Genomic DNA, 56,897 nt, shown 5'->3' with positions numbered 1-56,897 from the left:
CGCATCCGCGGTTGCCGGTGATGCAGCGCCATGATGATTTCGACGCCGGCCGCACCTGCACCGACGACTGCGGCAGAACGCGCGGCGCGCGCCGTGTGCCAGCTGTCGAGCAGTTGCCCGATCGGCTTCACCGGATGACCGCAGGTGTCGGCACCCGGCAGATCGGGAATGCGCGGCGTCGAGCCGGTGTCGATCGACAGCAGGTCGTAGTCGATCACCTCGCCGCTGGCCAGCCGTATCTGCCGCTGCGCGGCATCCAGCGAAACCGCGGCATCCAGTCTGAGCGCGCAGCCTGCCCGAGCCGCCAGAGGCGCGAGATCGATGCAGGCCTGCCGGTAGTCGTAATGGCCGGCGATGACGCCCGGCATCATTCCGGAGTAGGGCGTCAGCGCATCCGGCGTGATCAGGCTGACCACCGCTTCGGGTTGTTCGCGCGCGAAAGCTTCCAGTACGAACAGGTGGGCGTGACCGCCGCCCAGCAGCACGAGGCGTTTCATGGCAGCGGCAATGACTGACGGGAAAGCGACAGGTCGCCGAAATAGCCCAGCGTCTGACCGCCGGTGTTGTCGCTGTCGCTGGCGACCACGATGCCGGTGACGGCCGGCGGGTCTTCGCCGAAAGCTTCGCGGTAGTCCTCGACCAGATTGCGACTGACGTTGCGCCAGCTGCCGGTTGGCGAACCGGCGCCGTCGACGGCGATCATGCGCACCCGGTCCGTGTAGGCGCTCCATGCGCGCGAGCCCGGCGCGGCGCGCGTGTCCCACACGTAGCACAGCACGGCAGTCGGGATCTGTTCGCCATAGAAGGTGCGTGCCAGCCGGATCTTCGTGCGCGTGCCGAAGGACAGCCTGGCGAGATCGAGATCGAACAGCACATAGATGCGCAGCGCGTAGTCGTCACCCTCACGTGTCGCGAATCGCCCGCCGACCGGCAGCACATCGGCGCGCCAACGCCAGTTCAGCCAGGGTGTGGCGAGCGGATCGAAGCGGCGCGAGTGGATCAGCGCCGATGCGGCATTCGACGCCTCGACACGCAGCACGGTCAGGCCGTCCAGTTCGGCCAGCCGGAAATCGGCCGGCGCCGCCTTGCCACCCAGCGTGTAGGCGGTCCATCCGCTGACGTTCGGTCCGGCTGGCTGGCTCGAGAAGGCAGGGAGTGAGGGGGCATCCGCCGCGGACGCCGACATTTCGCAGGTCAGCGCCAGCGCGATGGCCAGCAGCAATGCGCGCAGGCGGGTCAGCACGGATCGGGCACCAGCAGACCTGCGGCCACGGCGCGCCGGTAGTCGTCCGGCCGGTCGAGGTCATAACCGGGCGCAAGCGTCTGCGTGTGCAGGCCGAGTTGCTCGATCCGTGCGAGGGTTTGCGGCCACACCTTGGCGCTGCCCCATGCGATGCCTTCGAACAGGGCGGGTTGCCGCACGCGCAGACCCACCAGCAGATAGCCGCCATCCTCTGCCGGAGCGAACACCGCATCGTGGCTGCGCAGCGCAGCACCCGCGGCACACAGGTCGGCTGGCTGCAATGACACGGCGTCGGCGCCGATCAGCACCACGCCTGCATGGCGACGCAGGGCGTCGTCGAAGGCATGCGCCATGCGCATGCCGATGTCGCCGCCGGTCTGGGCATGCAGCAACATGCCGTAGCGGTCACGACAATGATCGAAGAAATCATGGCAGCAGTCCGGTGCGCACCACAGTTCGACCGGGCCGATGGCCGCGTCGGTAGCCACTTTCAGCGCACGCTCGGTCAGCTGCGCACTGACCCGCGCCGCGCCGTCGGCGCCCAGCAGCGGCATCAGCCGAGTCTTGGTGCGACCGGGTTCAGGCGCGCGCGCGAACACCAGCACTGCCGTTCCGGGCTCACTCATGGTGCGGCCGGTAGTCGCGTGCAAGATCGCGCGGATCGGCGCCGAAGAAGTAGCGCAGACGCAGGCGCCACATCAGCAAGATGGTGCGCAGCACCCCCTGGCGCTCCCAGCGGCGGCCCGACGTGATGACGCGCGCGCGCAGACAGGCCGGTCGCGACCGCGCCCGCGCACGGGTCGAAAAGTCGATGTCTTCCATCAGCGCGATCGGCGCGTAGCCATCCAGCGCGTCGAACAGTGCGCGCGTGCAGAAGATCGCCTGATCGCCTGTGGCGATGCCGGTCAGCCGGGAACGCAGGTTCATCATGGCGGCGACGACCGCGAGCAGCGGATGGCGACCTTCGATCTGCACGTCGAAGCGCCCCCACTGCGCACCGGCGGCGATCGCACGGTCGATCAGACCGACCGCATCGCGCGGCAAATGCGTGTCGGCGTGCAGGAACAGCAGGACGTCGCCGGTCGCCACCTGCGCACCGGCGTTCATCTGCAGCGCACGTCCACGTGGCACGCGTACGATGCGCGCGCCATGGGCTGCGGCGATCAATGCGGTGTCGTCGAGACTGCCGCCGTCAGCGACGATGAGTTCCATGCCGCAGGCGTCGCTTGCCGGCATGCGCGACAGCGCTTCCCCGATGGCCGCGGCTTCGTTCAGTGCCGGCAGCACGACGGACAGTCGCCTCATCCGCGCATCCAGGCGTGATAGCGCGCGACCCATGCCAGCAGCGTCTGCGGTGCATGCGCCTTCTTCCAGACGCCGGCGGCGAACTTGTTCGCTTCGTTCATCGTCGGGTAGATGTGGATGGTACCGAGCAGCTTGTTGAGCCCGAGGCCGTGCTTCATCGCCAGCACGTATTCGGCGATCAGTTCGCCTGCGTGTTCGCCGACGATGGTCACGCCAAGGATGCGGTCGCGCCCGGGCACGGTCAGCACCTTGACGAAGCCATGCGCCACCTCATCGGTGATTGCACGGTCGAGGTCATCGAGTTCGTAGATCGTCACTTCGTGCGGAATGTTGCGTGCCCTGGCGTCGGTTTCGTTCAGCCCGACGCGTGCCACCTCGGGCTCGGTGAAGGTGGCCCACGGTATGACCGAATAATCAACCGCAAATCGCCTGAAGCGGCCGAACAGGGCATTGACCGCGGCGTACCAGGCCTGGTGCGCCGCGGTGTGCGTGAACTGGAACGGGCCGGTCACGTCGCCACAGGCGAAAATGTTGGGGTAGAGCGTTTCCAGGTAGTCGTTGGTATCGACCGTCCGGTTGGCACGCAGCGTGATGCCGAGGTCTTCCAGACCGTAGCCGCTGACGTTGGGCGTGCGTCCGACGGCGCACAGCAGGGTGTCGAATTCGATGCGCACTTCACCCTGCGGGCCGTCGGCGTACAGCACTTTCGCATCGTCTTCCCGCGCAAAGCGAACCGCCTTGTGGCCGGTCAGCACGCGCACGCCTTCTTCCGCGAAGCGTGCTTCGACCAGCGCCGACACATCAGGGTCTTCGCGCACCATTAGGCGCGGCGCCATTTCGACCTGGATCACGTCGGAGCCGAAGCGCGCGAACGCCTGCGACAGTTCGCAGCCGATCGGGCCGCCACCGAGCACCAGCAGACGACCGGGCAGGGTGCGCAGCGACCACAGCGTGTCCGAGGTGAGCAGGTCCATCGCGTCGATGCCGGGAATCGGCGGCACGAAGGGGCGGGCACCTGCGGCGATGACGATGTTGCGCGCGGACAGCGCGCGCGTGCTGCCGTCACGCTGCGTCACCTCGACCGTCCACGGCGAGGTGATGCGCGCCCGCGCGTCGAAGCAGTCGACGCCGAGCGCGTTGTAGCGCTCGACCGAATCATGCGGTTCGATCGCGCGCACCACCCGCGCAACGCGTTCCATCACGTCGGCGAAATCGAACTGCGCAGTGGCCTCGCGCACGCCGAGCGACTTCGCGTGCGCGATCTGCGACAGCAGCCGCGCCGAACGGATCAGCGCCTTCGACGGCACGCAGCCGGTGTTGAGACAGTCGCCGCCCATGCTGTGCTGCTCGACCAGCGCGACCTTCGCCTTCACCGCGGCGCCGATGTAGGCGGTGACCAGACCGGCGCTGCCGCCGCCGATCACCAGCAGGTTGTAATCGAAGCGCACCGGTTTCGACCAGCGGCTGAACACGGCGCGGCTGCGCACCGCATCGATCACCTTGCGGGCGATCAGCGGGAACACGCCCAGCAGCACGAAGGCACCGATCAGCCCGGGCGACAGGATGCCGGACAGCGATTCGATGCGGCCGATCTGGGTGCCCGCATTCACGAACACGATGGTGCCCGCCAGCATGCCGAGCTGGCTCACCCAGTAGAAGGTGCGTGCCGGCAGCGCAGTGAGTGCCATCGCCAGATTGACCGCGAAGAATGGAAACGCGGGCACCAGACGCAGCGTGAACAGATAGAAGGCACCGTCCTTCTCGACGCCGCGGTTGATCGATTCCAGCGCCGTGCCGAAGCGCGCCTGCACCCAGTCGCGCAGCAGGAAGCGCGCGATCAGGAAGGCGAGCAGGGCGCCCAGGCTGGACGCAAAGGACACGATGACCAGCGCCTTGGCGAAGCCGAACAGGGCGCCGCCGGCCAGCGTCATGATGGCTGCGCCGGGCAGCGAAAGCGCCGTCACGACAACATAGATCGCGAAGAACACCGCGGCCGAGCCCCACGGCGCGGCATCGACCTGGTCGGTCAGCATGCGCTGCTGCGCCTTGAACCACGCCAGATCGAAGAAGCGGCCGAGATCGAAAATGAAGAAGGCGGCGATCAGCGCAACGACCACCGCGAGCAGGGCGAGCTTGCGTGCGTTCATGCTGCGGCCTCTTCCAGCGTCCAGCCCGGGCCATGGTCGATGCGGTCGCGGTAGTTCAGCGCGGCCGCCGTGCCGTCGGGCCACTGCGTGGTGAATTCGGTCCGCCAGGCCGCCGGGTCGTAGTCGAGCGCCAGTGCATCGACATGCAGTGCGCCGACGCGCGTGCCGTACAGCACCGGATGCGGCGACGGCGTCAGTGCGATGCGGCTGATGACGCCGCACAGACGGTCGCGGAAATTGGGCATGCCGGCAGCACCGTTGTTGATGATCGCCTGGTCGTCGAATCGCTTCAGCGCAGGCAGGCAGGTGTGGCTGCTGGCGAACACGTCGCACTGCGCCCGGCGGAACTGTTCCAGGTGACGGGCGCGATGCGCAGCATCCTGCAGCGCGCGGGCGTCGAAGGACCAGCCGGCCAGCGAATCGGCGTCGCCATGTACCACACCGACGCGGGCGTCGCCGATGCGCACGGCGCGCCAGAAATCGAGCGCCGCCAGTTCGCCGCGCCAGTGCGGATCGTGGCGGGCAGTGCGCGACAGCTGTGAGTGGATGAGGTTGGAGCGGTCGACCAGCGCCTGTGGAACGTCGTCCGGGTAGCTGCAGCCGCAGCCGGCATCTCCCGAGCCATCGGCCAGTTCGGCTTCGACATTGCCGGCGATCGCATCATGGGCCAGCACACGCCGCTGCACGTCGCCGAAGCGGGCCGGGTCGATGTCGAACCAGTGGAAGTCGCCATTGAACATCAGGCGTGCGTCGCCGCGCTCGCGGGCAAACAGATGTTCCAGCGCGTCGAGCGCCGGCCGGTTGCCGTACAGGCCGCCGACGACATACAGCGTGTCCGTCGTCAGGTCCGCGCGGGTGTCGGCCAGTGCGGCCGCGCCGTAGCGGTAATGCAGCGGGCAGCTGCGGCCGGGGTCGGCCAGACTGTCGTCAGTCGTGCTGTCGACGAGGTCGGTGTTCATCGCATCCGCCCCGCAATCAACGGCGGCAACAGGTAGCCGGTGGTACATAGCAGCAGTCCGTAAAGGTTAACGCCGAGCAGTTTGGCGTATTTGCCGGTGCCGATGGCCCAGCTGTCGGGAATCCCTCCGATCGCCAGCAACACCCCCAGCGCGAGCCCGGTCCAGAACGCGAGGTGGAAGGACCACATCGCGGCACGCGTGCCCGGCTGCGTGAAGCCTGCCAGCAGGAAGATCGGCGCCAGCCCGATCACCATGGTGCCGCTGATGGTCGTCGCCTTAAGGATGTCGGTGCCGGCAATCATCGGCAGATTGCCGATCAGCGCGAACAGTGCCATGGCACCCATGCCGACGGCGATGGCGCGCTTCGGCTCCGGGCGTCCGGCAAGTTGTGGCAGTTCCTGCGCCACATGCCGGGCCAGCGACGAGAAAGTTGAATCGAGCGTGGAGCCTGCAGCCGCCACCATGACGATGGTCATCACGAACAGTGCCGCCGGGCCCATGCTGCGCGCGAGTGCCGCCGGCACGTTATCGCCGCCGGCCAGTCCTTCGAGCCGGGCATGCACACCGACCAGCGAAAACAGCAGGATGCACACGAAGCCGAGCGCGCCGGCCCAGACGAAGGCGCGCAGCATGCGCTTCTCTTCGGTGATGAAGCCGCGGTCGGTCAGCACCGGATCGTGGAAGGGATAGGACAGCACCTGCAGCGCAGCGACCAGCAGCAGATCGGCGCCGGCGTCGAGCCGGAAATCGCCGGTGCTCACCAGCGCCACCGGTCCGTGCGTCGGCAGCACCAGCAACAGCACGACGGCAAAGAACAGCACGAACAGACCGGTCTGCAGCACGTCGGTGTAGATCGACGAGCGCAGGCCGCCCTTGAGGCTGTAGAACAGGGTGGCCGCGGTGAACAACAACGCGGCACCGATGAATTCGGTCGAGCCGGCCGCGCCGTAGTAGCCGCCGACGACCGCCGTATTGCTCCAAACCTCGTTGAACAGGCGCACCAGGATGGCAATCGAAAAGGCCAGTGCGGCAAGCCTGCCGTGCCGGCCGGTCAGGAAGGACATCAGGCTGGTGGCGCCATAGCGCCTGCGCAGCCGCAGGATGGCCCAGCCGGCGAGCGGGATCGACAGCCAGTAGGTTGCGTAGGCCAGTCCGCCGACGATGCCGTAGGTCGCGCCAAGATTGGCCGCATTAGTGATCGACTTCGCGAAGATCCACGAAATGAAGATGCTGGCGCCCAGCGCCCAGGTGCTGGCCGGGCGACCCGCCTCGTCGTGGCCGTCGAAAAAACCGGCCCGCCCGACGGCGCGCGGCGACAGCGCATACATGCCTACGCCGTACAGCACCAGAAAGCCCCAGAAGGCGAAGCCGAACACCACCGGATCATTCATGGCGAGCCTTTCACACCAGCGCGCCGGCGCAGGACGAGCCCTGTCCTGCGGTGCAGCCGTAGCAGTGATCCATGACGACGATGGATGTGCCCGACACGTCGCGACCGATCAGGTCCGACAGATGCACGCGCGGTCGGCCATCAATGCGCAGTGGCAGACCCAGCATCTGGTTGAAGTCGCAGTCATACACATGGCCTTCCCAGTCGACGCTGAGCAGGTTGCGGCACATCACGCTGTCGAGGTTGTCGTCTCGGTGCGCAGCGCGCAGCGTCTGCATATAGCTGTTGAACTGGCCCTTCGATACCAGCGTCGAGCCGAAACGCTGGATCGGCATGTTGGCCAGTGTGTACAGACGGGTGAACACGATGCCGAATGCGCTGCCGAGGTGATCGCGATACGACTGCTCCAGCGCAGCCTGGGGAGGCGGCAGCGACGGTCCCTGCGGATTGAATACCAGATTCAGCTCCAGTCCGGAATCGGGCTGGCCATAGCCGAGTGCATTGAGCTGCTGCAGCGCGGCGATGCTGCGCGCGAATACGCCATTGCCGCGCTGGCGATCGACGTTGTCTTCCAGATAGCACGGCAGCGACGCGGTGACCTGCACCTGGTGGTCGGCCAGAAACTGCGCCGTGCCTTCGTAGCCAGGTTCGGAAAGGATGGTCAGGTTGCAGCGGTCGATCACTGCGACGCCCAGCTTGCGCGCCTCGCCGACCAGCCAGCGGAAGTGCGGATTCATTTCCGGCGCGCCGCCGGTCAGGTCGATCAGGCGCACGTCGGATGCGCGGATGAAGTCGAGTACGACGTGCAGTGTCTCCAGACTCATCTGTTCGGTGCGGGCAGGCCCGGCGTTGACATGGCAATGCAGGCAGCTCTGGTTGCAGGTGTAACCCAGATTCAGTTGCAGGATTTCGGTGTGGCGACGGGCAAGCGGCGGGAAGTCGGTCGTTCGCAGGAGCGGCAGTGTGGCGTGCATGCGTGATTGAGCCCTGTGGCGGTGCGATGGAGTGTGCTGGATGGAAGACCGTCGTTGCCGCCTCAACCTTACCGCTTTGCGGGGCAACAAGTATCCTTCGCGCTGCAGAGCATAAATGACCGGAGGAAACCGAATATGTTCAAGGCCATATTGCTGGAGCAGGGCGCGGACGGCAAGACGATTGCCCGCCTGAGCGATATCGAGGATGCGGCACTGCCCGAAGCCGATGTGCGCGTTGGCGTTCAGTGGTCCAGCCTCAATTACAAGGACGCGCTGGCGATCACCGGACGCAGCCCCATCGTGCGCAAGTGGCCGATGGTGCCGGGCATCGATTTCGCGGGTGTCATCGAACACAGCGATCACCCGTGCTGGAAGGCCGGCGACAAGGTCGTGCTGACCGGCTTCGGCGTGGGCGAAGGTCACTGGGGCGGACTGGCGCAGCGCGCCGCCGTCCGGGGCGATTGGCTGGTAGCGCTGCCAGCCGGCTTCGACGCCAAGCATGCGATGGCAGTGGGTACGGCCGGCTTCACCGCCATGCTGTGCCTGCTGGCGCTGGAACGTCACGGCCTGAAGCCGGGCGACGGCGAGGTGCTGGTGACCGGCGCCAGCGGCGGCGTGGGTTCGGTGGCCGTGGCACTGCTGGCCAGTCTGGGTTACCGCGTCGTGGCGAGCACCGGCCGGCTCGAAGAAACCGACTACCTGAAGTCGCTCGGCGCGGAATCGGTCATCGATCGCGCCACCCTGTCGGCACCGGGCAAGCCGCTGGCGCGTGAGCGCTGGGCCGGTGTCGTGGACAGCGTCGGCTCGCACACGCTGGCTAACGCCTGCGCAGCGACCCGCGAAAACGGCGCAGTCGCCGCCTGCGGTCTGGCCCAGGGCATGGATTTTCCGGCCACCGTCGCGCCGTTCATCCTGCGTGGCGTCACGCTGTACGGCATCAACAGCGTCACCGTGGCGCACGGACCGCGCGAAGAAGCCTGGGCGCGCATCGTGCGCGACATGCCGATGGACAAGCTCGACGCCATGACGCAGGTCGTGCGTCTGGATGAAGTGCTCGACATCGCGCCGCGCTTCCTTGATGGACAGGTACGCGGTCGCCTGGTGGTCGATACGTCTGCAGCCTGACTTGGCGCGCCGCGCGCCGCGCAGCGGTTTTGACGGTCACCCCGTCCTTCGCTACACTGCGCGGCGATTTTCCGAAATAAGTTCAACCTTCAAAATGAGATCATCGATGAGCGCCAGAACCGTTCTCGCTGTCGCAGCCCTCTGTGTCAGCCCGCTTGCCCTCGCCGTCGAAGGCAATGCAGAAGCCGCCAAGGACAAGGTCGCCATGTGCATCGGTTGCCACGGCATTCCGGGTTACCAGACCGTGTTCCCGAAAACCTACAAGGTGCCGCTGATCGGTGGCCAGTACCCCGAATACATCGTTGCCGCGCTGCAGGCCTACAAGAGCGGTGATCGCAAGCACCCGTCGATGAATGGCATTGCCGCCAGCCTGACCGAACAGGACATGGCCGACATCGCGGCCTATTACGCCGCGCAGAAATGAGGAAGGTCGTGATGATCAAGAAAACGATGGTGATTGCAGCCGCTGCGCTGTTGGGCAGCAGCTTCGCGTTTGCAGGTGACGTGGCGCGCGGCAAGGAAAAGTCGGCTGCTTGCGCGGCCTGTCATGGTGCCGACGGCAACAGCCCGGCGCCGGCTTTCCCGCGCATCGGCGGCCAGCACGAGGACTATCTGCTGCAGTCGCTGCTGTCCTACAAGAATGGTTCGCGCAAGAACGCCATCATGGCAGCCCAGGTCGGTGCGCTGAGCAAGCAGGACATGGCGGATCTGGCGGCCTACTTCGCGTCGCAGGGCGGACCGCTGGTGTCACGTCGCTGAACCTGCGTTGTTGCGATGAAAAAGCCGGCACTGCCGGCTTTTTTGTTTCTGGTGCATCCCGATGTCCGGCGCCGGAGCAGATCGTTCAGATCACCAGACGTCCTCCCGCACAATAACCCGCCTGTTCGATCCGGCTCAGGCTGGGGCCCAGGTTCAGCCCGGTGTCGGCACGCAGGCGCTGCGCCCGGGTGCGCAGCACTTCCATCGACAAGCCTGTTCCCTGATCGGTCGAGGCGATGCAGATCGCGTTGCCCTCGTTGAGCGAGGGCAGCACCAGCGCGCGCCCATCGTAGGCATTCATCACCCGCAGTGCGCTGGCGCGAAAACCGCGCGTGCGACCGAACAGGTTCAGACAGACCCGTCCGCCCGGCGCGAGCCTGGCCCGACAGGCGCGATGGAAAACTTCAGTATCCAGTGAGTTGGCGCGCGCGCGATGATCGTAGCCATCGACCAGGATCAGGTCCCACTGCTGCGCGCTGTCCGCGACGAATGCCGCACCATCGTCGATCACGATGCGCAGACGCCCATCTTCCGGCGGCAGGCGGAAGTAGCTGGCCGCCGCCGCCGGCATGCGCGGATCGATCTCGACCACGGTCAAGACCGATTGCGCGCAGTAGCGGTGCAGGAATTTGGTAACCGATGCGGCGCCCAGACCGATGATGAGCACCTGCGCCGGCCAGCTTTCGTCGGCCGCCAGCAGCAGCGGCAACATCATTTCACGCGTGTACTCGAGTTCCAGCGCGAACGGGCGCGCGACGCGCATCGCGCCCTGTATCCACTCGGAACCGAAGTGCAGATAGCGCACTCCGGCCCCCTCGGACACGTCGATCGAATGACGCGGCGCGCGCGGTGCGGTGAGGTTCAATTGCGCTGATCGGGCAGCACGATGTTGACTTCAAGCACCTCGTAGTTGTCCTGCTTTTCGAGCTGGACCTTGATGTCTTCCGGATTGACGCGCACGTATTTCGAGATGACCGCCACCAGTTCCTGCTGCAGCGCCGGCAGGAAGTCAGCCGACGAATTCGCGCCGCGTTCGCGCGCAATGATCAGTTGCAGCCTTTCCTTCGCGATCGATGCAGTTTTCGGCTTCTGGCCGAAAATCAGTGACAGCAGCGACATGTCACTTCCCTCCGAACAGGCGCTTGAGCAGGCCGGGCTTTTCGTACTCGACGAAGCGCAGCGGACGCTCTTCGCCCAGGAAGCGGGCCACCACGTCGGCGTAGGCCTGCGCGACATCGCTGCCTTCCATGTGAATCGCCGGCGTACCCTGATTCGACGCCTGCAGCACGATCTCCGACTCGGGGATGACGCCCAGCACCGGAATGCGCAGGATTTCCTGCACGTCGCCGTAGCTGAGCATTTCGCCGTCGTTGGCACGTTTGGGCGAATAGCGCGTGATGACCAGATGTTCCTTTACCGGCTCGCGGCTTTCCTTGGCGCGGCGCGACTTCGACTGCAGGATGCCGAGAATGCGGTCAGAGTCGCGCACCGAACTGACTTCCGGATTGGTGACGATGATGGCTTCGTCGGCGAAGGTGAGCGCCATGACCGCGCCGTGTTCGATGCCCGCCGGCGAGTCGCACACGATGTAGTCGAAACCCATGCCGACCAGATCGTTCAGGATCTTCTCGACACCATCTTCGGTCAGCGCATCCTTGTCGCGGGTCTGCGACGCAGGCAGCACGAACAGGTTGTCGCAGTGCTTGTCCTTGATCAGCGCCTGGGTAAGGTTGGCTTCGCCGTGCAGCACATTCACGAAGTCATACACGACGCGCCGCTCGCAACCCATGATGAGGTCGAGATTGCGCAGGCCGACGTCGAAGTCGATGACGGCTGTCTTCTTGCCGCTCATGGCAAGGCCGGACGAAAAAGCGGCGCTGGTGGTGGTCTTGCCCACGCCGCCCTTGCCGGATGTGACGACTACGATACGGGTCACTCTTGTTCTCCCTCTGGTGTTTCAGGTGGTCGCCAGTGCGGCGACATCAAGTACCTGTTTATCTTCATGTTCCTGCAGCCGTATATGCACCGGCTTGCGCAGCAGTTCGCTGTGCGCCGTGTGTTCGAAGGTGCGGTAAACGCCGGCGATCGACACCAGTTCGGCTTCGAAGCAGGTGGTGAAGATGCGCGCCTGCACATCGCCCGACGCACCTGCCAGCGCACGTCCGCGCAGCGGCGCGTAGATGTGGATGTTGCCGTCGGCGATCACCTCGGCGCCGGCGCTGACCATGGCCAGCACGATCAGGTCGCAGCCGCGGGCATACACGCGCTGGCCGGAACGCAGCGGCTTGTCGATGATTTCGGCCCGCCGGGTCGCCGCTGGCGGGGCAGGCACCGGCTCTGGCGCCTCGGTGACGACAGCGTCGACTTCGATGACTGGCTCGATGACAGATTCGACGACCGGCTCGGACAGTGGCGCCCGGTCGGGCTGCGCATCGCCGGCCACGATTGCAAAGCCCAGTGCGCGCACGGCATCGGCAGCGGCGCCATCGACGCCCTGAACCGCGACGGCGGTCAGTGCGTGGCGGGCCAGCGCGTCCCGGATGCCTGCCCAGTCGGGCGCGGCATCCGACGGCAGCGCGCTGGCGTCGATGACCACCGGTTCGCCCGAGAAAAAGCCGGGGGTTGCGCCCAGCCGTGCGTCCAGCGCTGCCGCGACCGATGACGCGTCTGCTGCGTGCAGCAGCGCACGCATGGCTTCGAGCGTGGCGCTTTTGAGTTCTACGGCCGGGGGAGCGGGCTTGCGCGCCATGGAATATCCGCGGGAAATATCGAAAGTCTACATAGTGACCGGTGCACCGGCAACTGCCGCAGGGGGACGTGTGGGTGCTGCATCAATGCACGGCGGGCGGAGCTTCACCGAACAGCAGCTGGATGTCGAGCGCGCTGAAGCGGTAATCGTGGTTGCACATGTCGTCATGGATATGCACCTCTCCCTGTTCGCGCAGAATGGATTCCACCTCTTCGCGACCGAGCGACAACACCAGCCGGCGCAACTTCTGTTCGTCGCGCGGGCAGTGGTGGTGCGGAAGCGCCGGTGCGAACAGGCGAATGCCGTCGCGCGCCGCCTCTTCGGCAAACAGGCGGCCGAGCAACGCCTCGGGCGCCAGCGTCTTCAGTTCGTCCGGGGTCACGGTCGCAGCGAGGTGACACAGGCGGTTCCAGCCATCGGAATCCTTGCGGTCGGCATCCGGCAGCTTCTGCAGGAACAGGCCGGTCGCGCAATCGGCATCGGCGTGCAGCCAAAGCGCCGCCGGTTGCTGTTCCGACAGCGCCAGATAGTGTTCGAACACCGCTGCAACCGAGTCGCCTTCCAGCGGTACCAGGCTCTGGTAAGGCGTCTCCGCCTCATCCGTCTGCAAGGTCATCACCAGATGACCTTCACCGAGCAGCGCCGGGACCGGCGCATCGGCCAGGTCTGGCGGCGCACTGGCCATGCCGCGCAGGCGCAGCTGCTGGTCGCAGTCCACGACCAGCGTCTCGACCGGCCCGCGGCCGCGCACCTGCACCGTCAGACGGGCCGGCTGCTTGAGCTGGGCGCCGATCAGCAGCGTGACCACTGTGACTTCGCCGAGCAGTCGTGTGGCGACGGCGCCATAGCCCCGTCCCTGCTGCATTGCCTGCCAGCCCTGGTCGAAGCGGACCAGCGCGCCGCGGATATCCAGCGCCTCGAACATGAAGCGCTGGATGAAGTCACGCTCACTCATTGGACTTGCGCTTGAGGATTTCGCTCCAGTGCGCCGGATCGAAGCCGATAAGCAAGTGTCCGCCATGCTCGATGATGGGCCGGCGGATGGCTGACGGATGTTCGGTCAGAAGGGGCTGCGCGCGCGCATCGTCCAGATCAGCGGTCACTTCGGGGGGCAGTTTGCGAAAGGTCGTGCCTTTCGTATTGACGATGGCCCGCCAGCCGGCACGTTCGATCCAGCCGGCAAGCCGGTCCGCCGGCACACCGTCCTTCTTGTAGTCGTGCAGATGGAATTCAAGCTGGTGTTCGTTCAGCCAGGCCATGGCGCGGGACATCGTGTCACAGCGCCGGATACCGAAAACGCGAAGCATGTGCGGAGTACGGAAAGGGAATCGCCGTCATTGTAAGTCGTGGCGACATGCTTCGGCGGTACTGGCGCTGCGCGGCTGCAATGGTTAATATTGGAAAAATCATCCTAAACAATAAATTGGCTCACATCGTTGATCGAAGTTTTCATGTCGGTCGGCGCTGCGGGCACCTTCGGGAGACGTGCATGATCGGTAAAACCCTGGGCGCAATCGCCCTGTCTGCCCTGTTTGGATTTTCGCTGTTCGGTACGATGGACGACGCCTACGCGGCGCGGACTGTGGCGAGCAGCCAGCAAGTAAAGAAAAAGATTCGTCCTGCGGTCAATGTTGCCGCAAAGAAGCGCATATCGGTGACCGCCACGGCGCCTCGCCGCACCGTGGCCGTGGCTGCCGCTGCACCGGTCTTCCGTCCGCCGAAGGCGCCGGCTCAGCGGCATTACGCGGTGGATGGCAGTACGTTCTACGCAGATGGCGTGCGCGTCAGGGCAGCGGGCCTCGAAGCGCTCGAAACCACGACGGCTTCGAGCATCGGCAAACAGAAATTGCAGCAACTGCTCGATTCGGGCCGGGTAAGCATCGAACCGCTCGATATGGACGACGGTGACGTGACGCTGGCGCGGGTCAAGATCGACGGCAAGGATCTGAGCGAACTGGCTACGATGCGTTAAGTCTGCGACCCGGTCGCGAGCGCGACCGGAACGGGAATCACCCCGCCGTGAGTGCGGGGTTTTTTTCGCCCGGAGGTTTCGCGCTGCTGCTGTCGGGCTTCTTTTCGTCGGATGCGCCATCGGCGCTGGCCTTGTCGGTGTCTTGAGGCGAATCCGCGGGTGGCGTGCCGGCATGTGCAGTTTCACTCACCATGCGGGTGCCTCGCGGAGGCAGGGTGGGCAGAACGACGTCGAGCTTGTTTTCCGTCATGTAGTCATTCATTTCGCGCCAGCCGGCAAATACGGCGGCCTTCGATGCCTTCGGATTGAGCCGATAGCAGTCTTCCAGCGCCCGGCCGGCATGGCGACAGGCGCCGCCTACAGCCTTGCTGTCGAGTTCCTTCTGCATCGCTGCGCGATTGGGGTCTGGAATGGGCAGCTTGTCGCACGCCATGAGGCTGGCGGCGAGCGACACAAGCAGCAGGGACTGGGCGACCTTCACCTTGACGTTTGTCCGGATGGATTGAACACATCCGGTTTACGGCAGTTCCTGCCGGTGCTTGAGCCGGCTTGCCTGGCCGGCGACGCGTTACTTGCCGCCGCGCGAATACTCGGCAAGCAGGGTTTCCTGCGCACAGTGCCGTGCGGCGCGAGACACCCGCCTGCGATACCGGCCATCCGGTTCCATCTCCCACGACTGGCTGTTGTCGAGCAGATAGGGGCGCAATCCCTCCTTCATCACGCGCCGCTTCAGTTTCGGATCGAGTACCGGAAATGCCACCTCGATGCGCCGGAAGAAATTGCGTTCCATCCAGTCCGCACTGGCCAGATAGAGCTTTTCCTCACCGTCGGCGTGGAAGTGATAGATGCGCGAATGTTCGAGGAAGCGGCCGACGATCGAGCGTACCGTGATCTTTTCGGACAGGCCTGGGACACCGGGGCGCAAGGCACATACGCCACGCACGATCAGATCAATGTCGACACCGGCCTGACTTGCGTTGTAGAGCGCTTCGATCGTTTCGTCCTCGACCAGCGAATTCATCTTGGCGATGATGCGCGCCTTGCGGCCGGCGCGAGCGTTGTCGGCTTCGCGATTGATCGCGGCGATGACGTTGCTGTGCAAGGTGAATGGCGCCTGCCACAAGTGGGTCAGCGTGCCGGCGTGGCCCAGCCCGGTCAGCTGCTTGAACACCTCGTTTACGTCTTCGCCGATCAGTTCATCCGCCGTCATCAGACCGAAATCGGTGTAGAAGCGCGCCGTGCTCGGGTGGTAATTGCCGGTACCCAGATGCACGAAGCGCCGGAAGCTGCGCACCCCTTCGATCTCCTCGCGCCGCACCACCATCAGCAGCTTGGCGTGCGTCTTGTAGCCGAACACGCCATACACCACGTGGGCGCCGGCATCTTCCAGCCGCGACGCCCAGTTGATGTTGGCTTCCTCGTCGAAACGCGCCATCAGCTCGACCACGACGGTCACTTCCTTACCCTTGTGCGCAGCGCGCACCAGCGCCTCCATCAGCACCGAATCGATGCCGGTGCGATACACCGTCATCTTGATGGCGACCACTTCCGGGTCATCCACCGCCTGCTGCACCAGATCGATCACCGGCGTGAAGGCCTCCCACGGGTGGTGCAGCAGGATGTCCTGTCGGCGCAGCATCGAGAAGATGTCGTAGCGCTTTTCCATGGCACGCGGCAGCGTCGGCGTGAACGGCGGGTACTTCAGGTCCGGCCGGTCCACCCAGTTCGGAACCTGCATGAGCCGCACCAGATTGACGATGCCGGGCGCACGGTAGAGGTCGTCGCGGGTCAGATTGAATTGCTGCAGCAGGAAGTCTGCCATGTGCTCGGAGCAGTTGTCGGCCACCTCCAGGCGCACCGCATCACCGTAGTGGCGCTGCGGCAGTTCGCCCTGCAGCGCCAGACGCAGGTTCTTCACCTCTTCCTCGTCGAGGAAGAGGTCGGAATTGCGTGTCACCCGGAACTGGTAACAGCCGAGCACGTTCATGCCTTCGAACAGATCGCCGACATTCATGTGCATCGCTGACGACAGGAACACGAAGCCGTGGTCGACGCCGGTCAGTGCCTTCGGCAGCTTGATCACGCGCGGCAGCGCGCGCGGTGCCTGCACGATGGCAAAACGCGAGCTGCGCCCGAACGCGTCGCGCCCGTCCAGTTCCACCGCAAAGTTCAGGCTCTTGTTGAGCACGCGCGGGAAAGGGTGTGAAGGGTCCAGTCCGATCGGGGTCAGCACCGGCATCAGTTCGCGCATGAAGAAATCGCGTATCCATTTCTGCTGTTCGTCAGTCCATGCGCCTCGGCGAAGGAAAACGATGCCTTCGGTTTCCAGCGCGGGCAGGATGACGTCGTTGAGCAGTGCGTACTGCTCGGCGATCAGCTGATGGCATTCGTTCGCGATCAGCCGCAAGGCCTCCTGCGCGGAACGCCCATCCGACGTGACACTGCGCGCGCCAAGCTTGATCTGCTCGCGCAGGCCGCCGATCCGAACTTCGAAAAATTCATCCAGATTGCTCGACACGATGCACAGGAACTTCAGTCGCTCGAGCAGCGGCACACGCTCGTCCGCCGCCTGCGCGAGCACGCGGCGGTTGAAGGCGATCAGCGACAGTTCGCGGTTGATGAAGTGGTCAGGCGCGAAACGTGGCACCAGAAGCGGGAGGTTCATGAGCAAAAGTCCGGATTCGACATCGGTAGGCAACACGCTATTGTGTGACATGAAACATGTTCGATTATTACAGCCGTGTGACGCAAATGCACCGAAGGCAGGGGTGCCCCCGGCTGCTAAACTCCGGCGCTGACGATTTTTCAGTTACGGATGCATGAGCTACGAACTACTCGCTGCGGTTGACCTGGGCTCGAACAGCTTCCGTCTCCAGGTTGCCCGCGTTGTCGACGATCAGATCTATCCGCTGGACGGCCTGAAGGAAACTGTCCGGCTGGCGGCGGGACTTGGCCAGGGCAAGTTGCTTGACGGCCCTTCGCAGCTTCGGGCCATCGAAGCCCTGTCTCGATTCAATGAGCGTCTGCGCGGCTTCGCACCGGATCAGGTGCGCGCAGTGGCCACCAACACCCTGCGCGTGGCCAAGAATGCACCGCAACTTCTGCCACAGGCCGAAGCGGCGCTGGGTTTTCCGATCGAGGTGGTCGCAGGGCGCGAAGAAGCGCGGCTGATCTATGTCGGCGTGGCGCATACGCTGCCCAACCCGTCGAGCCAGCAACTGGTGGTCGACATCGGCGGCGGCTCGACCGAATTCATCATCGGTCGCAGCTTCGAGCCGCTGGCGCTGGAGTCGCTGTACATCGGCTGCGTGGCGTTCAGCCTGCGCTATTTTCCGGATGGCCGGATGGACAAGCGCTCGCTGCGCGAAGCCGAGCTGGCGGCGCGGCGCGAACTGGAAACCATCGAATACGGCTTCCGCTCGCTCGGTTGGGACGAAGCCGTCGGGTCCAGCGGTACGGCAAGGGCGCTGCTCGACATCATGGAACTGAACGGCTGGTCGCAGGGTGCGCTGACCCGCGAGGCGATGGAAAAGCTGCGCGCGCTGCTGCTGCGCGTCGGCGACGTGAACCGGCTTGGCATCGCCGGCCTGCGCCCCGACCGCCTGCCGGTGCTGGCAGGCGGATTCGCCATCATGTCGGCAGTGTTCGATGCTTTCGGGCTGGAACGCATGAGTTTCTCGGAAGGGGCGCTCAGGCTGGGCGTGCTTTACGACCTGCTCGGCCGCTATCACCATCAGGATCTGCGTGATGCGACGGTACTGCAGTTCATGCGGCGTTATCAGGTCGACCAGAAGCAGGCCGAGCGCGTGCGGGGTACGGCGATGCGCCTTTTCCGCGCGCTCAATCCGGCGGCAACGGGCGAGCATCCCGATGATCACCCCGACCTGCAGATGCTGAGCTGGGCAGCCTGCCTGCATGAACTGGGGATTTCGGTCGCGCACGCCGGCTATCACAAGCACAGCGCCTACATCGTCGGCAACGCCGACATGCCGGGTTTTTCGCGCATGGACCAATCGCGTCTGGCGCGCATCGTGCTGGCCCATCGCGGCAAGCTCGAAAAGGTGAATTCGGCTTCGGCCGACGCGCGCGACTGGTCGCTGATCCTCTGCCTGCGCCTGGCCGTGCTGCTGCATCGTAGCCGTGAAGATTTCACCGAACTGCCGCTGACCATCGAGCGCACCGGCAGTGGCTATCAGCTTGGCGCGCGGGCGGAATGGCTGTCGGCGTCGCCACTGACCCACGCCAGCCTTAATGACGAGTTGAGGCTGTGGGGCGTGATAGGAATCGACCTGAAGCTGCGCACCGCTCGCCTTGCAGCCGGCGTGATGCGCTGACCTCTGCATGAGCGCACCGACCGTATCGTTCGATCGGGAAGGTGCTGCGCCGGTCGCATCGTTGCACGGCGACTGGACGCTGCAAGGGCTGGAAGGCAGGATAGTCGCGTTGCGCGCCGCACTCGACACGGGTGAGGCACGGTCGGCTGCGCGTTGGGACCTGACCGGTATCGCACGCATCGACAGCCTCGGCGCCTGTCTGCTGTGGCGCATCTGGGGCGACCACCTTCCTGCGACGCTCGACGCCAGCGAGCACACGCGCGCCATGCTGGAATCCGCTTCGGTGCTTGGCGCACGCAGTCGTGAGGCACCACCGCGGGCGACGTCGTTCGACTCGCTGGCTGCACTGGGCCGGGCCGGCCTGTCGTTCGGACGACAGATCGGCGATCTGGTCGCACTGATCGGCCAGTTGCTGCTCGACCTGCTGCACATCGCGCGCCGGCCGCAGGATGCGCCGCTGCGCGAGATTTCCGCCAATCTGTACAAGACCGGCGTCAGTGCGCTGCCGATCACCGCTCTGGTCGGCTTCCTGATCGGCGTCGTGCTGTCATACCTGTCGGCGCTGCAGCTCAAGACCTTCGGCGCAGACGTGTTCATCATCAACATCCTGGGCATCGGCATCGTGCGCGAACTCGGACCGGTGCTGGTCGCCGTGCTGGTAGCCGGACGTTCCGGCTCGGCGATGACGGCTCAGCTGGGCGTGATGCGGGTGACCGAAGAAATCGATGCGCTGGCGACGATGGGCGTGCCGCGCAGCCTGCGCCTCGTATTGCCCAAGGTGCTGGCGCTGGTGACGGCGCTGCCATTGCTGGTGCTCTGGACATCGTCGGCCGCACTGTTCGGCGGCATGGTGGCCGCATCGATACAGCTCGACATGAGCTACGGTTTCTTTCTCGACACGCTGCCGCGCGTGGTGCCGATCGCCAATCTGTACATCGGGCTGGCTAAAGGCGTTGCGTTCGGGCTGGTGATTGCGCTGGTGGCCTGCCATTTCGGGCTGTCGGTAAAGCCCAATACCGAAAGTCTGTCGACGAACACGACCAAATCGGTGGTCAGCGCCATCACCTGCGTCATCCTGGTCGATGCGCTGTTCGCCATTGCCACGCGTCACATCGGGCTGCCCGGCGGATGAGCGCGCCGGTCATCGACATTCGCGGGCTGGTGACGCGCTTCGGCACGAACGTGGTGCATCAGGACATCGACCTGTCCGTCGCGGCTGGCGAAGTGGTGGCGCTGGTCGGCGGTTCGGGCAGCGGCAAGACGACCTTGCTGCGCCAGGTGATCGGCTTGCTGCAGCCTGACGCCGGGCAGATACGCGTGTTCGGCCAGCCGCTGTTCTGCGGCGACGCGCTGGCCGAGCGCCGGCTGCGCCAGCGCTTCGGCGTGCTGTTCCAGCAAGGTGCGCTGTTCTCGGCGCTCAATGTGCTCGAAAACATTGCCTTCCCGCTGCGCGAGCTCCGCTGGCTGGATCGCGCCACCATCCGCGATCTGGTCATGATGAAACTGGCCATGGTCGAACTTGAACCCCGGCATGCCTGGCTGATGCCGTCCGAACTGTCCGGCGGCATGATCAAGCGGGTGGCACTGGCGCGGGCGCTGTCACTCGAACCCGAACTGCTGCTGCTCGACGAACCGACCGCCGGCCTCGACCCGGACCGCTCGGCCGCTTTCGTCAGCCTGATCCGTACGCTGCGCGGGCAACTCGGCCTGACCGTCGTTCTGGTCACCCATGACATCGATACGCTGACAGCGCTGGCAACACAGGTCGCCGTGCTGGGCGAGCGACGTATACTGGCCTATGGCCCGCTTGATCATGTCATGAACGTCGACCATCCATTCATCCAGAACTTCTTCGCCTCCGGTCGCCTTCAGCGCGCGCCGGACGCCACGGTGCGCTGAAGATGGAAAATCGCGCCCACGCCCTTGCCGCAGGGCTGTTCCTTCTGCTGATGAGCGCATGCGTCGGGCTCGCGACCTGGTACCTGTCCAGCGACAGCGAAGTGGGGCGCGAATATCTGTTGGTGACGACGTCGAATGTCAGCGGACTCAGTCCGCAGGCGCAGGTCCGCTACCGCGGCATCCGGGTGGGCAAGGTGAAGGAGATTTCGATCAATCCCGACGCACCGCGCGAAATCCATGTCCGCATCGACATTCCGGAGCGATTTCCAGTCACCGCCGCCACGCGCGCGCGCCTGTCCTATCTTGGCGTGACCGGACTCGCACTGATCGATCTGGACGACGATGGCTCCGATCCGACGCCGCTGCTCGCCGGCGAACAGGGTCCTGCACGCATACCGCTCGGTGGTTCGCAGTTCGACGCGCTCGGTTCGCAGGCAACGGACACCATGGCCGTGCTGCGGCAGGTTCTGCTGCGCGTGAACGTGCTGTTCGACGATGGCAACATCGAGCGGATTTCCGGCGTACTCGCCAATATGAAGTCGGCCAGTGCGCATCTGGACAAGTCGCTGGCCGGGCTGCCGGCTGTGCTCGCCGAGGCCCGACAGACGTTCGAACGTACGCAGGCCGTCCTGTCACCGCAGAATGTCGAACGCCTGAGCGGCATTCTGGCCAGCGTCGAACAGACCAGCAGCGAAGGGCGCCGGGCGGCGGAAGATCTGCGCGCCTTGCTGGGTTCGATGAAACAGCTGGCGGATCGCGTCGATGCGCTGACCGCAGTGGCCGGACAGCAGGTCACCGACGACACCTTGCCCCGGCTGCAGACCTTGATCGACGAGGTACAGCGCAATTCGCGCCAGCTCAACCGGGTGCTGGGCGAACTTGAATCATCGCCGCAGACACTGCTGCTGGGGCGCGAAACATCCCGTGCCGGACCGGGCGAACCCGGTTTTGCGCCAGCCACGGAAGGAGGGCGTCGATGAAGGCTGGATCAATGCGGCGAGTCCGGACGGCTGTGCTGTCGCTGTTGCTGGTGGGGCTGGCAGGGTGCGGGCCGCTGGTCAGTCGTCCGCCGGCACCTGCGCTGCATGATCTGGGCGGCGCACGCGCCGCTTTGCAGCGTATCCCGGGGCTGCGCTCCATAGAGGTCAGGTCGGCGAGCTGGCTTGACGGCAGTGCGATGCACTATCGCCTTGCCTATGAAAGTGCGACGCGACGCGACGTCTATGCATTCAGCCGCTGGGCCGCATCGCCGCCTGAAATGCTGGCGGTCGCATTGCGCCAGATGCTGCAGACCGACGACGCCGGTGCGGGCCCGGGTTGCCGGCTGCGGGTCGACATCGATGAATTCATCCAGCACTACGACCGGCCGGACAGTGTGCGAGCCTTGCTGTCCGGCCGCGCGGTATTGACCGACATGCGCGGTCAGCGGGTGCTGGCCAGCCTGCCGTTCGCGATCAGCGAGCCGGCGACCGGCGCCGATGCGGCCGCCGGCGTGGCGGCATCGGCGCGTGCAGTCGATGCATTGGGTGTCCAGATTGCAGGGTGGGTCGCATCTTGGACGATGAAAGGCGCGGGCGATGGCTGCTGAGAAGCCGAAACCGTCGCCGCTGCCTGATGCCGGTCGCGGTCTGTTGCAGGCGGCGCTCGATCAGGTGATCGATGCCGTGTGGTCGGGCGTGCATTGCGCGCGGGCGTCCATCATGCTGGCAGACGGCGAAGGTGAGCAGGCGCTGCTCGGGCTTGCAGCGTGGCGCGGCGAAATGGCCGACGACGCCGTGCAGGCAAGGGTCGGCGTCGGCATGTCTACATCCGGCAGCGTGCTGGCGAGCGGTGTCGCGCAGCGTATCGATGACGTCGATGCCGCCGCGCCCGATGTCCGGGTGCGGGGCGAGGGCGGCAGTTTCATCTGCCAGCCGCTTTCGCTCGATGGCCGCGTACTGGGCGTGATCAATGTGCGCCGACCGCGCGGCGAAGCGCCCTTCACCGCCATCGACCAGCAATTGCTGTCTGCGCTGGCGCTGTACGCGGGAAAGGCCATCCAGGTCGCACAGCTGGCTTACCTGCTGAATTCTGGTTTTGCGCAGCGCGCGCTGGAAAGCGGCGGCAAGGTACCGCTGCCTGCCATGGATGCCTTCACACAGGGTGCGGCACAGCCGGCCCAGATGGCCAAGCTCCTGGCCAAGTCCTTCTATCGGGAAATGAAGTCGGCCGGTTTCGGGCCGAACCAGATCGTTGCCGCGGCCGGCGAAATCATCGACCAGCTGTCAGGCAGCCTGCGCAAGCATGGCCAGCGCATCGGCCGCGGCAAATCGTAGGCAGGCTGCGGCCGGGCTATCAGGCGATGGAGGCGGTATAGCGGGCGGCGTCCATCAGCACATCGAGTTCGCCGGCGTCATCCGGCTTGATGACGAACATCCAGGCCCCGTAGGGATCCTTGTTGACCTGTTCGGGTGCATCCGCGACCGGCGGATTGACTGCCGTCACCGTGCCCGACACCGGCGCATGGATATCCGAAGCCGACTTGACCGATTCGATGACGGCCATCGAGTCGCTGCGCGCGACCTGCTGACCGATCTCGGGCAATTGCAGGAAAACGACGTCGCCCAGCGCGTCCTGAGCGTGGTCCGTGATGCCGACCGTCACGCTGCCGTCCTGTTCGATCCTGACCCATTCGTGCGTGTCTGTGTAGCGAAGAGTGTCCGGGTGATTCATTGCAGTTCCAGGTTGAAAAGACCAGTTCGAATTGTAGCTGCGCCGGGCGGGAGACGATGGCCTGATAGAATCAGGCGGATATGAACGCTGATCTGCACTGCCATTCCTGCCACTCCGACGGCGTACTTGCGCCCTCGGAACTGGCCGTGCGCGCAGCGGCGAACGGCGTCGAACTGTGGTCGCTGACCGATCACGACACGCTGAACGGGCTCGACGAAGCACGCAACGCTGCGATGCAGTGCGGCCTGTCCTTCATCGATGGTGTCGAAGTGTCGGTGAGTTGGGGTGGCATCACGGTACATGTCGTCGGGCTGGGCATAGATCCTTCGAATACGGATCTGGCCGCCGGTCTGACCCGGGTGCGCAGCGGGCGCGATGCCCGAGCCCAGCGCATTGCCGATGAGCTGTCACTGCTGGGCGTGGCTGCACCGTACGAGAATGCGATGCGCCATGCCGGCAATCCGACACTGGTCGGGCGCTCGCACTTTGCGCGCGTACTGGTGGAGCAGGGCTATGCAGCCGACATTCATTCGGTGTTCCGCAACTTTCTGGTACCCGGGCGACCGGGCTTTGTTGACCACCTATGGACCACACTGCCGCAGGCGCTGGCCTGGATACATGGCGCCGGCGGCGTCGCGGTGATTGCCCATCCCGGGCGCTACCGCGTTTCGGGTGAGCGTATCGAACAGCTGTTCGAAGAATTCGATGCGCTCGGCGGCCGCGGCATCGAAGTGGTGTCCGGCTCGCACGGCGACGCTGAAGTGCGTACCTTTGCGCGCCTGGCACGCCTATTCGGCTTCTATGCCTCGCGCGCTTCGGATTTTCATGCGCCCGAAGAAAGCGCGGTGGATCTGGGGCGCAGCGCACCGTTGCCTGACGATCTGCAGCCGATATGGCGGTCGCCGGAACTGAACGAACGCGTGATCTGCATGACCTGAGCTTGCGCATGGCGTCCCGAAACTGCCGGCGCCAGGGCGACGTGCCCGAAACGACTTACACAGGCGATCTGCCACAGATTTTTCTCCCCGATTTTCCCTTCGATCCCAATTGGCCCAACTTTTCAATCTTCACCCCGACAATCCGCAACCCAGACTGATACGCCAGGCGGCCGACATCCTGCGATCCGGCGGGTTGGCGGCCATTCCGACCGACTGCGCCTATTCGCTGGTCGGCCACATGGGCGATGCGCAGGTGCTGGAACGCATCCGGCGCATCCGCGGTGTGGACGCGCAGCATCACTTCACGCTGATGTGCCGCGATCTGTCGGAAATCGCCAGCCTGGCGCGGGTCGACAACACGCAGTTCAGGCTGTTGAAGAGCGCCACGCCCGGCGCCTACACCTTCATCCTGGAAGCGACGCGCGAACTGCCCCGCCGCATGCTGCATCCGAAGCGCAAGACCATCGGGCTGCGCGTGCCCGACCACCCTGTCGTGTCCAGCCTGCTGGCCGAACTGGGCGAGCCGCTGCTCGGGTCGACGCTGCTGTTGCCCGGCGAAGAGCTGCCGCTGACCGATGCAGAAGACATCCGCGAGCGCCTGCAGCACGAACTGGATCTGGTGATCGAAGCCGGTTCGTGCGGAACCCGGCCGACCTCGGTGATCGATCTGTCGTCCGGGGAGCCGGTGCTGATACGCGCCGGCGCCGGCGACATATCGCGCTTCGGTCTTGACGAATCGTGAGTGCAGCCTGCCTGCCGCTCGCAGGGAGCGCACATGGATGACATGATCGCGCGACTGGCCATCATCATCATTCCCGTGGTGCTGGCAATCACCCTGCACGAAGCTGCGCACGGCTACGCTGCGCTGCTCAAGGGAGATCCGACGGCACATCTGGCCGGGCGCATCACGGCCAACCCGCTCAAGCACATCGATCCGGTCGGTACGATACTGGTGCCGCTGGTCATGTATTTCGGCGCTGCGATGCTCGGCCAGCCCGGCCTGCTGTTCGGCTGGGCCAAGCCGGTACCGGTCAATTTCTCCCTGTTGCGCCGTCCCAAGCAGGACATGCTGTGGGTGGCCGCCGCCGGGCCGGGTGCGAATCTGGTCATGGCCGTCATCTGGGGACTGGTCTACAAATTTGCATTGGACGCCTCTCCCCAGTATTTTGGCGAGCCGCTGACGCTGATGGCGGAGGCGGGCATCCTGATCAACCTGCTGCTGATGGTGCTCAACCTGCTGCCGGTTCCACCGCTGGACGGCGGCCGCATCATGGTGAGTCTGCTGCCGCGTGGACCTTCTTTGGCCTTTGCCCGGCTTGAGCCCTACGGCCTGTTCCTGCTGCTTGCACTTTTGCTGACCGGCGTGCTGGACAGTATCCTGCGCCCGCTGCTGACGCTGGCCAGAATTGCCTTGATTGCGCTGCTTTTCTGAACTGGATGATTCCACACCATGTACGCTGAACGTGTTCTTTCCGGCATGCGCCCGACCGGGCGCCTGCACCTCGGCCACTACCACGGGGTGCTGAAGAACTGGGTGCGCCTGCAACACGAATACCCCTGTCTGTTCTTTGTCGCCGACTGGCATGCGCTGACCACCAATTACGAAGACACACAGGTCATCGAACGCAGCGTGTGGGACATGCTGATCGACTGGCTGGCGGCTGGCGTCGATCCGTCGCAGGCGACGCTGTTCATCCAGTCACGCGTGCCCGAGCACGCCGAACTGCACCTGCTGCTGTCGATGATGTGCCCGCTGGGCTGGCTGGAGCGCGTGCCGACCTACAAGGACCAGCAGGACAAGCTGTCCGACAAGGATCTGGCTACCTATGGCTTTCTCGGCTATCCGCTGCTGCAGTCGGCCGACATCCTGATCTACCGTGCCAATCTGGTGCCGGTGGGTGAGGATCAGGTACCGCACGTCGAACTGACGCGCGAAGTCGCGCGCCGTTTCAACCACCTGTATGGCCGCGAGCCGGGCTTCGAGGAAAAGGCGCGCGAAGCGGTGAAGAAGCTCGGCGGCAAACGCGGCAAGCTGTACGAAGAGCTGCGCACGCTGTACCAGCAGGAAGGTCGCGACGAGGCGCTGGAACAGGCGCACGCGCTGCTCGATGAGGCGCAGAGCCTGAGTCTGGGCGATCGCGAGCGGCTGTATGGCTACCTTGAAGGCGGCGGCAAGATGATTCTGGCCGAGCCCGGCGCGCTGCTGACCGAAGCCGCGCGCATGCCTGGGCTGGATGGACAGAAGATGTCCAAGTCGTACAACAACACACTGATGCTGCGCGAAGAGCCGGACCTGGTCACCAAGAAGATCCGCGGCATGAAGACCGACACGCAGCGCGTGCGCCGTACCGATCCCGGAGACCCGGACCGCTGCCCGGTCTGGCAGTTCCACGTGATCTACTCCGACGAGACGACGAAGCAGTGGGTGCAGGAAGGCTGTCGTTCGGCAGGTATAGGCTGCCTCGATTGCAAGCAGCCGGTGATCGATGCCGTGCTGAAGGAACAGGCGCCCATTCATGAACGTGCGCGGCAATACGAGGAAGACCCCATGCTGTTGCGCAACATCGTCGCCGACGGCTGCGAGCGCGCGCGCAAGCTGGCGTCGGAAACGATGCGCGACGTGCGCGAAGCCATGGGTCTGAACTACGCCTGATGTCGGGCGACGCGCTCCTGGTTGAAGCCGCTGTACCGACGCCGGTGCGGTTGTATGGCGAGACGCTGGAAAAACTTCCGCTCGACCTGTACATTCCGCCCGACGCGCTCGAAGTGTTCCTGGATGCGTTCCAGGGTCCGCTCGATCTGCTGCTCTACCTGATCCGCAAGGCGAATGTCGACATCCTCGACATTCCGATGGCGCCGCTGACCGCGCAGTATCTGGTCTATGTCGAGGCCATGCGCGAGCATCGCCTTGAACTTGCAGCCGAATATCTGCTGATGGCCGCGATGCTCCTGGAGATCAAATCCCGGATGTTGCTGCCGCGTCCGCCGCGCGAATCGGCGGACGAAGGCGAGGATCCGCGTGCCGAACTCGTTCGGCGGCTGATCGAATACGAACAGATGAAGGCGGCATCGCTGGCGCTCGATGCCATCCCGCGCACGCAGCGCGAGCACGAATGGGTGGGCGTGCAGGTCGCCGAGCGCATTGCCGAGATTCAGCCTGCGGTGAGCGCCGCGGATCTCCAGCTGGCATGGCTGGCGCTGATGCGACACGCAGATGTCACCCGTCACCACAAGGTCAGTCGCGAGGCCCTGTCGGTGCGTGAATTCATGTCCGGCATCCTGCGACGCCTGACAGACGAAGGTTCGCTGCGCTTCGACCAGCTGTTCGAAGCCGGTGCTCCGGCAGGGCAGATGGTGGTGAATTTCCTCGCGGTACTTGAACTGGCCCGCGAGAACCTGATTGAACTGCTTCAGATTGAAGCTTTTGCGCCGATTTATGTCCGACACGCCACACCTGCTGTCGCCGAATCCGTCTGATATCAAGCGGATACTCGAAGCGGCGCTGCTTGCAGCGCAGGACGCATTGTCGATCGCCGAACTCAGACGGATGTTCGATGAGGAACTGGATGCGTCGGTGCTCCGTCGACTGCTCGACGAATTGCGCGACGACTGGTCGGAGCGCGGTGTCGAACTGATACAGGTCGCGTCCGGATGGCGCTTCCGCACCCGTGCGGATCTGCAGCCGTATCTGGAAAAACTGAAGAACGAAAAGCCGCCGCGCTACTCGCGCGCGGTGCTTGAAACACTGGCGATCATTGCGTATCGCCAGCCGGTGACGCGAGGCGACATCGAGGACATCCGCGGGGTGTCGGTGTCGCCGGGCATCATCAAGGCACTTGAAGGTCGTGGCTGGATCGACAGCGTAGGTTACCGGGAAGTCCCCGGGCGACCGGCGCTGTACGCCACCACCCGACGATTCCTCGACGACCTGGGGCTGCGCACGCTTGCCGAGCTGCCACCCCTGGCCGAACTACAGAAGGTGATGAATTTCGATGATGCAAGGTAAGCGCAGACCGGGCGGCCCCCAGGTCAATGGCAACGTGGCCAACTACAGATCGCAGGACAGCCGTCCCAAGAAGCGCGGTCCTATCGTATTTTCCGAGCCGCAGAAGCTGCACAAGATGCTTGCCGACATGGGGCTCGGATCGCGTCGCGAGCTGGAAGACTGGATCGTGGCCGGGCGCATCAGCGTGAATGCCCTCCCGGCCCACGTCGGTCAGCGCGTCGGGCCGGAAGACAAGGTCCGCGTCAATGGCAAGCTGATCCACATCCATTTCGCACCGCGCGCACCGCGCGTGCTGATCTATCACAAGCCGGAAGGTGAGATCGTGTCGCGTGACGACCCCGAAGGTCGGCCGTCGGTGTTCGACAAGCTTCCCCGCGTCGGAGGTGGTCGGTGGATCGCGGTCGGACGGCTGGACTTCAATACCTCAGGTCTGCTGGTATTCACGACCAGTGGCGAGTTGGCCAACAAGATGATGCACCCGAGCTACGAGCTCGAACGCGAGTACGCCGTGCGCCTGATCGGCGAGCTGACCGACGAACAGGCCACCCGGCTGACCACCGGCATCGAACTTGACGACGGCATCGCGAAGTTCAATGCACTGTCCGACGGTGGCGGCGAAGGATCCAATCACTGGTATCGCGTCACCATTTCGGAAGGGCGCAATCGCGAGGTTCGGCGCATGTTCGAGGCGGTCGGCCTTGCGGTGAGCCGCCTGATGCGCGTGCGCTATGGCCCGTTCGAGTTGCCGCGCCGCCTGCACCGTGGCGAAGCGGAAGAACTGAAGCCGGAAGAAGTGTCCCGCCTGCTGACCGCCGTACCGGCCACAGGCAAGCCGCGTGCTAAATCGGCAGAGGCCGCTCCTGCATCCAAACCGGGGCAGGGCAATGGGCGTCGGCGCGGCCCGCGCAAGCCGCGCGAACCGGGCAACGGCGCACCGTCCGGTCAGGCGCCGGTCCAGGCGCAGCGTGCCGACGGCGAAGCACCGGCCCGCAAACGCGCACCACGACGCCGGCGTCGTCCGTCGGCCGCCCCGGCCAGCGAATCCTGACTTTCAAAACATCCTTGTGCGCGGGCAATCTGGCCATTCATATTGAAGTGGATTGTCGCGCTCTGATACACTAACGGACTTGTCGCGCTGGCGGTGCCGGCGTTTGTTTGATGGGCGGTCAGCCCATTTTTTATTTGTGCGTCCGGAATTGTGTTGCAAGGATGAATGTTGCAGAGCTCATCGAGCAGGCGGTAAGCGGGCTCGGATACGAACTGGTCGATGTGGAAACGTCCCCGCGCGGACGCCTGCTGCGCATTTTCATCGATGCGGAACAGGGCATCACTGTGGATGATTGCGTGGCGGTGAGCAATCACCTCACACGGCTCTTCACTGTCGAAAATGTCGATTACGACCGGCTCGAGGTGTCGTCGCCGGGTCTCGACAGACCGCTCAAGAAAGCGGCCGACTTCATCCGTTTCACCGGGCAGGAAGCGCAGCTCAGGCTACGCATCCCGTTGAACAACCAAAGAAGTTTCAGCGGGCGCCTGGCAGGTGTCAGCGACGGCCGACTGACCATGGAAATCAAGGGTGTGGCACACGAGTTCGAGTTGTCGCAGATCGAGCGCGCCCGTCTGGTGCCGGACTTTGAACGCAAGCAGGAGTTGAAACGATGAGTCGCGAGATTCTGTTGCTGGTTGATGCGCTGGCGCGCGAAAAGAATGTCGCCCGCGAAGTGGTGTTTGGCGCACTTGAATCTGCACTGGCTTCGGCCACGAAGAAGCGTACCCATGACGACGCCGACGTTCGCGTGACCATCGACCGCGAAACCGGCGAGTACGAATCGTTCCGGCGCTGGCTGGTGGTGCCTGACAGCGAGCTCGAAAACGAAGAGGCGCAGATCGGCCTGACCGATGCGCAGGACCAGATTGCCGACGTGCAGCTCGATGAATACATCGAAGAAGCCCTCGAGCCGATCGATTTCGGTCGCATTGGCGCACAGGCAGCAAAGCAGGTCATCCTGCAGCGCATCCGCGACGCCGAGCGCGAACAGATCCTGAGCGATTTCCTCGAACGCAAGGACCATCTGGTCACGGGCACCATCAAGCGCATCGAACGCGGCAACGCCATCATCGAATGCGGTCGTCTGGAAGCCCTGCTGCCACGCGAACACATCATTGCGCGGGAAAACCTGCGTGTCGGCGATCGCGTGAAGGCCATCCTGCTGCGTGTCGATCGCCAGGCGCGCGGCCCGCAGATCATCCTGTCGCGCACAGTGCCGGAATTCATCATGAAGCTGTTCGAGCTCGAAGTACCCGAGATCGAAGACGGCCTGATCGAAATCAAGGGCGCGGCACGCGACCCCGGCATTCGCGCGAAGATTGCGGTGAAATCCAACGATCCGCGCGTCGATCCGCAGGGCACCTGCATCGGCATGCGCGGTTCGCGCGTGCAGGCGGTGACCAACGAACTGGGCGGCGAGCGGGTGGATATCATCCTGTGGTCGCCTGATCCGGCGCAATTCGTCATCGGCGCGCTGGCGCCGGCCGAAGTTGCGAGTATCGTCGTAGATGAAGACGCCCACAGCATGGATGTTGTCGTCAGCGAGGACAATCTGGCGATCGCCATCGGGCGCAGCGGCCAGAACGTGCGCCTTGCGTCAGAGCTGACCGGCTGGAAGATCAACCTGATGACCATCGAGCAGTCGGCCGCCAAGTCCGATGCCGAGAATGCGGCCATCCGGCTGCTGTTCATGGCGAAGCTCGATGTTGATGAAGAGGTGGCAGACATCCTGATCGAGGAAGGTTTCTCGACGCTGGAAGAGGTTGCCTATGTACCGCTGGCCGAAGTGCTCGAAATCGAAGCATTCGACGAAGATACGGTGAATGAACTGCGCAACCGCGCACGCAACGTGTTGCTGACCGAAGCCATCGTGGACGAGGAGCAGCTGGAGCAGGTCGATGACGATCTGCTCGGGCTGGACGGCATGGACAAGCCGCTGGCTGCGCAGCTTGCGCGAGCCAATGTGCGATCGCGTGACGATCTCGCAGATCTGGCGGTCGATGAACTGGTTGAAATCGCCGGCATCGATACCGCACGTGCGACATCGCTGATTACCACTGCGCGCGCGCACTGGTTTGAATAATCGAGGACAGGTATGGCGTTGATGAGTGTTTCCCAATTTGCGACCGAGCTGAAAATGCCGGCTGCCGCGCTGCTTGAGCAGCTGAGGCATGCGGGTGTCGACAAGCAGAGCGAACGTGATTCGCTGACCGAGCAGGACAAGTCCCGTCTGCTCGACTACTTGCGTCGTCAGCACGGTGACACGGCGGGAAAGACGAAGATCACGCTGACCCGTCGCGAAACGACCGAAATCAAGGCGACCAATTCATCCGGACAGGCACGAACCGTCCAGGTCGAAGTGCGCAAGAAGCGCGTGCTCGTCAAGCGGGACCCGGCCGAGCTTCTGGCTGAAGAAGCGGCCCAGAAGGCGGTTGCCGACGTACCGGTCGTCGAGGAAATCGTCGTGCCCGAGCCGGTTGCGATTCCCGAACCGGTGGAAGCACCGGTCGTGATCCCGGTTGCCGAGCCCGAGCCGGAACCTGTCGCAGCCGTGGTTGAAGAGATTGCCGTCGAGCCGGTACCGGAGGTCGCGGAGAGCGAGGCGGCAGCGGACGTCGTGCCCGATGCGCCTGTGCTGCGTGCGCCGACGGCCCGCGAACGCGAAGCCAAGCGACACTCGGAATTGCTGGCCATCCAGGAGCGCGAGCTCAAGGCCAAGAAGGAACGCGAAGTTCAGGTACGTCTCGACATCGAGGCGCGTCAGGTGCGTGCCCTGGAAGAAGAGGCCGCCAAGGAGAAGGCGGCGGCGGAGGCTGCAAAAGTCGCAACCGCTGCACCGAAGGCGACACCTGGAACCCTGCACAAGCCGGCCAAGGCCGATGACAAGGGTGCGAAGGCCAAGCCGGCACCTGCCGCGAAGGCGAAGCCAGGCACCGCGTGGAAGGATGACGCTGCGAAGCGCCGCCAGATCAAGACCCGCGGCGACGCCGGTACCGGTGGCTGGCGTGGCGGTCCCAAGGGACGCAACCACCGCGACCACGACCAGGGAGGCCAGCAGCAGGCCCCGGTCGAGGCTGTGGTGCGTGAAGTGCTGGTGCCGGAAACGATTTCTGTGGCCGATCTGGCGCACAAGATGGCGATCAAGGCCACCGAACTGATCAAGGTGCTGATGAAGCTCGGTCAGATGGTCACGATCAATCAGGTGCTTGACCAGGAAACGGCCATGATTCTGGTCGAGGAAATGGGTCATATCGCCAAGCCGGCGAAGCTGGACGACCCGGAAGCCTTCCTCGGCGAATCCACCGAAGAGCACAGGGACGTCGAGCTGCTGCCGCGCGCACCGGTCGTGACGGTCATGGGTCACGTCGACCACGGCAAGACCTCGCTGCTCGACTACATCCGGCGTGCCCGGGTGGCCGCAGGCGAAGCGGGCGGCATCACGCAGCACATCGGCGCCTATCACGTCGATACGCCGCGCGGCATGATCACCTTCCTCGACACGCCGGGTCACGAGGCCTTCACGGCCATGCGTGCCCGCGGTGCCAAGGCAACCGACCTCGTGATTCTGGTGGTCGCTGCGGACGACGGCGTGATGCCGCAGACGCGCGAAGCCATCCACCACGCCAAGGCGGCCAATGTGCCGCTGATCGTGGCGATCAACAAGATCGACAAGCCGGGCGCCAGCCCCGATCGCGTCAAGCAGGAATTGGTGGCCGAAGGTGTCGTGCCGGAAGAGTATGGCGGTGATTCGCCGTTCATCTCGGTGTCCGCCAAGGTCGGTACCGGCATTGATGAACTGCTCGAAAACGTGCTGCTGCAGGCTGAAGTGCTTGAACTGACCGCACCGCGTGACACGCCGGCCCGCGGTCTGGTGATCGAAGCGCGCCTCGACAAGGGCAAGGGCCCGGTGGCATCGGTGCTGGTGCAGCAGGGTACGCTCAAGCGCGGCGACATCATCCTGTGCGGCCAGGTGTTCGGCCGAGTGCGCGCCATGCTGGACGAAGCAGGCAAGTCGATCAGCGAAGCCGGCCCGTCCATCCCGGTCGAAATTCAGGGCCTGTCGGACGTACCGGCCGCCGGCGACGAAGCACTCGTGCTGGGCGACGAACGCAAGGCGCGCGAAATCGCGCTGTTCCGTCAGGGCAAGTTCCGCGACGTGAAACTGGCCAAGCAACAGGCAGCCAAGCTGGAATCGATGTTCGAACAGATGGGTGAGGGCGAGGTCAAGGTTCTTCCGCTGATCATCAAGGCCGATGTGCAGGGCTCTCAGGAAGCGCTGGTGCAGTCGCTCACCAAGCTCTCCACGCCGGAAGTGCGGGTGCAGGTCATTCACGCGGCGGTCGGCGGCATTTCGGAAACCGACGTCAATCTGGCCCAGGCCTCGAAGGGCGTCATCATCGGCTTCAATGTGCGCGCCGACGTCGGCGCCCGCAAGCTGGCCGAAAACTTCGGTGTCGACATCCGCTACTACACGATCATCTACGAAGCTGTCGATGAGGTGAAGGCGGCGCTGTCCGGCATGCTGTCGCCGGAGAAGCGCGAGAACATCCTGGGTACCGTGGAAATCCGCCAGGTGTTCCGCGGCACCAAGATCGGCACCATCGCCGGCTGCATGGTCACCTCGGGTCTGGTCAAGCGTGGCGCCAGTGCGCGCCTGCTGCGCAACAATGTGGTCGTGTGGACCGGCGAGCTCGAATCGCTCAAGCGCTTCAAGGACGACGTGAAGGAAGTCAAGGAAGGCTACGAATGCGGCCTTTCGCTGCGCGGTTACAACGAAATCGAAGAACTCGACCAGCTCGAAGTGTTCGAGATCGAAGAGATCGCCCGCAAGCTGGCCTGATAGCGGCCCGCCCGACAGATGAGCGAACGTTATTCACGCAGCGACCGGGTGTCGGAAGCGATCCGCCGAGAGCTTGCGCAACTGATCGCGACCGAGTTGAAGGACCCGCGTGTCGGCATGATTTCGCTGACCGCGGTCGAGATCACGCCCGACTACGCGCACGCCAAGATCTTCTACACCACGATGGCGGAGGGTGAGGCGCTGCAGCACATCCAGGAAGGCCTGGTACGCGCTTCCGGCTTCCTGCGCCGCGAGCTCGGTCGCCGGGTGCGCATACACACCACGCCGGCGCTGCATTTCGTGCACGACGAGACACTTGCACGCGCCGACCACCTGTCGCGCCTGATCGACAAGGCGCTGCATTCCGGACCTTCATCGAGCGGCGAAGACTGAGTTGCAACCCCGATCGCGCTGGAAAGCGGTTCATGGCGTGCTGCTGCTCGACAAGCCCATCGGTCTGAGCTCGAACGACGCGCTGCAGAAAGCACGCCGCCTGTTTCAGGCCGCGCGCGCGGGGCATACCGGTACGCTCGATCCACTCGCCAGTGGTCTGCTGCCGGTCTGCTTCGGCGATGCAACACGCTTCGCAGGACTGATGCTGGATGCCGACAAGGAATATCTCGCGCAGGTCAGGCTCGGCGTGCGCACCAGCACCGGCGACGCCGAGGGCGACATCCTCGACACGCGTCCGGTCGACGTAAGTCTCGAACGCCTGCTGGGTGCACTGGCAGCCCACCGCGGCGACATCGAGCAGATCCCGCCTATGCATTCCGCACTCAAGCACCAGGGCAAGGCGCTGTACGAATACGCACGTGCCGGCGAAACCATCGAGCGCGCGGTGCGCCATGTACGCATCCACGAGATCGAATTGCTCGACTGCGCATTGCCCGCGTTTTCGATGCGGGTGCGCTGCAGCAAAGGCACCTACATCCGCACGCTGGCCGAAGACATCGGCGAAATGCTCGGCTGCGGTGCGCACCTGAGCGGCTTGCGCCGCACGCTGACCGGCCCCTTGTCGCTCGACTGCTCCCATACGCTCGAGACGCTTTCGGCGCTCGACGAGGCGCAACGCATGGCTCTGCTGCTTCCGCCCGACTGTCTGCTGCAGGATCTGCCGGCCTGCCAGCTCGATGGCGAGTCGGCACGACGGCTGATCCAGGGGCAGATCGTGCCGCTTGAGGCCTTCCCGGACGGCGCGACCATGGTCGACGGGCAGGTCACCCGGGCTTATGACGGCACCGTGTTTCTGGGCCTGGTCAGTGCATGCGCGGGTCGATTGCAGGTGAAACGCCTTTTGCCTCAGGAAAGTGGCCAAAAGGCTTGAGATTGCGCCGTTCTGGCGTATAATTTTGGGTTTTCCAGACGAGAGAGTTTAGATAGATGGCTATCGTTACCGCCGAAAAAGCCCGCATTGTGGCTGACTTCCAGCGCGTGGCCGGCGATACGGGGTCACCCGAAGTCCAGGTTGCCCTGCTGACCGCACGCATCAATGGCCTCACCGGCCATTTCAAGGAACACGTGAAGGACCACCACTCCCGCCGTGGTCTGCTCAAGATGGTAAGTCAGCGTCGCAAGCTGCTTGATTACCTCAAGCGCACCGATGCAGACAGCTATCGTGCGCTGATCGGACGTCTCGGGCTGCGCAAGTAATTGCTTCTGCACACTACGGTCAAGCCTTCATCGGCCTGACACAACACACCGGCGTGAGTCCATGCGACTCCGCCGGTTTGTTTTTTGGCGGGCGTGCAAGTCCGCCGTGAATCGAAACGAAAGGAATCAACTTGCTTAACGCTACCCGCAAGGAATTCATGTTCGGCAACCAGAAGGTTGTGCTGGAGACCGGTGAGGTCGCCCGCCAGGCCGGTGGTGCCGTCATGGTGAGCATCGACGAAACCGTGGTGCTCGCCACCGTCGTGGCCTCGAAGACGGCCAAGCCGGGGCAGGACTTCTTTCCGCTCACCGTCGATTACGCTGAAAAGTTCTACGCAGCCGGTCGCATTCCGGGTGGCTTCTTCAAGCGCGAAGGTCGTCCTAGCGAAAAGGAAACGCTGACGTCGCGCCTGATCGATCGCCCGATCCGTCCGCTGTTCCCGGAAGGCTTCTACAACGAAGTGCAGGTCATCGTGCAGGTGCTGTCGCTGAATCCGGAAGTCGATTCCGACATTCCCGCACTCATCGGCACGTCGGCAGCGCTGTCGATTTCCGGCATTCCGTTCAGCGGCCCGATCGGCGCTGCGCGCGTGGGTTACGCGAACGGCCAGTACATCCTGAATCCGACGGCCACCGAGCTGAAGACCAGCGAACTGAATCTGGTCGTCGCAGGCACCGAAGCCGCCGTGCTGATGGTGGAATCGGAAGCGATGCAGCTGTCGGAAGAAATCATGCTGGGCGCCGTCGTGTTCGGACACGAACAGATGCAGGCCGCGATCAATGCGATCAACGAACTGGTCGAAGTCGCCGGCAAGCCCGAGTGGGACTGGCAGGCCCCGGCGCGCGACGAAGCGCTGTGGAACAACATTGTCGGTCTGGCCGAAGCCAAGCTGCAGGAAGCCTACCGCATCACGCAGAAGCAGACCCGCAGCCAGCGCGTGAACGAGCTTCGCAGCGAAGTCGTGGCTGCACTGACCGCCGACGCGGCCAACGCGCCGGACGTGAACACCATCAAGAATTACTTTTTCGACATCGAAGCCCGCATCGTCCGCAGCCGCATCCTGAACGGCGAGCCGCGCATCGACGGTCGCGACACGCGCACCGTGCGTCCGATCTACATCCGCAACAGCGTGCTGCCGCGCACCCACGGTTCGGCGCTGTTCACGCGCGGCGAAACGCAGGCGCTGGTCATCGCCACGCTGGGCACCGGCCGTGACGAGCAGATCATCGACGCACTGGGCGGCGAGTATCGCGACCGCTTCATGCTCCACTACAACATGCCGCCGTTCGCCACCGGCGAAGCCGGTCGTTTCGGCACGCCGAAGCGTCGCGAAATCGGCCACGGCCGTCTGGCCAAGCGCGCGCTGCTCGCAGTGCTGCCGCCGGCCGACGAATTCAGCTACTCGATGCGCGTGGTGTCGGAAATCACCGAATCAAACGGTTCGTCGTCAATGGCTTCCGTCTGCGGCGGTTCGCTCGCACTGATGGACGCCGGTGTTCCGCTGAAGGCACACGTGGCCGGCATCGCCATGGGCCTGATCAAGGACGGCAACCGCTTTGCGGTGCTGACCGACATCCTCGGCGACGAAGATCACCTGGGCGACATGGATTTCAAGGTGGCGGGTACCGACAACGGCATCACCGCGCTGCAGATGGACATCAAGATCCAGGGCATCACGAAGGAAATCATGCAGGTCGCGCTGGCGCAGGCGCACGAGGCACGCAAGCACATCCTCGGCATCATGCAGGAATCGATGAGCGGCGCCCGTGAAGGCGTGTCGACCTATGCACCGCGCCTGCTGACGATGAAGATCAATCCGGAGAAGATCCGCGACGTGATCGGCAAGGGCGGCGCAGTCATCCGTGCGCTGACCGAAGAAACCGGCGCGACGATCGACATCGGCGACGACGGCACGATCACCATCGCGTCGGTCAGCGCCGAAGCCGCCGAGAACGCCAAGCGCCGCATCGAGGCGATCACCGCCGAAGTCGAAGTGGGCAAGGTGTATGACGGTACGGTGCTGCGTCTGCTCGATTTCGGTGCCATCGTCAGCGTGCTGCCGGGCAAGGACGGTCTGCTGCACATTTCCCAGATCGCCAACGAGCGCATCGCCAACGTCGCCGACCACCTGAAGGAAGGTCAGCAGGTGAAGGTGAAGGTGCTGGAAACCGACGAAAAGGGCCGCATCCGCCTGTCGATGAAGGCGCTGCTCGCTGCGCCGGAAGCGACCGACCAGCCAGAGTGATGTCTGCGGGGCAGGGTGGGTTTTTCTTCATCCACCCGCCTTGCAGCCATTGACCGCGCGGCTTTGCGCCGGTAGTATCGCGCGCTCTCGGGGTGTAGCGCAGCCCGGTAGCGCGCTTGCTTTGGGAGCAAGATGTCGGGGGTTCGAATCCCTCCACCCCGACCAGAACATCGGTCCGCAACGCGGTAACTTAGTACCTGCCCGTAGCTCAACTGGATAGAGCAACGGCCTTCTAAGCCGTAGGTTGCGGGTTCGATTCCTGCCGGGCAGGCCAGTCAGTGTGGCCCGAGAGTTTCAAGCGCTGATCGCTCGATCAGCGTTCCAGTGGTGGCTGTAGCTCAGTTGGTAGAGTCCCGGATTGTGATTCCGGTTGTCGTGGGTTCGAGTCCCATCAGCCACCCCACTCCTCAAGCTGTTTCCCCCGTAGTCTCCCCGCTTTGAGTCTTTGTCGGCCTGCATCGTCCGGTGCTTCCGAACGCCGGCACCGCGGCTCTACGTGTGCTCAAGCAATCATCCCGATCTGCCGTTAATCACACGATAAGTGCATGTCGGTCTTCAGACCCCGCCATGCTTTTTCGATTCATCACGAGGGGTGCGCGGTGCAGGGGTCACATCGGATATCGGGATTCACGCTTGTCGAACTGCTTGCTGTGGTCGCGATCATCGGGGCTCTCGTTGCAATCGCACTCCCGAACTATGAAGCCTACGTGGAGCGCAGCAAGCGAACTGCTGCAATGAGCGACATGACGAGCATCATGATGGCAATCGATCGCCATGTGATCAGGGCGAATGAGTTTCCCGCCACGCTCGCGGAGGCAGGCTTCGGCGAGATGCTCGATCCTTGGGGAAGCGCTTACCAATACCTGCGAATCAGCGGCACACCACGCCCTAATCAGGGTCAGCTGCGCAAGGACAAGAATCTGGTGCCGCTGAACAGCGATTACGACCTCTACAGCCTGGGCAAGGATGGCCGAAGCCAGAAGCCGCTCACGGCTGCCACGTCGCGCGATGACATTGTACGTGCCGGTAATGGCGCGTTTGTCGGCCTTGCCGTCGATCACTGAATGCCTGTCAGTCTTCATCTGCGGAGCCGCTTCGGACGCCGCCTCTTCAGCCGCTTCCTGATCGCAGCCCTGCTGCCGATGGCGGTCTTGGCGACCTTCTCCTACAGCGAAATGCGCGAGCAGCTGATGGATCAGCTCCAGCACGGCCTGCGTGATGACAGCAAAAGCCTTGGCATGGAACTCATCAACGAGCTAAGCCTGCGCGTCGACCTGCTCAAAGAAAGCGGCGCGCGCGAAATCGCAGGGGGGGCAAGTGGATTCGTCTGGGTCAGGGACGAACGTGATCCGCAGGTGCCGGCGCTCGATGCCGACGAAGCGCGGGGGCTTGCTGCACACGGCGCAACCGTCCGCCTTTACGGCGCGCACGCGCCTTTGTTTGTCGTCCGTCGGAGCACTGACAACCGCATACTTTACGGCCGCCTTGACCCGGCAGCCTTGTGGCAGAGACATTCCGTCGATACACCCTACTGCATTCTCGACAAGCAGCAGCGTCCCATCCTGTGCACGCAGGGGCTGCAGCTCCCGGTGCTTGACCTGTCTTCGAGGGATCGGTCACTGATCACCGCATCGTCCAACGGCGTGCCCCACCTCGCGGGTCACTGGAGTGCCCACCTGGACGGACTTTACGGGGCCGGCGTTTTTCACGTGGTAACGACTGTCCCCGCGCAGTCGCTGACCTTGCCGCTCGCCCACCTCCGTTACGGGTTCATCGCAATCTTCGCGCTCGCGCTGGGCTTGATCGTGGCGATGGCGGCGAGCCAGATCGGCCGGCAGACAGAGCCGCTTGATGCGCTGACACGGGGTGTCAGACGTCTTGCCCGCGGCGAAATGGATACCCGTGTCGACGTGCCGGGCGATGATGAATTCGCCCTGCTCGGCGCAACCTTCAATACGATGTCCGATCGCCTGAAGCGCAAGTTCAACATGCTTCGACTGCTTGCGGAACTCGATCGCGCAGTACTCGGTTCGGGCGAGCCGGCGCGGGTGAACGAAGCCATCCTTTCGGGCGTGCTCGACGCCATTCCCTGCGACGCTGCAGGCATCGCACTCATCGATGCGAACGGATCGGCCACCTATGCACGTGCGCGTTCCGTCGACGGACATCTTTCTCCGCGCCTTGGTGTGTCGGCCGATGCCCTGACGCAGATCTGCAGCCTCGGTGTCGACGAATGGAACGATGTTCAGATCGACGTTGAGTCGCTGCTGAGTGGCCAGCCGCAACAACCGGGTCGGGGTGCGCTGGTGTTTTCAGTGCGCAGCCATGGGCGGCTCGACGGTTTGCTCGTGCTCGCCCTGGCGATCGATGGCCGGCAGGACAAGGAGGAAATCATCACCGCGGGACGCAATCTTGCCGATCGGATGTCGGTTGCAGGATCCAGCTTCGCGTGGGAGGAAAAGCTCTACCGTCAGTCACATTACGACGCCTTGACCAGCCTTCCGAATCGCACGCTGCTGCGCGATCGTGTGACGCATGCGCTCACGCGTGCGAGTCGGGAAAAGACGTCGGTTGCCGCTCTGCGCATCGATTTTGACGATTTCAATTCCATCAACGAAGCGCTCGGCCAGACGGCCGGCGACCTGTTTCTCATCGAAGCGTCACGTCGCCTTGAGTCCCTCATGCGGCCGGAAGACACGGTCGCACGGCTTGCCGGAGATGAATTCGTGATGCTGGTAACGGCTATGGATGACGCCGAACGCATCCTTGTGTTGCATGACATCGCAGAGCGTATCCACCAGTTGCTGGCGTCGCCGGTGCGCCTTGCAGATCGGTATGTCATTTCGCAGGCAAGCATTGGCATCTCGCTCTATCCGGACAATTCCAACGATTTCGAATCGTTGATGAGTACGGCCGAAGTTGCGCTTCACGAAGCAAAGAAGTCCAGCCGTGGCGGCTTCAACTTTTACTCGCAATCGATGAACGCCGCGGTAAGCGAGCGCTTCGAGCTCGCCCAGGAATTGCGACGGGCCGTTCACAACGACGAACTTCTGCTGCACTTCCAGCCAAAGGTGAGCGCGCACGATGGCGCCATCATGGGCGCTGAAGCGCTGATCCGATGGCAATCGCCATCGCGCGGGCTGGTGTCGCCGGGCGCTTTCCTTCCATTGATCGAAGACATCGGCCTGAACAGCTGGCTGACCGACTTCGTGCTCGACAAGGCATGCGCGCAGATGGCAGCGTGGGACAAGGCGGGTTTGCAGCCGATCCCGGTCTCCATCAATGTGAGCCCGGCCGATCTGGGGACAGCGGATTTTTTCGACAAGATTACTGCGGCACTGCAACGGCACGACCTTTCGTCCAGCAGGCTCGAACTGGAAATTCTCGAAACATCAGAGGTCGGGGCAGGCGGCACGGTGCGCACGACCTTGCAGCGCCTGCGCGACGTCGGCGTGAAGATTGCGCTGGACGACTTCGGTACCGGTTATTCCTCGCTGGTCTATCTGACTGAAATGCCGGCCGACACCCTCAAACTCGACCGCGCATTCATTCGCAACCTTGCGGGTGACATGCGTCAGCAGGCCATCGTCCGCCAGGTCATTTCGCTCGCCCGCTCGCTTGGATTCATCATCGTCGCCGAAGGCGTGGAACAGGTTGCCCAGCGAGACCTGCTGGTCGACATGGAGTGCGATCTGATTCAGGGCTTTCTTTACTCTCGCCCGCTGCCGCCCGATGAACTGGCGGCAAAACTGCTCGCGAAACTGCCCTTTGCGGCGTGAGCCCGCGCGCGGTGCGCATCAACGCGCGTCCGTGCCGCCCAGCGTCTCGATCAGCTGATCGATCAACCTGCCCAGTTCGCCCGTCATCAGCGCAAAGTCGGTGTCGAAGCGCTCGGCTTCATCGCCGCTGCCATCTTCCTTTTCGGTCAGCACGTCGAGCGGTGCGATGCGCTTCAGGGTCAGGGTTTCGGTCAGCGTGAAGGACACCCGGTCGGCCCAGGTCATCGCCAGTCGCGTGCACTGCTTGCCGGCTTCGATGTGGCGGCGCAGATCTTCGGCTTCGAGTGCATGGCGGGTGTAGCGCACCGTGGCCTTGGACTGTGTGCTGGACCGCAGCTCGGTGTCCTGATCGACGGTGAAGCCAGCGGGCGCCTCATCGGACGCGAGCCACGAGGTCATCGCCGACACCGGTGACAGCGCGGTCTGCAAGGGCCGGGCGCCGAGGTTTTCCAGGCTTTCGTTCAGCAGCTGCATCACTTCGTCGCTTTTTGCGCTGGCGGCGGCATCGACGACGATCAGGTTGCGCACCGGATCGATCCACACCCGGGTGTCGCGCGCGATGGCGAAGGCGCGCGGCAGCAACTCATTGGTGACTGCGTCCTTGATCTCGCGCATTTCCTTGCGGCCGGGCTTGTAGCCCTGCCGCTCCTCGATGTCCTGCGCGCGCGCCTTGGCAAACTGATTGATGACCGACGCCGGCAGCAGCTTCTTTTCGACCCGCAGCGCAATCATCATCTGGCCCGCCACTGCGTGCACCAGCGACTCATCGTTGCGCGGCGATACCCAGCCCAGGCGCTGCATTTCGATGCTGGTACCGGGCTGGAAAGCCTGCGCAGCGAGCTTTTCAGCCAGCTGGTCGGGTGTTGCGGTGAATGGCGTGGAGAGGCGGTAGATCTGGAGGTTCTTGAACCACATGGCGTCGGCAAAAAGGGACGCAGTCTACACGAGCGATCCGCCAAGCCGCGCCTCGCCGGACAATCGGCCGCCACGCAACGACGGTATCGACGGCAGGGCGCCATTGCATGCAAACTAGCGCACCTTTCGCGCGGCCCCGTCGGCGCGCGCTGTACCGAATATCTCTGTTCCACCGACCTCAGCCCGCTGCGACATGAACAAACCCAGCAGTTACAACGCCGCCGAAATCCAGGTGCTCGAAGGCATCGCGCCGATCCAGAAGCGGCCGGACATGTACACGCGGACCGAAAGTCCGAACCACATCGTGCAGGAAATGATCGACAACGCCTGCGACGAGGCGCAGGGCGGTTTTGCCGACCGGCTGGGCGTGATCATGCACGCCGACGGCTCGGTGACGGTGGAGGACAACGGGCGCGGCATTCCGGTGGACATCCATCCGACCAAGGGCGTGCCGGCGATCGAGGTCATCTTCACCATCCCGCACTCGGGCGGCAAGTTCGAAGGCAAGGCCTACCGCATCGCGGGCGGCCTGCACGGCGTCGGCGTCACGGTCACCAACGCGCTGTCGAAGCGGCTGGAGGCGACCGTGAAGCGCGCCGGCCGCGAGTACGCGATTGCCTTCGACCACGGTGTGTCGCAAGGCCTCACCGAAGTCGGCAGTTGCCCGAAAACGCACAACGGCACGCGGGTGCGCGCCTGGCCAGACCCGCGTTACTTCGCCACGGCGAAGATCAAGCGGGTCGATGTCGAGCACCTGCTGCGCGCCCGCAGCGCCATGCTGCCCGGGGTGCGCATCGTGTTCCAGGACGAGGAAAGCGGCGATACGCGCGAGTGGCACTACGCGAACGGGCTGGAAGACTATCTGCGCGAACAGCTGTTCGAGGCGATCGGCGACACGGCGCCCGGCGCACCGCGTCAGGCCGTGTTCGCCGGTGCACGCAGCGCACTGCCCGGCTATGACGCGGGCGAGGGCGCCGAGTGGGCGATCGGCTTCGTCGAAGGCGCGTCGGTGCGCGAATCCTTCGTCAATCTGATTCCGACCCCGGGCGGCGGCATGCACGAATCCGGCATGCGCCAGGCCCTGTTCGAATCGGTGAAGGACTACGCCACGCACCACGGCCTGATGCCGGCCAAGCTGGCGCTGCAGTCGGAAGACGTGTCGCATCACGCCAGCTATGTGCTGAGCGCGCGCGTGCTGGAACCCCGCTTCCAGGGCCAGACCAAGGACAAGCTGAACAACCGCGAGGCGGTGAAGCTGGTGTACGAATCGATCAAGGATGCGCTCGACCGCTGGCTCAACGACCACGCGGCCGAAGCGCAGCGCATTGCCGGGCTGGCCATCCGAAGCGCGCAGTCGCGCGCGCGCGCCGGCAAGGTGGTGGAGAAGCGCGCCGGTTCCGGCGTCACCTTGCTGCCGGGCAAGCTGACCGACGCCACCGGCACGGTGCCGGAGCAGAACGAAATCTTCCTGGTCGAGGGCGATTCGGCCGGCGGCAGCGCCAAGCAGGCACGCGATCGCACCTTCCAGGCGGTGCTGCCGCTGCGCGGCAAGGTGCTGAACACCTTCGAAATCGATGCGTCGGAAATCTTCGCCAACAACGAAGTGCACGACATCGCAGTGGCGCTGGGCATCGACCCGCACAAGCCGGACGCGCCCGACACCGTGCTCGACGGCCTGCGCTACCACAAGGTGATCATCCTGTCGGACGCCGACGTCGATGGCGCCCACATCCAGACGCTGCAGCTCACGCTGTTCCTGCGCCACTTCCCGCGCCTGATCGCACGCGGCCATGTATTCATCGGCCAGCCGCCGCTGTACTGCATCAAGATCGCGCCGACGAAGGCGCGCCCGGCACGCCGGCTGTACGCGCTCGACGAAGCCGAACGCAACAGCATGCTCGAGGGCCTGATCAACGACGGCATCGCCGAAAGCGCGCTGACAGTCAGCCGCTTCAAGGGTCTGGGCGAAATGAACCCGGACGAGCTGAAGGAAACCGCGATGAACCCGGAAACGCGACGGCTGATCCGCATCACGCCGGGCGCCGACGCCGACGTGGTGATGAACACCTTCACCATGCTGATGGGCAAGAAGGAAGCCGAGCGCCGCCGCCGCTGGATGGAACAGGAAGGCGACAGCGTGGTGCCCGATGCGTGATCGGAAACCTGCAGGTTGGGGTGAGCGCAGCGATGCCCAACGTAACCTGCCACGACTTTCACGACGCTGCTGGCATACGGGCGTGTTGGGCATCGCTGCGCTCACCCCAACCTACGAAATGCGCAATGAGTCACTGGAGTTCCTGAATTGAGCGACACCCTGTTCGAACCCGACATCGATGACGTGCCGATCGACGCGCATGCGTCGCAGGCCTATCTGACCTACGCCATGTCGGTCGTCACCTCGCGCGCGCTGCCGGGGCTGGAAGACGGCATGAAGCCGGTGCAGCGGCGCATCCTGTTCGCGATGGATGGCTTCGCGCGCCCCGATGCGGCGCACAAGAAGTCGGCGCGCGTGGTGGGTGACGTCATCGGCAAGTACCACCCGCACGGCGATTCGTCGGTGTATGAAGCCATGGTGCGTCTGGCGCAGCCGTTCACGCTGCGTTACCCGCTGATCGACGGCCAGGGCAATTTCGGTTCGATGGACGGCGACAACGCCGCAGCGATGCGCTACACCGAGTGCCGGCTGACCGCCTTCGCGCGGCACGTGCTGCTGTCGGAACTGAACGCGGGCGTCATCGACTTTCAGCCGAATTACGACGGCACGCAGCAGGAACCGGCGCTGCTGCCGGCGCGCCTGCCGGTGGTGCTGGCCAACGGGGCGTCCGGCATAGCGGTCGGCATGGCGTGCGAAATTCCGCCGCACAACCTGCGCGAGATCGGCGAAGCGACCTGCCGGCTGCTGGTCGATCCGCGCATGCCGGACGACGACCTCATCGACTGCTTCCAGGGGCCGGACTTCCCGAATGGCGCGACGCTGATTTCGTCGCGCGAAAGCGTGGTCGCCGCCTACAAGGAAGGGCGCGGCTCGTTCCGCATGCGCGCCAACTACGAAGTCGAGGCGCTGGCGCGCGGCCAATGGCAGATCGTCGTCACCGCTCTGCCGCCCGGTGTCAGCACCGGCGCCATCCTGACCCGCATCGACGATCTTGCGAACCCCAGGCCCAAGGGCGACAAGAAGAAGATCAGCGATGACCAGGCACGCACGAAAACACTGGCCACCTCGTTGATCGATTCGGTGCGCGACGAATCCGATGCGCGTCATCCGGTGCGTCTGGTGATCGAACCGAAGTCGCGCGCGGTGAGCCAGGAAGACCTGCTGGCCTTCCTGTTCGCCTATACCGACCTCGAATGCAACACCAGCCTGAACCTCACACTGCTCGACACGCGGCGCCGGCCGGGCCAGATCGGCCTGCCGGCGGTGCTGCGCCAGTGGTGCGACTACCGGCTCGCCGCGGTGTCGCGCCGGCTGACCCAGCGCATCGCCGACATCGACGAGCGCATGCACATTCTCGATGGCCGGCTGGCCATCCTGCTCGACATCGACCGCGCGATCGCCATCATCCGTGCCGCCGACGATCCGAAGGCCGACCTGATGGCCGGCTTCGGCATCACCGAGCGGCAGGCCGAGGACGTGCTGGAAATCCGCCTGCGCCAGCTGGCGAAGCTCGAAGCGATCAAGCTGCAGGCGGAGCGCGACGCGCTCGATGCCGAACGCACCGGCCTGCTGGGCATTCTGGGCAGCGACACCGCACTGCGCCGCTTCGTGCGCGACGAGGTGAAGGCCGATGTCGAACGTTTCGGCGACGAGCGGCGCACCCGGGTCAATGCCGACGTGCAGGCGACGCGTTCGCGCGAAGTGCCGCAGATCGACGAGGCGGTCACCGTCATCGTGTCGCGCAGCGGCTTTGGCCGCCTGCGTTCGGGTCACGACGTCGATGAGGCGGCGCTGACCTGGAAGGCCGGTGACGGTCCGCTGGCGGTGCTGAAGTGCCGCACCGTGTGGCCGGTCATCCTGCTCGACGCTGACGGCCGCAGCTACACGATCAAGCCGACCGACCTGCCCAGCGGCAAGGGCGACGGCGTGCCGGTGTCGTCACTCGCCGATCTGGCCGGCAAGAAACTGGTCGCGGTGCTGACCGGCGAGCCCGGCAGCCGCTATCTCGTCGCATCGGACGGCGGCTACGGCTTTGTCTGCACCATCGAAGACATGGTGAGCCGCAATCGGGCCGGCAAGGCCTTCCTGAATACCGATGGCACGCTGGCGCTGCCGCCGCTGCGGCTGCAGCCGGACGACGCCTGGGTCGTGGCAATGGCCGGTGACCGCCTGCTGGTGTTCCCGCTCGATGAAATGAAGACACTGTCCGGCGGCAAGGGCGTGAAGATCATGACGCTGCCCGATGGCGAGTCGCTGGCCATGCTGGATCTGTTCCGCGGCCGGCTGGTGCTGAACGTACCCGGTTCGCGCGGGCGCCCGAAGGCGCTGACACTGGACGAAGCGGCGCTGATGGCCTGGCGCGGCGTGCGCGCCACCAAGGGGAAGAAACTGGGCTGATCACCCCCCGGGCAGGCGCATCAGCGCCTCGCCGGTCCGGATGCGTCGGCCGATGACCGTCAGCGGGTGCAGCGCCAGGGTCGACGGCGCCAGCACGATGATGGTCGAGCCGTGCTGGAACCAGCCCATTTCGTCACCCTTGTGCAGCGTGGCGTCGCAGGCCAGCCGGTGCGGACCGCGATAGCCGGCGTGCAGCAGCAGGTCGAGACAGTGCAGGCGCAGGCTGGCCACCAGGATGGCCGCCACCGGCACCAGCAGCACAGGCGTGCCATCGGCCAGCGCGGTGGTGATCGCCGCACGCTCGTTGCGACAGTACAGCTTGTCCACCCGTGCGAGCGCCGGCGGATTGACGTTCCAGGTGTCGCCCGGAAAGTAGGTGACATGCGATACCCGGCAGTCGTGCGGCGCATGGAAGCGGTGATACATCGACGCCGTGATGCGCACGGTGGCAAAGCAGCCATCGCGAAACTGCGCCGCGAGCGCGCCATCGCCCAGCAGTTCCTCCAGCGTGTAATGAAGGCCCTTGGCCTGCAGCAGCGTGTCGCCATCGATGCGGCCACAGGCCACGACGATGCCGTCGCACGGGCTGACCAGTGTGAGCGGATCGGCATCGACCGGTCGCGCGCCATCGCGCAGCTCGCGTACGAAACAGTCGTGCAGGCTGGTGAAGTGTCTCTTTTTCGCCTCGGACAGATCGACATCACCGAACAGCCGCCACAGCGCGATCGACACATCGCGCACCAGCGGTTGCTCGATCCGGCTGAACCAGCCGGCGAAACGGGTCAGCGCGGCGCGCGGTACGCGGTTGGTCAGCGCGAAGTTCAGCGCGTCACGCAGCCGCCATCTGGCCGGCAGATCGGCGTCATTCATGGTGCCGTAACCTCGCACTGATATTTCGGTGAAGCATGACCGAAGCTCTCCCTTTCTACGTCGCCGGCGCCGCAGCGCTGCTGGCGCTTCTGCCGCGCGTCAAGCGCCGGCTTGAACTGTCGCGCGCCAAACACCGCTCGCTCGCCGGCCACTCCAAGATGTCGCGTCGCGTGGCAAAGCTGCTGCCGTTCTACGAATTCGATGCGGCCGACATGTTCGCGGCAGACGACGCGCCGCCCGCCGTGGTCGAACAGCGCCGCCTCGCCTTCGAACGTCTTGCCGCGCTGTACCGCGCGCGCTACCCGATGACGCGCGCGCTGACGGCAGACGTGCAGCCCATGCTGTCCGACCTGCAATTCACCAGCGCCTACCGCGTTCCGTTCCCGTTCAGCCGCCATGTGCGCGAGCACCTGAAGGCCGGCAGCTTCGTTGCGTCGTCGTCCGGCGTCACGGTGACCGATCTCGACGGCAACGTCGCCTACGACCTGACCGGCTCGTACGGCGTCAATGTGTTCGGCTACGACTTCTACAAGGGCTGCATGGCGCGCGGCAATGCCCAGGTCGAGGCCCTCGGCCCGGTGCTCGGCAGTTTTCATCCGCTGCTGGCCGACAACGTGAAACGGCTGTGCGCGATTTCCGGACTCGATGAAGTGTCCTTCCACATGTCCGGCACCGAGGCGGTCATGCAGGCGGTGCGCCTGGCGCGCTATCACACGCGGCGCAGCCATCTGGTGCGCTTCTGCGGCGCCTACCACGGATGGTGGGGCGATGTGCAGCCGGGCGTCGGCAATCCGGTCGCGGCCGAACACACCTACACGCTGAAGGACATGCATGCCGATACGCTGCACGTGCTGCGCACCCGGCGCGACATTGCCTGCGTGCTGGTGAACCCGCTGCAGGCACTGCACCCGAATGCCGGTGCACCCGGCGACTCGTCGCTGGTCGACGGCGGCCGGCGCGCCCATTTCGATCGTGCCGCCTACGCCGACTGGCTGCGCCAGCTGCGCGAGGTGTGCACGGCGCGCGGCATCGTGCTGATTTTCGACGAGGTGTTCGTCGGCTTCCGGCTCGCACCCGGCGGCGCGCAGGAGTACTTCGGCGTGCGCGCCGACATGGTCACCTACGGCAAGACGCTGGGCGGTGGTTACCCGGTCGGTGTGGTGTGCGGCAAGGCCGCGCTGATGCGCCGCTACCGCGACGACCGGCCGGCCGACATCTGCTTTGCGCGCGGCACCTTCAATTCGCATCCGCACGTGATGGCCGCGATGAACGAATTCCTGCGCGCGCTCGACACACAGCCGATCGCAGCACTGTACGACGGCCTCGATGAACGCTGGAACGCGCGCGCCGAAAAGCTCAATGCACTGCTGGGCGAAGCGGATCTGCCGGTGCGGGTGGTGAACCTGTCGTCGATCTGGACCGTGACCTACCGCGTGCCGTCGCGCTACAACTGGATGCTGCAGTACTACCTGCGGGCCGAAGGTCTGGCGCTGAGCTGGGTCGGCACCGGCCGGCTCATCTTCAGTCTGAATTACGGCGACGCCGAATTCGATGCGGTGTGCGATCGCTTCGTCGCGGCTGCGCACCGCATGCAGGCCGATGGCTGGTGGTGGGTGCCGGAAGGGGCGAGCAACAAGCAGGTCAAGCGCCGCATCCTGCGGGAAATGCTGGCGGAGCGGTTTGCGCGGCGCGGCTGAAGGCATGGCTGAACAACGCAGGGACGAGGGCGGAGCGGCGGATCAGGCGAGTCGTGCTCGCGGAAATCCTCGCTCCGCCCTCGCCGCGAGAACCATTCTTCAGGTTTGCGCCGAATGCTGCGCGTGGCGAGGGTCGATCAATTCGCCGCGCAACAGATAGAGCGGGGCGCGGTAGTACAGCTTCACGTCGTGGAAGGGATCGGTGAGGATCTTGGTCATCCACACCAGGCCGGTCTGAACGTCGCGGATGAAGAACAGATGCACGGTGCGGAACAGCAAACCACCGATGCCCACGGCCAGCCAGATCAGCGAGGTGTTGTGCACGAAGCCGCGCATGTCGGCATGCGGCTCGAGCAGGCCGAACAGCGCCGGATCGACGTACAGCACCACCGGTGACAACGCCCACACCCCCATCAGTACGATCTTGCGTCGCAGGTTGTAGCCGACCTTGATGTCTTCCTTGAATTCGTGGGTTGCCTGATTGACGTGGTCGTAGCCCTTGGGTTCGAAGAAGAAGTGGCCGGACTGGCGCGACACCATGGCGACACCCCAGCTGAGCAGCGCCGCAGCGGCCGGGTCGACGAACAGCATGGCGTAGGCCGCAAGAAAGCTCAGCGCACTGATCAGGTGCAGGCTCTGGTTGATGCGGCTGTGGTGGTAGTAGCGGTGGTCATCCCAGCGCTGGACATGCAGGGCCTTCAGAAATTCGTTCATGTAACGCCTCCGTAGTGTGTGCAGGCTACGAAAGAGGCGTTACATGAAGAATGCAGTTCGTCTACATCTTGGTGACAGGATGCGGTCGTTCAGAAGGCTTCGTCCGCCCGCAGGTAGCGCCATTTGCCGACCGGCAGATCGGCGAGCGGGATGCGGCCGATGCGCACGCGCTTGAGCGCAACCACTTCGAGGCCGACCGCGTCGCACATGCGGCGGATCTGCCGCTTCTTGCCTTCGCGCAGCACGAAACGCATCTGTTCCTCGTTCTGCCAGCTCACCTTGGCCGGCTTGAGCGGCTGGTCGTCCAGTTCGAGGCCGTGATTCAGCAGCGCCAGCGATTCGGCCGGGAAGACTTCGGACAGCGGGCCGTTGCCGAACGACTTCGTGGCCCGCACGCGCACGAGGTATTCCTTTTCTATCGTCGAATCCTCGCCGATCAGCACGCGGGCGACGCGCCCGTCCTGCGTCAGCACCAGCAGACCGTGCGAATCGATGTCCAGCCGGCCGGCCGGCGCCAGCCCGCGCAGATGATTGCGATTGAATGTCTGCCCCGACTTGTCGCCCATCCACTGGTTTTCCGGCACGAACAGCACGCTGGCCGGCTCGTGGCCGTCTTCCGCCTGACCGCTGACGAAACCGACCGGCTTGTGCATCAGCACGGTGACGCGCAGTGCCTGATCGGCGCGCGCCTCCTTGTTCACCTCGACCTTCTGGTGCGACAGCACGCGCTGGCCGAGCACGGCGACTTCGCCATCCACCGTCACCCAGCCGCGCACGATCCAGTCATCCGCTTCGCGACGCGATGCCGCGCCCCGATCGGCCAGCCAGCGCGACACGCGGATGCCGTCCTTCGGGTGGTCGTCGCCGTCTTCGGCCGGCACCGCCTTCACGCGACCTTTCTTGTCCATGTCGCGCTCTTCCCACGGCTTGGCCGGGCGCAGCGGCGCGGCGGCAGGCTTCGCGCTGCGCGGGCGTTCGCCGCCCTCGGAACGTGGCGGCCGGTCGGCAAAGCTGCCACGCGGCGCGCGCTCGCTGCCTTCGGCACGTGGCGGACGGCTGTCGCGCTCGGGGCGCGGCGTCCATGGGCGCTTCTGTGCGTCGTCGGCACCGGGCGCACGGGCAGGGCGCTCGCCACGATCACTGCGTGGCGGCCGGTCGGCAAAGTTGCCGCGCGGCGCGCGCTCGCTGCCTTCGGCGCGCGGCGGACGGCTGTCGCGTTCGGGGCGCGGCGTCCATGGGCGCTTCTGTGCGTCGTCGGCACCGGGCGCACGGGCAGGGCGCTCGCCACGATCACTGCGTGGCGGCCGGTCGGCGAAATTGCCGCGCGGTGCGCGTTCGCCACCCTCGGCGCGCGGCGGACGGCTGTCGCGCTCGGGACGCGGCGTCCATGGGCGCTTTGGGGCGTCGTCGGCACCGGGCGCGCGGACAGGCCGCTCGCCGCGATCGGTGCGCGGCGGGCGATCGGCGAAATTGCCGCGCGGCGCGCGCTCGCCGCCCTCGGCACGCGGCGGACGGCTGTCGCGCTCGGGGCGCGGCGTCCACGGGCGTTTCGGCGCGTCGGCGGCACCGGGGGCACGAGCGGGGCGCTCGCCACGGTCGGTGCGCGGCGGACGATCGGCGAAACTGCCGCGCGGCGCGCGTTCGCCGCCCTCGGCACGCGGCGGACGGCTGTCGCGCTCGGGGCGCGGCGTCCAAGGGCGTTTCGGCGCGTCGGCGGCACCGGGGGCACGAGCGGAGCGCTCGCCACGGTCGGTGCGCGGCGGACGATCGGAAAAATCCTTGCGCGGTGGCCGATCACCCATGTCACGGCGCGGCGCGGCGTCGCGGCCGCGCGGGGTCTTGGCGGCGGGCGCGACCTGGGTCGTATTGCGGCTCAATGTCCGGGACTTGGCGGTGCTGTTGCGCACCGGCTTGCGGGCCGGATCGCGGTCCGAGGCAGTCGGGCTGTCGGATTTGCTCGGCAAACCGAGTTTCGGACGAGTGGTCATCGTGAAGTCAACAATCTGTGGACCGCACAGCATAGCGGGGACTTGAAATGTCGGGGGGAAGTCTCAACCTTCCGCGGTTGTCATTTCTCATCACGGAGTCGCCATGTCGGAAACCGCCACCGCCGCCCAGACCATGAATTTCCAGGCCGAAGTGAAGCAGCTGCTTCACCTGATGATCCATTCCCTGTACAGCAACCGCGACATTTTCCTGCGCGAACTGGTCAGCAATGCGTCGGACGCCTGCGACAAGCTGCGTTTCGAAGCGATCGCGGATCCGGCGCTGCTCGAATCCGATTCCGACCTGAAAATCCGCGTCGCCTTCGACAAGAACGCACGCACCATCACGATCACCGACAACGGCATCGGCATGTCGCGCGACGAGGCGATCTCCCATCTCGGCACGATCGCCCGCAGCGGCACCAAGGAATTCTTCTCCAGCCTGACCGGCGACCAGAAGAAGGACGCCAACCTGATCGGACAGTTCGGCGTCGGCTTCTACTCCGCCTTCATCGTCGCCGACACGGTCACGGTCACCACGCGCCGCGCCGGACTGCCGATCACCGACGGCGTGCGCTGGTCGTGCTCGATGACGGGTGACACGGCGGGCGAGTACACCGTGGAACAGATCGAGCGCGAGGCGCGCGGTACCGAAATCGTGCTGCACCTGCGCGAGGACCAGGACGAACTGCTGTCCGGCTTCAAGCTGCGCCACATCATCCGCGAATACTCCGACCACATCCTGCAACCGGTCGTGATGAAGAAGGAAGAGTGGAAAGACGGCGAACAGATCACGACCGACGAGGACGAAACGGTCAATCAGGCCAATGCGCTGTGGACGCGCTCGAAGTCGGACATCACCGACGAGCAGTACGAAGAGTTCTACAAGCACGTCAGCCACGACTTCCAGGCGCCGCTGGCCTGGTCACATGCGCGGGTCGAAGGGCGGCACGAGTACACGCAGCTGCTGTACATCCCGGCACGCGCGCCCTTCGACATGTGGGACCGCAAGACCAAGCACGGCCTCAAGCTCTACGTGCGCCGCGTGTTCATCATGGACGATGCCGACAAGCTGCTGCCGGGCTATCTGCGCTTCGTGCGCGGCGTGGTCGATTCGGCCGATCTGCCGCTGAACGTGTCGCGCGAAATCCTGCAGGAAGGCCGCGACATCGACACCATCCGCTCCGGTTGCACGAAGAAGATCCTGTCGGTGCTGGAAGATCTGGCCGACAACGAGGATCCGGCGCAGAAGGAGAAATTCACCACCTTCTGGCAGGCCTTCGGCAATGTGTTCAAGGAAGGTGTGGGCGAAGACACGGCCAACCGCGAGCGCATCGCGAAACTGCTGCGCTTCGCCTCCACGCATCTCGATACCGAAGAGCAGTCGGTGTCGCTGGCCGACTACCTGTCGCGCATGAAGGACGGCCAGAGCAAGATCTATTACGTCACCGCCGAGTCGTTCAAGGCGGCAAAGAACAGCCCCCATCTCGAAGTGTTCCGCAAGAAGGGCATCGAAGTGCTGCTGATGCACGAGCAGATCGACGAGTGGGTGGTCGGCAACATGACCGAGTTCGAAGGTCGGCCGATGGTGTCTGTCGCCAAGGGCGGGCTCGATCTGGGCGCCATGGAAGACGAAGCCGAGAAGCAGGCGCGCGAACGCGACGAGGGCGAATTCAAGCCGCTGGTCGAACGCCTCCAGGCCGCGCTGTCCGAACAGGTGAAGGAGGTGCGCATTACGCACCGCCTGACCGATTCGCCAGCCTGCCTGGTGTCGGACGAATTCGAGATCGGCGGCAATCTGGCGCGCATCCTGAAGTCGGCCGGCCGCGACGCACCGGCGTCCAAGCCCACGCTCGAAATCAATCCGCAGCACCCGGTGGTACAGCGGCTGCGCACGGAAGATGCGCACTTCGACGACTGGGCCGCCGTGCTGTTCGATCAGGCCCTGCTGGCGGAGGGCGGCGCACTGGAAGATCCGGCCACCTTCGTGCGCCGGATGAACCAGCTGATGCTGGCGATGAGCGGCGAACGACCGACTGCGTAAGCACGCTGCAGAACGAAAAAGGGCGCTCTCGGAAGCGCCCTTTTTTCTTACTGTCGGCGTCGATCGTCGCAGCGTGTTGAGCGCCCGACGTTCAGCTGCCCGCACCCCCGCAAAGGAATCGCTCGAACTCATCCGGCGCGAGCGGAGGCGCGAACAGATACCCCTGATACCGCAAACAACCATATTCACGCAGGCGGTCGCGTTGCGCGATTGTCTCCACCCCTTCAGCGATCACATCGAGACCCAGGATGCGCCCCATGGTGACGATGGCTTGCACGATAGTTTCGTCGTCCGGATCGATGACGAGATCGCGGACGAAGGCCTGGTCGACCTTGATCTGGTCCAGCGGCAGGCGCTTGAGGCAGGACAGTGAAGAGAATCCGGTGCCGAAGTCATCCAGCGACAGGGAGATGCCCTGCGCCTTGATCTGCTGCATGCGCAGCACGATGTCGTCGATATCCTCGATGAGCAGACTTTCGGTCAGTTCGAGCTTGAGACGGGCCGGATCAGCACCGGTGCGGGCGATGATGGCCGCCAGTTCCTTGACGAAGTCGTTCTGGTTGAACTGGCGCGCGCTGACATTCACCGCCACGGTCAGATGTCGCGTGGTCTCGGAAGCGGACCATTTGCGAATCTGACGACAGGCAGATTCAAGTACCCAGCGCCCGAGCGGCCTGATCAGATCAGTTGCCTCGGCCAGCGGAATGAAGACGCCGGGCAGCACCATGCCTCGAACCGGATGCTGCCAGCGCAAAAGTGCTTCGGCGCCGATTACACGTCCGGAATCGTCCAGTTGCGGTTGATAGAATGCGTGCAGTTGCCCGTCTCTCACGGCATTGCGCAAATCCGCTTCAAGCGCGCTGCGCTCATCGAGCGCAGTCTGCATGGCCGGGTCGAAGAAGCGCAGTGCGTTACGGCCCGAGCTCTTGGCTTCGTACATGGCGAGATCGGCATGCTTGAGCAGCGTATCGACCGGCATGTCGTGGTTGCGGAACATTGAAATTCCGATGCTGCTGGTGCAGTGGAAGTCACCGCCGTGCAAGGCATAAGGCTGCGCGAGTGCTTCGCGGATCTTTTCTCCGACCAGCCGGGTATGCGCGGCGGCTTCGTGCGCATCAGTGCTCAGATTGAGCAGCATCACCACGAATTCATCACCGCCCAGCCGCGCCACGGTGTCCCCTTCGCGCACCTGTTCCTGAATGCGCTGTGCCGCCTCAAGCAGCAACTGATCGCCCACATCGTGGCCGCGCGTGTCGTTCAGTGTCTTGAAATTGTCCAGATCCAGAAAAAGCACGGCGCCGAAAGTGTTGCTGCGTGCGCTGCCTGCCATGGCCTGGGCGATGCGGTCGAGCAGCAGGCGCCGGTTCGGCAGATGGGTGAGTGCGTCGAAGTAGGCAAGACGATGGATCTCCGCTTCCGCCTCCAGGTGGCGCGTGATGTCCGAGAAGGCGCCGACGTAATGCGATGTGCATCCGTCCGGGCCGCTGACCGCCGAGATGGTGAGCCATTCGGCAAACAGTTCGCCGTTCTTGCTCCGGTTCCACAGCTTGCCCTGCCAGTAGCCGCCATCTTCCAGCGCTTCCCACATCTCGCGGTAGAAGTCCTTGCTCTGACGGCCTGAATTGAGCAGGGCCGGTGTGTGGCCGATCGCCTCTTCCGCGCTGTAGCCGGTCAGTTGTGTGAACGCACGGTTGACCCGGATGATTACCCCGTTCGGGTCGGTCACCATCATGCCTTCCTGCGATTCGAACGCGATCGCCGCAATGCGGCGCTCTTCTTCGTTGCGCTGACGGCGCGCGGTGATGTCGCTGATGGCCACCCGCAATGTCTGCATCGATGCATCGTCTCCGCTGCTGCGCAGACAATCGAGACTGGCGTCGAAAAAAGTGCCATCGCCCCGCTGCAGGGTCAGCTCGCAGGTCGAGCTGCTGTCCTGCCTGAGCGCCTGCATGAAATATCGATGCCAGAAGTCGCGGTCCTCGGGAACGATGAAGCGTGCGAAGCGCCGCTGCAGCAGCTTGCTGCGTTCTTCTCCCAGCAGGTTC

At 64.6% G+C, this 56,897-nt stretch carries 52 protein-coding genes and 3 tRNA genes (2 of these 55 cut by a window edge); 33 read left to right on the top strand and 22 right to left on the bottom strand.

The annotated features are described in order from the left end of the window. The 8 genes in view from BSY238_RS17840 to arsS are tightly spaced (at most 10 nt apart) and all read right to left on the bottom strand, a layout consistent with a single transcriptional unit that may run on beyond the window. Positions 1–497, bottom strand: the 5' end (the start) of a protein-coding gene (locus BSY238_RS17840; protein ID WP_069040329.1) for an FAD-dependent oxidoreductase. Its footprint begins 577 nt before the window's first position; 497 of the gene's 1,074 nt are visible here — the first part of the coding sequence; the start codon lies at positions 495–497; the stop codon falls past the left edge of the window. Further along, on the bottom strand, positions 494–1,243 hold the full coding sequence (locus BSY238_RS17835; protein WP_069040328.1) for a DUF3047 domain-containing protein: 750 nt from the start codon (positions 1,241–1,243) through the stop codon (positions 494–496). Before BSY238_RS17835 ends, BSY238_RS17840 begins: the two co-directional genes overlap by 4 nt. Beyond that, positions 1,237–1,869 carry a TIGR04282 family arsenosugar biosynthesis glycosyltransferase gene (locus tag BSY238_RS17830; RefSeq protein WP_069040327.1) on the bottom strand — a complete coding sequence of 211 codons (633 nt, stop codon included), beginning with the start codon at positions 1,867–1,869 and terminating at the stop codon, positions 1,237–1,239. The genes BSY238_RS17835 and BSY238_RS17830 overlap by 7 nt, the downstream gene beginning before the upstream one ends. After that, on the bottom strand, positions 1,862–2,548 hold the full coding sequence (locus tag BSY238_RS17825; RefSeq protein ID WP_083224099.1) for a TIGR04283 family arsenosugar biosynthesis glycosyltransferase: 687 nt from the start codon (positions 2,546–2,548) through the stop codon (positions 1,862–1,864). Before BSY238_RS17825 ends, BSY238_RS17830 begins: the two co-directional genes overlap by 8 nt. Then, positions 2,545–4,695 (bottom strand): FAD-dependent oxidoreductase, encoded by a 2,151-nt coding sequence (locus BSY238_RS17820; RefSeq protein WP_069040325.1) that lies wholly within the window; start codon positions 4,693–4,695, stop codon positions 2,545–2,547. The genes BSY238_RS17825 and BSY238_RS17820 overlap by 4 nt, the downstream gene beginning before the upstream one ends. After that, complete coding sequence (locus BSY238_RS17815; protein ID WP_069040324.1) at positions 4,692–5,654, bottom strand: metallophosphoesterase family protein; 963 nt, start codon at positions 5,652–5,654, stop codon at positions 4,692–4,694. Before BSY238_RS17815 ends, BSY238_RS17820 begins: the two co-directional genes overlap by 4 nt. After that, positions 5,651–7,045, bottom strand: coding sequence for a sodium:solute symporter family transporter (locus BSY238_RS17810; RefSeq protein ID WP_069040323.1), 1,395 nt, complete (start codon positions 7,043–7,045; stop codon positions 5,651–5,653). The genes BSY238_RS17815 and BSY238_RS17810 overlap by 4 nt, the downstream gene beginning before the upstream one ends. A gap of 10 nt (positions 7,046–7,055) precedes the next feature. Next, a complete protein-coding gene (arsS, locus tag BSY238_RS17805; protein ID WP_069040322.1) occupies positions 7,056–8,018 on the bottom strand; it encodes an arsenosugar biosynthesis radical SAM (seleno)protein ArsS in 963 nt (320 codons plus the stop codon). A gap of 135 nt (positions 8,019–8,153) precedes the next feature. Here arsS and acuI point away from each other — a divergent pair, with 135 nt between their 5' ends. The 3 genes from acuI (at position 8,154) to BSY238_RS17790 (ending at position 9,902) form a co-directional block, all read left to right on the top strand. Next, complete coding sequence (gene acuI / locus BSY238_RS17800; RefSeq protein WP_069040321.1) at positions 8,154–9,143, top strand: acrylyl-CoA reductase (NADPH); 990 nt, start codon at positions 8,154–8,156, stop codon at positions 9,141–9,143. Between the two features lie 106 nt (positions 9,144–9,249). Beyond that, positions 9,250–9,567 (top strand): c-type cytochrome, encoded by a 318-nt coding sequence (locus BSY238_RS17795; RefSeq protein WP_069040320.1) that lies wholly within the window; start codon positions 9,250–9,252, stop codon positions 9,565–9,567. An 11-nt stretch (positions 9,568–9,578) separates the two neighbouring features. Then, positions 9,579–9,902 (top strand): c-type cytochrome, encoded by a 324-nt coding sequence (locus BSY238_RS17790; protein WP_069040795.1) that lies wholly within the window; start codon positions 9,579–9,581, stop codon positions 9,900–9,902. A gap of 85 nt (positions 9,903–9,987) precedes the next feature. On the opposite strand, the gene BSY238_RS17785 is transcribed toward BSY238_RS17790, so the two are convergent. From BSY238_RS17785 to BSY238_RS17760, 6 genes are all read right to left on the bottom strand, one after another. Continuing rightward, entirely contained in the window at positions 9,988–10,767 is a 780-nt protein-coding gene (locus BSY238_RS17785; protein ID WP_223300205.1) for a fused MFS/spermidine synthase, read from the bottom strand. Then, positions 10,764–11,021 (bottom strand): cell division topological specificity factor MinE, encoded by a 258-nt coding sequence (gene minE, locus BSY238_RS17780; RefSeq protein WP_069040319.1) that lies wholly within the window; start codon positions 11,019–11,021, stop codon positions 10,764–10,766. Before minE ends, BSY238_RS17785 begins: the two co-directional genes overlap by 4 nt. A 1-nt stretch (position 11,022) precedes the next feature. Then, the gene (minD, locus tag BSY238_RS17775; protein ID WP_083224098.1) at positions 11,023–11,838 is read right to left on the bottom strand and encodes a septum site-determining protein MinD; all 816 of its coding nucleotides are present in this window, start codon (positions 11,836–11,838) and stop codon (positions 11,023–11,025) included. A 21-nt stretch (positions 11,839–11,859) separates the two neighbouring features. Next, on the bottom strand, positions 11,860–12,651 hold the full coding sequence (gene minC, locus BSY238_RS17770) for a septum site-determining protein MinC (protein WP_069040317.1): 792 nt from the start codon (positions 12,649–12,651) through the stop codon (positions 11,860–11,862). 82 nt (positions 12,652–12,733) lie between these two features. Beyond that, on the bottom strand, positions 12,734–13,606 hold the full coding sequence (hslO, locus tag BSY238_RS17765) for an Hsp33 family molecular chaperone HslO (protein ID WP_069040316.1): 873 nt from the start codon (positions 13,604–13,606) through the stop codon (positions 12,734–12,736). After that, positions 13,599–13,922 (bottom strand): ArsC/Spx/MgsR family protein, encoded by a 324-nt coding sequence (locus tag BSY238_RS17760; RefSeq protein WP_236952604.1) that lies wholly within the window; start codon positions 13,920–13,922, stop codon positions 13,599–13,601. The genes hslO and BSY238_RS17760 overlap by 8 nt, the downstream gene beginning before the upstream one ends. A 218-nt stretch (positions 13,923–14,140) precedes the next feature. On the opposite strand from BSY238_RS17760, the gene BSY238_RS17755 reads away from it, so the two are divergent. Continuing rightward, a complete protein-coding gene (locus tag BSY238_RS17755) occupies positions 14,141–14,623 on the top strand; it encodes a hypothetical protein (RefSeq protein ID WP_069040314.1) in 483 nt (160 codons plus the stop codon). Between the two features lie 37 nt (positions 14,624–14,660). Here the strand turns inward: BSY238_RS17755 and BSY238_RS17750 are convergent, their stop codons facing one another. After that, positions 14,661–15,104 (bottom strand): hypothetical protein, encoded by a 444-nt coding sequence (locus BSY238_RS17750; RefSeq protein ID WP_223300204.1) that lies wholly within the window; start codon positions 15,102–15,104, stop codon positions 14,661–14,663. 87 nt (positions 15,105–15,191) lie between these two features. Next, the gene (gene ppk1 / locus BSY238_RS17745; protein ID WP_069040792.1) at positions 15,192–17,288 is read right to left on the bottom strand and encodes a polyphosphate kinase 1; all 2,097 of its coding nucleotides are present in this window, start codon (positions 17,286–17,288) and stop codon (positions 15,192–15,194) included. Between the two features lie 154 nt (positions 17,289–17,442). Here ppk1 and ppx point away from each other — a divergent pair, with 154 nt between their 5' ends. The 6 genes from ppx to BSY238_RS17715 are packed head-to-tail and all read left to right on the top strand — an operon-like array spanning position 17,443 to position 23,171. After that, the gene (gene ppx / locus BSY238_RS17740) at positions 17,443–18,957 is read left to right on the top strand and encodes an exopolyphosphatase (protein ID WP_069040313.1); all 1,515 of its coding nucleotides are present in this window, start codon (positions 17,443–17,445) and stop codon (positions 18,955–18,957) included. A 7-nt stretch (positions 18,958–18,964) separates the two neighbouring features. Then, positions 18,965–20,089, top strand: coding sequence for an MlaE family ABC transporter permease (locus BSY238_RS17735; protein WP_069040312.1), 1,125 nt, complete (start codon positions 18,965–18,967; stop codon positions 20,087–20,089). Continuing rightward, on the top strand, positions 20,086–20,856 hold the full coding sequence (locus tag BSY238_RS17730) for an ABC transporter ATP-binding protein (RefSeq protein WP_069040311.1): 771 nt from the start codon (positions 20,086–20,088) through the stop codon (positions 20,854–20,856). Before BSY238_RS17735 ends, BSY238_RS17730 begins: the two co-directional genes overlap by 4 nt. A gap of 2 nt (positions 20,857–20,858) precedes the next feature. Beyond that, positions 20,859–21,836 (top strand): MlaD family protein, encoded by a 978-nt coding sequence (locus BSY238_RS17725; protein WP_069040310.1) that lies wholly within the window; start codon positions 20,859–20,861, stop codon positions 21,834–21,836. After that, positions 21,833–22,444 carry an ABC-type transport auxiliary lipoprotein family protein gene (locus BSY238_RS17720; protein ID WP_223300203.1) on the top strand — a complete coding sequence of 204 codons (612 nt, stop codon included), beginning with the start codon at positions 21,833–21,835 and terminating at the stop codon, positions 22,442–22,444. The genes BSY238_RS17725 and BSY238_RS17720 overlap by 4 nt, the downstream gene beginning before the upstream one ends. Beyond that, positions 22,434–23,171: a GAF domain-containing protein gene (locus BSY238_RS17715; protein WP_069040309.1), complete on the top strand. Its 738-nt coding sequence runs from the start codon at positions 22,434–22,436 to the stop codon at positions 23,169–23,171. The genes BSY238_RS17720 and BSY238_RS17715 overlap by 11 nt, the downstream gene beginning before the upstream one ends. A 19-nt stretch (positions 23,172–23,190) precedes the next feature. Here BSY238_RS17715 and gcvH read toward each other — a convergent pair whose 3' ends face one another. Continuing rightward, positions 23,191–23,568 carry a glycine cleavage system protein GcvH gene (gene gcvH, locus BSY238_RS17710; protein WP_069040308.1) on the bottom strand — a complete coding sequence of 126 codons (378 nt, stop codon included), beginning with the start codon at positions 23,566–23,568 and terminating at the stop codon, positions 23,191–23,193. An 80-nt stretch (positions 23,569–23,648) separates the two neighbouring features. Between gcvH and BSY238_RS17705 the strand changes: the two genes are divergently transcribed. From BSY238_RS17705 to BSY238_RS17615, 19 genes are all read left to right on the top strand, one after another. Then, positions 23,649–24,506, top strand: coding sequence for a PHP domain-containing protein (locus BSY238_RS17705; RefSeq protein WP_069040307.1), 858 nt, complete (start codon positions 23,649–23,651; stop codon positions 24,504–24,506). A 109-nt stretch (positions 24,507–24,615) separates the two neighbouring features. Continuing rightward, positions 24,616–25,248, top strand: coding sequence for an L-threonylcarbamoyladenylate synthase (locus BSY238_RS17700; RefSeq protein WP_069040306.1), 633 nt, complete (start codon positions 24,616–24,618; stop codon positions 25,246–25,248). A gap of 33 nt (positions 25,249–25,281) precedes the next feature. Then, complete coding sequence (locus BSY238_RS17695; protein WP_069040305.1) at positions 25,282–25,938, top strand: site-2 protease family protein; 657 nt, start codon at positions 25,282–25,284, stop codon at positions 25,936–25,938. Between the two features lie 18 nt (positions 25,939–25,956). Continuing rightward, positions 25,957–27,159, top strand: a complete 1,203-nt coding sequence (locus BSY238_RS17690) for a tryptophan--tRNA ligase (protein WP_069040304.1) — start codon at positions 25,957–25,959, stop codon at positions 27,157–27,159. After that, positions 27,159–27,983 (top strand): segregation and condensation protein A, encoded by an 825-nt coding sequence (locus BSY238_RS17685; protein ID WP_069040303.1) that lies wholly within the window; start codon positions 27,159–27,161, stop codon positions 27,981–27,983. Before BSY238_RS17690 ends, BSY238_RS17685 begins: the two co-directional genes overlap by 1 nt. Further along, complete coding sequence (scpB, locus tag BSY238_RS17680) at positions 27,943–28,512, top strand: SMC-Scp complex subunit ScpB (RefSeq protein WP_069040302.1); 570 nt, start codon at positions 27,943–27,945, stop codon at positions 28,510–28,512. The genes BSY238_RS17685 and scpB overlap by 41 nt, the downstream gene beginning before the upstream one ends. After that, positions 28,499–29,560, top strand: a complete 1,062-nt coding sequence (rluB, locus tag BSY238_RS17675) for a 23S rRNA pseudouridine(2605) synthase RluB (RefSeq protein WP_442922956.1) — start codon at positions 28,499–28,501, stop codon at positions 29,558–29,560. The genes scpB and rluB overlap by 14 nt, the downstream gene beginning before the upstream one ends. Before the next feature lie 161 nt (positions 29,561–29,721). Beyond that, positions 29,722–30,174 carry a ribosome maturation factor RimP gene (gene rimP, locus BSY238_RS17670; RefSeq protein WP_069040300.1) on the top strand — a complete coding sequence of 151 codons (453 nt, stop codon included), beginning with the start codon at positions 29,722–29,724 and terminating at the stop codon, positions 30,172–30,174. Next, on the top strand, positions 30,171–31,643 hold the full coding sequence (gene nusA / locus BSY238_RS17665) for a transcription termination factor NusA (RefSeq protein ID WP_069040299.1): 1,473 nt from the start codon (positions 30,171–30,173) through the stop codon (positions 31,641–31,643). Before rimP ends, nusA begins: the two co-directional genes overlap by 4 nt. A gap of 12 nt (positions 31,644–31,655) precedes the next feature. After that, positions 31,656–34,400, top strand: coding sequence for a translation initiation factor IF-2 (gene infB, locus BSY238_RS17660; RefSeq protein ID WP_069040298.1), 2,745 nt, complete (start codon positions 31,656–31,658; stop codon positions 34,398–34,400). An 18-nt stretch (positions 34,401–34,418) separates the two neighbouring features. Then, positions 34,419–34,793 carry a 30S ribosome-binding factor RbfA gene (rbfA, locus tag BSY238_RS17655; protein ID WP_069040297.1) on the top strand — a complete coding sequence of 125 codons (375 nt, stop codon included), beginning with the start codon at positions 34,419–34,421 and terminating at the stop codon, positions 34,791–34,793. Between the two features lies 1 nt (position 34,794). After that, positions 34,795–35,724 (top strand): tRNA pseudouridine(55) synthase TruB, encoded by a 930-nt coding sequence (gene truB, locus BSY238_RS17650; protein WP_069040296.1) that lies wholly within the window; start codon positions 34,795–34,797, stop codon positions 35,722–35,724. A 56-nt stretch (positions 35,725–35,780) separates the two neighbouring features. Continuing rightward, entirely contained in the window at positions 35,781–36,050 is a 270-nt protein-coding gene (gene rpsO / locus BSY238_RS17645) for a 30S ribosomal protein S15 (protein WP_069040295.1), read from the top strand. Between the two features lie 158 nt (positions 36,051–36,208). Beyond that, a complete protein-coding gene (pnp, locus tag BSY238_RS17640) occupies positions 36,209–38,296 on the top strand; it encodes a polyribonucleotide nucleotidyltransferase (RefSeq protein WP_190295098.1) in 2,088 nt (695 codons plus the stop codon). An 88-nt stretch (positions 38,297–38,384) separates the two neighbouring features. Next, positions 38,385–38,461, top strand: a tRNA-Pro gene (locus tag BSY238_RS17635). A 32-nt stretch (positions 38,462–38,493) separates the two neighbouring features. Beyond that, positions 38,494–38,570, top strand: a tRNA-Arg gene (locus BSY238_RS17630). Between the two features lie 53 nt (positions 38,571–38,623). Then, positions 38,624–38,699, top strand: a tRNA-His gene (locus tag BSY238_RS17625). Positions 38,700–38,841: 142 nt separating this feature from the next. Beyond that, a complete protein-coding gene (locus BSY238_RS18995; RefSeq protein WP_083224096.1) occupies positions 38,842–39,360 on the top strand; it encodes a prepilin-type N-terminal cleavage/methylation domain-containing protein in 519 nt (172 codons plus the stop codon). Then, complete coding sequence (locus BSY238_RS17615) at positions 39,361–42,075, top strand: putative bifunctional diguanylate cyclase/phosphodiesterase (RefSeq protein ID WP_069040293.1); 2,715 nt, start codon at positions 39,361–39,363, stop codon at positions 42,073–42,075. Positions 42,076–42,093: 18 nt separating this feature from the next. Here the strand turns inward: BSY238_RS17615 and BSY238_RS17610 are convergent, their stop codons facing one another. Then, on the bottom strand, positions 42,094–42,990 hold the full coding sequence (locus BSY238_RS17610) for a recombination-associated protein RdgC (RefSeq protein WP_069040292.1): 897 nt from the start codon (positions 42,988–42,990) through the stop codon (positions 42,094–42,096). 193 nt (positions 42,991–43,183) lie between these two features. Here BSY238_RS17610 and BSY238_RS17605 point away from each other — a divergent pair, with 193 nt between their 5' ends. Continuing rightward, positions 43,184–45,145: a DNA topoisomerase IV subunit B gene (locus BSY238_RS17605; protein ID WP_069040291.1), complete on the top strand. Its 1,962-nt coding sequence runs from the start codon at positions 43,184–43,186 to the stop codon at positions 45,143–45,145. A gap of 147 nt (positions 45,146–45,292) precedes the next feature. Continuing rightward, positions 45,293–47,542, top strand: coding sequence for a DNA topoisomerase IV subunit A (parC, locus tag BSY238_RS17600; RefSeq protein ID WP_069040290.1), 2,250 nt, complete (start codon positions 45,293–45,295; stop codon positions 47,540–47,542). Here parC and asd read toward each other — a convergent pair whose 3' ends face one another. Then, positions 47,543–48,412, bottom strand: a complete 870-nt coding sequence (asd, locus tag BSY238_RS17595) for an archaetidylserine decarboxylase (protein WP_069040289.1) — start codon at positions 48,410–48,412, stop codon at positions 47,543–47,545. 35 nt (positions 48,413–48,447) lie between these two features. Here asd and BSY238_RS17590 point away from each other — a divergent pair, with 35 nt between their 5' ends. Further along, a complete protein-coding gene (locus BSY238_RS17590) occupies positions 48,448–50,109 on the top strand; it encodes an aminotransferase class III-fold pyridoxal phosphate-dependent enzyme (protein ID WP_069040288.1) in 1,662 nt (553 codons plus the stop codon). Between the two features lie 99 nt (positions 50,110–50,208). Here BSY238_RS17590 and BSY238_RS17585 read toward each other — a convergent pair whose 3' ends face one another. Both BSY238_RS17585 and BSY238_RS18210 read right to left on the bottom strand, forming a co-directional pair. Continuing rightward, positions 50,209–50,823, bottom strand: coding sequence for a hypothetical protein (locus tag BSY238_RS17585; protein ID WP_069040287.1), 615 nt, complete (start codon positions 50,821–50,823; stop codon positions 50,209–50,211). Between the two features lie 89 nt (positions 50,824–50,912). Continuing rightward, positions 50,913–52,811 carry a pseudouridine synthase gene (locus tag BSY238_RS18210; protein ID WP_223300202.1) on the bottom strand — a complete coding sequence of 633 codons (1,899 nt, stop codon included), beginning with the start codon at positions 52,809–52,811 and terminating at the stop codon, positions 50,913–50,915. 103 nt (positions 52,812–52,914) lie between these two features. Between BSY238_RS18210 and htpG the strand changes: the two genes are divergently transcribed. After that, on the top strand, positions 52,915–54,852 hold the full coding sequence (gene htpG, locus BSY238_RS17575; RefSeq protein WP_069040286.1) for a molecular chaperone HtpG: 1,938 nt from the start codon (positions 52,915–52,917) through the stop codon (positions 54,850–54,852). A 91-nt stretch (positions 54,853–54,943) separates the two neighbouring features. Here htpG and BSY238_RS17570 read toward each other — a convergent pair whose 3' ends face one another. Continuing rightward, positions 54,944–56,897, bottom strand: partial view of a putative bifunctional diguanylate cyclase/phosphodiesterase gene (locus tag BSY238_RS17570; protein WP_069040285.1) — the 3' portion only. It continues 164 nt past the right edge of the window; only the last 1,954 of its 2,118 coding nucleotides appear in the window; the start codon falls outside the window, past its right edge — the gene reads right to left on this strand; it ends in the stop codon at positions 54,944–54,946.

Origin of the sequence: Methyloversatilis sp. RAC08, from assembly GCF_001713355.1 — a bacterium.
In the GTDB taxonomy this organism is placed as follows: Bacteria; Pseudomonadota; Gammaproteobacteria; order Burkholderiales; family Rhodocyclaceae; genus Methyloversatilis.
Note: the sequence above shows the minus strand (reverse complement) of the source record. Positions and strands in the feature narration are given on the sequence as shown.

Bases quoted from the DNA above. Each gene is read 5' to 3' on its own strand.
- BSY238_RS17815 (WP_069040324.1), bottom strand. From the start codon at position 5,654: ATGAACACCGACCTCGTCGACAGCACGACTGACGACAGTCTGGCCGAC.
- ppk1 (WP_069040792.1), bottom strand. From the start codon at position 17,288: ATGAACCTCCCGCTTCTGGTGCCACGTTTCGCGCCTGACCACTTCATC.
- rluB (WP_442922956.1), top strand. From the start codon at position 28,499: ATGATGCAAGGTAAGCGCAGACCGGGCGGCCCCCAGGTCAATGGCAAC.
- rbfA (WP_069040297.1), top strand. From the start codon at position 34,419: ATGAGCGAACGTTATTCACGCAGCGACCGGGTGTCGGAAGCGATCCGC.
- BSY238_RS17760 (WP_236952604.1), bottom strand. From the start codon at position 13,922: ATGTCCCGCGCCATGGCCTGGCTGAACGAACACCAGCTTGAATTCCAT.
- arsS (WP_069040322.1), bottom strand. From the start codon at position 8,018: ATGCACGCCACACTGCCGCTCCTGCGAACGACCGACTTCCCGCCGCTT.
- BSY238_RS17755 (WP_069040314.1), top strand. From the start codon at position 14,141: ATGATCGGTAAAACCCTGGGCGCAATCGCCCTGTCTGCCCTGTTTGGA.
- BSY238_RS18210 (WP_223300202.1), bottom strand. From the start codon at position 52,811: ATGACCACTCGTCCGAAACTCGGTTTGCCGAGCAAATCCGACAGCCCG.
- nusA (WP_069040299.1), top strand. From the start codon at position 30,171: ATGAGTCGCGAGATTCTGTTGCTGGTTGATGCGCTGGCGCGCGAAAAG.
- BSY238_RS17585 (WP_069040287.1), bottom strand. From the start codon at position 50,823: ATGAACGAATTTCTGAAGGCCCTGCATGTCCAGCGCTGGGATGACCAC.
- rimP (WP_069040300.1), top strand. From the start codon at position 29,722: ATGAATGTTGCAGAGCTCATCGAGCAGGCGGTAAGCGGGCTCGGATAC.
- ppx (WP_069040313.1), top strand. From the start codon at position 17,443: ATGAGCTACGAACTACTCGCTGCGGTTGACCTGGGCTCGAACAGCTTC.
- BSY238_RS17725 (WP_069040310.1), top strand. From the start codon at position 20,859: ATGGAAAATCGCGCCCACGCCCTTGCCGCAGGGCTGTTCCTTCTGCTG.
- BSY238_RS17610 (WP_069040292.1), bottom strand. From the start codon at position 42,990: ATGTGGTTCAAGAACCTCCAGATCTACCGCCTCTCCACGCCATTCACC.
- BSY238_RS18995 (WP_083224096.1), top strand. From the start codon at position 38,842: ATGTCGGTCTTCAGACCCCGCCATGCTTTTTCGATTCATCACGAGGGG.
- hslO (WP_069040316.1), bottom strand. From the start codon at position 13,606: ATGAGTGAGCGTGACTTCATCCAGCGCTTCATGTTCGAGGCGCTGGAT.
- BSY238_RS17590 (WP_069040288.1), top strand. From the start codon at position 48,448: ATGACCGAAGCTCTCCCTTTCTACGTCGCCGGCGCCGCAGCGCTGCTG.
- BSY238_RS17790 (WP_069040795.1), top strand. From the start codon at position 9,579: ATGATCAAGAAAACGATGGTGATTGCAGCCGCTGCGCTGTTGGGCAGC.
- BSY238_RS17735 (WP_069040312.1), top strand. From the start codon at position 18,965: ATGAGCGCACCGACCGTATCGTTCGATCGGGAAGGTGCTGCGCCGGTC.
- minC (WP_069040317.1), bottom strand. From the start codon at position 12,651: ATGGCGCGCAAGCCCGCTCCCCCGGCCGTAGAACTCAAAAGCGCCACG.
- BSY238_RS17715 (WP_069040309.1), top strand. From the start codon at position 22,434: ATGGCTGCTGAGAAGCCGAAACCGTCGCCGCTGCCTGATGCCGGTCGC.
- BSY238_RS17730 (WP_069040311.1), top strand. From the start codon at position 20,086: ATGAGCGCGCCGGTCATCGACATTCGCGGGCTGGTGACGCGCTTCGGC.
- htpG (WP_069040286.1), top strand. From the start codon at position 52,915: ATGTCGGAAACCGCCACCGCCGCCCAGACCATGAATTTCCAGGCCGAA.
- BSY238_RS17825 (WP_083224099.1), bottom strand. From the start codon at position 2,548: ATGAGGCGACTGTCCGTCGTGCTGCCGGCACTGAACGAAGCCGCGGCC.
- BSY238_RS17820 (WP_069040325.1), bottom strand. From the start codon at position 4,695: ATGAACGCACGCAAGCTCGCCCTGCTCGCGGTGGTCGTTGCGCTGATC.
- infB (WP_069040298.1), top strand. From the start codon at position 31,656: ATGGCGTTGATGAGTGTTTCCCAATTTGCGACCGAGCTGAAAATGCCG.
- BSY238_RS17695 (WP_069040305.1), top strand. From the start codon at position 25,282: ATGGATGACATGATCGCGCGACTGGCCATCATCATCATTCCCGTGGTG.
- minE (WP_069040319.1), bottom strand. From the start codon at position 11,021: ATGTCGCTGCTGTCACTGATTTTCGGCCAGAAGCCGAAAACTGCATCG.
- BSY238_RS17795 (WP_069040320.1), top strand. From the start codon at position 9,250: ATGAGCGCCAGAACCGTTCTCGCTGTCGCAGCCCTCTGTGTCAGCCCG.
- BSY238_RS17810 (WP_069040323.1), bottom strand. From the start codon at position 7,045: ATGAATGATCCGGTGGTGTTCGGCTTCGCCTTCTGGGGCTTTCTGGTG.
- acuI (WP_069040321.1), top strand. From the start codon at position 8,154: ATGTTCAAGGCCATATTGCTGGAGCAGGGCGCGGACGGCAAGACGATT.
- BSY238_RS17615 (WP_069040293.1), top strand. From the start codon at position 39,361: ATGCCTGTCAGTCTTCATCTGCGGAGCCGCTTCGGACGCCGCCTCTTC.
- asd (WP_069040289.1), bottom strand. From the start codon at position 48,412: ATGAATGACGCCGATCTGCCGGCCAGATGGCGGCTGCGTGACGCGCTG.
- BSY238_RS17605 (WP_069040291.1), top strand. From the start codon at position 43,184: ATGAACAAACCCAGCAGTTACAACGCCGCCGAAATCCAGGTGCTCGAA.
- gcvH (WP_069040308.1), bottom strand. From the start codon at position 23,568: ATGAATCACCCGGACACTCTTCGCTACACAGACACGCACGAATGGGTC.
- rpsO (WP_069040295.1), top strand. From the start codon at position 35,781: ATGGCTATCGTTACCGCCGAAAAAGCCCGCATTGTGGCTGACTTCCAG.
- BSY238_RS17690 (WP_069040304.1), top strand. From the start codon at position 25,957: ATGTACGCTGAACGTGTTCTTTCCGGCATGCGCCCGACCGGGCGCCTG.
- BSY238_RS17705 (WP_069040307.1), top strand. From the start codon at position 23,649: ATGAACGCTGATCTGCACTGCCATTCCTGCCACTCCGACGGCGTACTT.
- BSY238_RS17720 (WP_223300203.1), top strand. From the start codon at position 21,833: ATGAAGGCTGGATCAATGCGGCGAGTCCGGACGGCTGTGCTGTCGCTG.
- BSY238_RS17830 (WP_069040327.1), bottom strand. From the start codon at position 1,869: ATGAGTGAGCCCGGAACGGCAGTGCTGGTGTTCGCGCGCGCGCCTGAA.
- pnp (WP_190295098.1), top strand. From the start codon at position 36,209: ATGTTCGGCAACCAGAAGGTTGTGCTGGAGACCGGTGAGGTCGCCCGC.
- scpB (WP_069040302.1), top strand. From the start codon at position 27,943: ATGTCCGACACGCCACACCTGCTGTCGCCGAATCCGTCTGATATCAAG.
- BSY238_RS17685 (WP_069040303.1), top strand. From the start codon at position 27,159: ATGTCGGGCGACGCGCTCCTGGTTGAAGCCGCTGTACCGACGCCGGTG.